Origin of the sequence: Embleya sp. NPDC020630 (genome assembly GCF_044334985.1) — a bacterium.
GTDB lineage: Bacteria > Actinomycetota > Actinomycetes > Streptomycetales > Streptomycetaceae > Embleya.
On sequence record NZ_JBIRUB010000004.1, the window covers coordinates 488264 to 545934 of the forward strand.

General features: G+C 72.1%; 52 protein-coding genes (1 of these 52 cut by a window edge). 14 read left to right on the forward strand and 38 right to left on the reverse strand.

Features of this window, described 5'->3' with window-relative positions; all coding sequences use genetic code 11:
* Nucleotides 1-36: 36 nt before the first annotated feature.
* The 3 genes from ACH4XV_RS18195 to ACH4XV_RS18205 form a co-directional block, all read right to left on the reverse strand.
* The gene (locus ACH4XV_RS18195) at nt 37-846 is read right to left on the reverse strand and encodes a PaaX family transcriptional regulator C-terminal domain-containing protein (RefSeq protein ID WP_380010080.1); all 810 of its coding nucleotides are present in this window, start codon (nt 844-846) and stop codon (nt 37-39) included.
* A gap of 37 nt (nt 847-883) precedes the next feature.
* The gene (locus tag ACH4XV_RS18200) at nt 884-2536 is read right to left on the reverse strand and encodes an AMP-binding protein (RefSeq protein WP_395790905.1); all 1653 of its coding nucleotides are present in this window, start codon (nt 2534-2536) and stop codon (nt 884-886) included.
* A 147-nt stretch (nt 2537-2683) separates the two neighbouring features.
* Nucleotides 2684-3136, reverse strand: coding sequence for a PaaI family thioesterase (locus ACH4XV_RS18205; protein WP_395790907.1), 453 nt, complete (start codon nt 3134-3136; stop codon nt 2684-2686).
* Between the two features lie 95 nt (nt 3137-3231).
* Here ACH4XV_RS18205 and ACH4XV_RS18210 point away from each other — a divergent pair, with 95 nt between their 5' ends.
* Nucleotides 3232-3705, forward strand: a complete 474-nt coding sequence (locus ACH4XV_RS18210; protein ID WP_395790909.1) for a hypothetical protein — start codon at nt 3232-3234, stop codon at nt 3703-3705.
* Between the two features lie 115 nt (nt 3706-3820).
* On the forward strand, nt 3821-4912 hold the full coding sequence (locus ACH4XV_RS18215) for a Gfo/Idh/MocA family protein (protein WP_395790911.1): 1092 nt from the start codon (nt 3821-3823) through the stop codon (nt 4910-4912).
* 13 nt (nt 4913-4925) lie between these two features.
* On the opposite strand, the gene ACH4XV_RS18220 is transcribed toward ACH4XV_RS18215, so the two are convergent.
* From ACH4XV_RS18220 to ACH4XV_RS18230, 3 genes are all read right to left on the reverse strand, one after another.
* Nucleotides 4926-5558: a hypothetical protein gene (locus tag ACH4XV_RS18220; RefSeq protein WP_395790913.1), complete on the reverse strand. Its 633-nt coding sequence runs from the start codon at nt 5556-5558 to the stop codon at nt 4926-4928.
* Nucleotides 5559-5695: 137 nt separating this feature from the next.
* The gene (locus tag ACH4XV_RS18225; protein ID WP_395790915.1) at nt 5696-6706 is read right to left on the reverse strand and encodes a phosphotransferase family protein; all 1011 of its coding nucleotides are present in this window, start codon (nt 6704-6706) and stop codon (nt 5696-5698) included.
* 245 nt (nt 6707-6951) lie between these two features.
* Nucleotides 6952-9093, reverse strand: a complete 2142-nt coding sequence (locus ACH4XV_RS18230; protein WP_395790917.1) for a heavy metal translocating P-type ATPase — start codon at nt 9091-9093, stop codon at nt 6952-6954.
* A gap of 172 nt (nt 9094-9265) precedes the next feature.
* Here ACH4XV_RS18230 and ACH4XV_RS18235 point away from each other — a divergent pair, with 172 nt between their 5' ends.
* On the forward strand, nt 9266-11995 hold the full coding sequence (locus ACH4XV_RS18235) for a hypothetical protein (protein ID WP_395790919.1): 2730 nt from the start codon (nt 9266-9268) through the stop codon (nt 11993-11995).
* Nucleotides 11996-12215: 220 nt separating this feature from the next.
* On the opposite strand, the gene ACH4XV_RS18240 is transcribed toward ACH4XV_RS18235, so the two are convergent.
* On the reverse strand, nt 12216-12644 hold the full coding sequence (locus ACH4XV_RS18240) for a DUF5709 domain-containing protein (RefSeq protein WP_395790921.1): 429 nt from the start codon (nt 12642-12644) through the stop codon (nt 12216-12218).
* A gap of 129 nt (nt 12645-12773) precedes the next feature.
* Between ACH4XV_RS18240 and ACH4XV_RS18245 the strand changes: the two genes are divergently transcribed.
* From ACH4XV_RS18245 to ACH4XV_RS18265, 5 genes are all read left to right on the forward strand, one after another.
* Nucleotides 12774-13034: a hypothetical protein gene (locus ACH4XV_RS18245; RefSeq protein WP_395790923.1), complete on the forward strand. Its 261-nt coding sequence runs from the start codon at nt 12774-12776 to the stop codon at nt 13032-13034.
* Between the two features lie 221 nt (nt 13035-13255).
* Complete coding sequence (locus ACH4XV_RS18250) at nt 13256-13534, forward strand: hypothetical protein (protein WP_395790925.1); 279 nt, start codon at nt 13256-13258, stop codon at nt 13532-13534.
* Between the two features lie 90 nt (nt 13535-13624).
* On the forward strand, nt 13625-14287 hold the full coding sequence (locus tag ACH4XV_RS18255) for a nitroreductase family protein (protein WP_380010113.1): 663 nt from the start codon (nt 13625-13627) through the stop codon (nt 14285-14287).
* A 135-nt stretch (nt 14288-14422) separates the two neighbouring features.
* Nucleotides 14423-14950 (forward strand): hypothetical protein, encoded by a 528-nt coding sequence (locus ACH4XV_RS18260; RefSeq protein ID WP_380010116.1) that lies wholly within the window; start codon nt 14423-14425, stop codon nt 14948-14950.
* Nucleotides 14951-15025: 75 nt separating this feature from the next.
* Nucleotides 15026-15256, forward strand: coding sequence for a hypothetical protein (locus ACH4XV_RS18265; protein WP_078974389.1), 231 nt, complete (start codon nt 15026-15028; stop codon nt 15254-15256).
* A gap of 152 nt (nt 15257-15408) precedes the next feature.
* Here the strand turns inward: ACH4XV_RS18265 and metK are convergent, their stop codons facing one another.
* Both metK and coaBC read right to left on the reverse strand, forming a co-directional pair.
* The gene (gene metK, locus ACH4XV_RS18270) at nt 15409-16602 is read right to left on the reverse strand and encodes a methionine adenosyltransferase (protein WP_395790927.1); all 1194 of its coding nucleotides are present in this window, start codon (nt 16600-16602) and stop codon (nt 15409-15411) included.
* 234 nt (nt 16603-16836) lie between these two features.
* Nucleotides 16837-18045 carry a bifunctional phosphopantothenoylcysteine decarboxylase/phosphopantothenate--cysteine ligase CoaBC gene (gene coaBC / locus ACH4XV_RS18275; protein ID WP_395790929.1) on the reverse strand — a complete coding sequence of 403 codons (1209 nt, stop codon included), beginning with the start codon at nt 18043-18045 and terminating at the stop codon, nt 16837-16839.
* 207 nt (nt 18046-18252) lie between these two features.
* On the opposite strand from coaBC, the gene ACH4XV_RS18280 reads away from it, so the two are divergent.
* Nucleotides 18253-21684, forward strand: a complete 3432-nt coding sequence (locus ACH4XV_RS18280; protein WP_395790931.1) for an SCO7613 C-terminal domain-containing membrane protein — start codon at nt 18253-18255, stop codon at nt 21682-21684.
* 18 nt (nt 21685-21702) lie between these two features.
* Here ACH4XV_RS18280 and ACH4XV_RS18285 read toward each other — a convergent pair whose 3' ends face one another.
* The 13 genes from ACH4XV_RS18285 to pyrR form a co-directional block, all read right to left on the reverse strand.
* Nucleotides 21703-22761: a TIGR03617 family F420-dependent LLM class oxidoreductase gene (locus tag ACH4XV_RS18285; RefSeq protein ID WP_395790933.1), complete on the reverse strand. Its 1059-nt coding sequence runs from the start codon at nt 22759-22761 to the stop codon at nt 21703-21705.
* 102 nt (nt 22762-22863) lie between these two features.
* The gene (gene rpoZ, locus ACH4XV_RS18290; RefSeq protein ID WP_020551792.1) at nt 22864-23127 is read right to left on the reverse strand and encodes a DNA-directed RNA polymerase subunit omega; all 264 of its coding nucleotides are present in this window, start codon (nt 23125-23127) and stop codon (nt 22864-22866) included.
* Nucleotides 23128-23218: 91 nt separating this feature from the next.
* Nucleotides 23219-23776, reverse strand: coding sequence for a guanylate kinase (gene gmk / locus ACH4XV_RS18295; protein WP_380010407.1), 558 nt, complete (start codon nt 23774-23776; stop codon nt 23219-23221).
* A 28-nt stretch (nt 23777-23804) separates the two neighbouring features.
* Nucleotides 23805-24128, reverse strand: a complete 324-nt coding sequence (gene mihF / locus ACH4XV_RS18300; protein WP_026218483.1) for an integration host factor, actinobacterial type — start codon at nt 24126-24128, stop codon at nt 23805-23807.
* Nucleotides 24129-25018: 890 nt separating this feature from the next.
* Nucleotides 25019-25714 (reverse strand): orotidine-5'-phosphate decarboxylase, encoded by a 696-nt coding sequence (gene pyrF, locus ACH4XV_RS18305; RefSeq protein WP_395790935.1) that lies wholly within the window; start codon nt 25712-25714, stop codon nt 25019-25021.
* A gap of 134 nt (nt 25715-25848) precedes the next feature.
* Nucleotides 25849-26886, reverse strand: coding sequence for a dihydroorotate dehydrogenase (locus ACH4XV_RS18310; protein ID WP_380010137.1), 1038 nt, complete (start codon nt 26884-26886; stop codon nt 25849-25851).
* Entirely contained in the window at nt 26886-27737 is an 852-nt protein-coding gene (locus ACH4XV_RS18315) for a dihydroorotate dehydrogenase electron transfer subunit (protein ID WP_380039426.1), read from the reverse strand. Before ACH4XV_RS18315 ends, ACH4XV_RS18310 begins: the two co-directional genes overlap by 1 nt.
* Nucleotides 27738-27745: 8 nt before the next feature.
* Nucleotides 27746-31057 carry a carbamoyl-phosphate synthase large subunit gene (carB, locus tag ACH4XV_RS18320; protein WP_395790938.1) on the reverse strand — a complete coding sequence of 1104 codons (3312 nt, stop codon included), beginning with the start codon at nt 31055-31057 and terminating at the stop codon, nt 27746-27748.
* The gene (carA, locus tag ACH4XV_RS18325) at nt 31050-32183 is read right to left on the reverse strand and encodes a glutamine-hydrolyzing carbamoyl-phosphate synthase small subunit (RefSeq protein ID WP_395791119.1); all 1134 of its coding nucleotides are present in this window, start codon (nt 32181-32183) and stop codon (nt 31050-31052) included. Before carA ends, carB begins: the two co-directional genes overlap by 8 nt.
* Nucleotides 32184-32188: 5 nt before the next feature.
* The gene (locus tag ACH4XV_RS18330; protein WP_395790940.1) at nt 32189-32812 is read right to left on the reverse strand and encodes a hypothetical protein; all 624 of its coding nucleotides are present in this window, start codon (nt 32810-32812) and stop codon (nt 32189-32191) included.
* Entirely contained in the window at nt 32809-34095 is a 1287-nt protein-coding gene (locus ACH4XV_RS18335) for a dihydroorotase (RefSeq protein ID WP_380010149.1), read from the reverse strand. The genes ACH4XV_RS18330 and ACH4XV_RS18335 overlap by 4 nt, the downstream gene beginning before the upstream one ends.
* Entirely contained in the window at nt 34092-35126 is a 1035-nt protein-coding gene (locus ACH4XV_RS18340; protein ID WP_380010152.1) for an aspartate carbamoyltransferase catalytic subunit, read from the reverse strand. The genes ACH4XV_RS18335 and ACH4XV_RS18340 overlap by 4 nt, the downstream gene beginning before the upstream one ends.
* Before the next feature lie 3 nt (nt 35127-35129).
* Complete coding sequence (gene pyrR, locus ACH4XV_RS18345; protein ID WP_380039416.1) at nt 35130-35765, reverse strand: bifunctional pyr operon transcriptional regulator/uracil phosphoribosyltransferase PyrR; 636 nt, start codon at nt 35763-35765, stop codon at nt 35130-35132.
* A gap of 386 nt (nt 35766-36151) precedes the next feature.
* Between pyrR and ACH4XV_RS18350 the strand changes: the two genes are divergently transcribed.
* Nucleotides 36152-36655: a transcriptional regulator gene (locus tag ACH4XV_RS18350; protein WP_126643439.1), complete on the forward strand. Its 504-nt coding sequence runs from the start codon at nt 36152-36154 to the stop codon at nt 36653-36655.
* Between the two features lie 111 nt (nt 36656-36766).
* Here ACH4XV_RS18350 and ACH4XV_RS18355 read toward each other — a convergent pair whose 3' ends face one another.
* Complete coding sequence (locus ACH4XV_RS18355; RefSeq protein ID WP_395790942.1) at nt 36767-37783, reverse strand: LacI family DNA-binding transcriptional regulator; 1017 nt, start codon at nt 37781-37783, stop codon at nt 36767-36769.
* A gap of 407 nt (nt 37784-38190) precedes the next feature.
* On the opposite strand from ACH4XV_RS18355, the gene ACH4XV_RS18360 reads away from it, so the two are divergent.
* Nucleotides 38191-39543, forward strand: coding sequence for an MFS transporter (locus ACH4XV_RS18360; protein ID WP_395790944.1), 1353 nt, complete (start codon nt 38191-38193; stop codon nt 39541-39543).
* A gap of 2488 nt (nt 39544-42031) precedes the next feature.
* Here the strand turns inward: ACH4XV_RS18360 and ACH4XV_RS18365 are convergent.
* Complete coding sequence (locus ACH4XV_RS18365; RefSeq protein WP_395790946.1) at nt 42032-42691, reverse strand: TetR/AcrR family transcriptional regulator; 660 nt, start codon at nt 42689-42691, stop codon at nt 42032-42034.
* A 142-nt stretch (nt 42692-42833) separates the two neighbouring features.
* Between ACH4XV_RS18365 and ACH4XV_RS18370 the strand changes: the two genes are divergently transcribed.
* Together ACH4XV_RS18370 and ACH4XV_RS18375 are read left to right on the forward strand one after the other, a co-directional pair.
* A complete protein-coding gene (locus ACH4XV_RS18370; RefSeq protein ID WP_395790948.1) occupies nt 42834-44465 on the forward strand; it encodes an MFS transporter in 1632 nt (543 codons plus the stop codon).
* Between the two features lie 229 nt (nt 44466-44694).
* Nucleotides 44695-45195 (forward strand): MarR family winged helix-turn-helix transcriptional regulator, encoded by a 501-nt coding sequence (locus ACH4XV_RS18375; RefSeq protein WP_161500608.1) that lies wholly within the window; start codon nt 44695-44697, stop codon nt 45193-45195.
* Between the two features lie 12 nt (nt 45196-45207).
* Here the strand turns inward: ACH4XV_RS18375 and ACH4XV_RS18380 are convergent, their stop codons facing one another.
* The 6 genes from ACH4XV_RS18380 to ACH4XV_RS18405 all read right to left on the reverse strand — a co-directional run bounded on the left by ACH4XV_RS18380 (nt 45208) and on the right by ACH4XV_RS18405 (nt 49026).
* Entirely contained in the window at nt 45208-45960 is a 753-nt protein-coding gene (locus ACH4XV_RS18380) for a class I SAM-dependent methyltransferase (RefSeq protein WP_395790950.1), read from the reverse strand.
* A gap of 45 nt (nt 45961-46005) precedes the next feature.
* A complete protein-coding gene (locus ACH4XV_RS18385) occupies nt 46006-46353 on the reverse strand; it encodes a DUF202 domain-containing protein (protein ID WP_395790952.1) in 348 nt (115 codons plus the stop codon).
* Nucleotides 46353-46727, reverse strand: a complete 375-nt coding sequence (locus ACH4XV_RS18390) for a YidH family protein (protein WP_380010177.1) — start codon at nt 46725-46727, stop codon at nt 46353-46355. Before ACH4XV_RS18390 ends, ACH4XV_RS18385 begins: the two co-directional genes overlap by 1 nt.
* A 104-nt stretch (nt 46728-46831) precedes the next feature.
* A complete protein-coding gene (nusB, locus tag ACH4XV_RS18395; RefSeq protein ID WP_078974409.1) occupies nt 46832-47260 on the reverse strand; it encodes a transcription antitermination factor NusB in 429 nt (142 codons plus the stop codon).
* On the reverse strand, nt 47260-47826 hold the full coding sequence (efp, locus tag ACH4XV_RS18400) for an elongation factor P (RefSeq protein WP_380039400.1): 567 nt from the start codon (nt 47824-47826) through the stop codon (nt 47260-47262). Before efp ends, nusB begins: the two co-directional genes overlap by 1 nt.
* Nucleotides 47827-47898: 72 nt before the next feature.
* Nucleotides 47899-49026, reverse strand: coding sequence for an aminopeptidase P family protein (locus ACH4XV_RS18405; protein ID WP_395790954.1), 1128 nt, complete (start codon nt 49024-49026; stop codon nt 47899-47901).
* A 220-nt stretch (nt 49027-49246) separates the two neighbouring features.
* On the opposite strand from ACH4XV_RS18405, the gene ACH4XV_RS18410 reads away from it, so the two are divergent.
* A complete protein-coding gene (locus ACH4XV_RS18410) occupies nt 49247-51187 on the forward strand; it encodes a trypsin-like peptidase domain-containing protein (RefSeq protein ID WP_395790956.1) in 1941 nt (646 codons plus the stop codon).
* A gap of 76 nt (nt 51188-51263) precedes the next feature.
* Here ACH4XV_RS18410 and aroQ read toward each other — a convergent pair whose 3' ends face one another.
* From aroQ to ruvX, 8 genes are all read right to left on the reverse strand, one after another.
* Nucleotides 51264-51707, reverse strand: coding sequence for a type II 3-dehydroquinate dehydratase (aroQ, locus tag ACH4XV_RS18415; RefSeq protein ID WP_078974412.1), 444 nt, complete (start codon nt 51705-51707; stop codon nt 51264-51266).
* Nucleotides 51704-52798: a 3-dehydroquinate synthase gene (gene aroB / locus ACH4XV_RS18420; protein WP_395790958.1), complete on the reverse strand. Its 1095-nt coding sequence runs from the start codon at nt 52796-52798 to the stop codon at nt 51704-51706. The genes aroQ and aroB overlap by 4 nt, the downstream gene beginning before the upstream one ends.
* Entirely contained in the window at nt 52795-53421 is a 627-nt protein-coding gene (locus ACH4XV_RS18425) for a shikimate kinase (protein WP_395790960.1), read from the reverse strand. Before ACH4XV_RS18425 ends, aroB begins: the two co-directional genes overlap by 4 nt.
* Nucleotides 53422-53425: 4 nt before the next feature.
* The gene (gene aroC / locus ACH4XV_RS18430; protein WP_380010196.1) at nt 53426-54610 is read right to left on the reverse strand and encodes a chorismate synthase; all 1185 of its coding nucleotides are present in this window, start codon (nt 54608-54610) and stop codon (nt 53426-53428) included.
* 185 nt (nt 54611-54795) lie between these two features.
* Nucleotides 54796-55530 (reverse strand): prepilin peptidase, encoded by a 735-nt coding sequence (locus tag ACH4XV_RS18435; protein ID WP_395790962.1) that lies wholly within the window; start codon nt 55528-55530, stop codon nt 54796-54798.
* A gap of 133 nt (nt 55531-55663) precedes the next feature.
* Nucleotides 55664-56509: a shikimate dehydrogenase gene (locus tag ACH4XV_RS18440; RefSeq protein WP_395790964.1), complete on the reverse strand. Its 846-nt coding sequence runs from the start codon at nt 56507-56509 to the stop codon at nt 55664-55666.
* On the reverse strand, nt 56506-57666 hold the full coding sequence (mltG, locus tag ACH4XV_RS18445) for an endolytic transglycosylase MltG (protein ID WP_395790966.1): 1161 nt from the start codon (nt 57664-57666) through the stop codon (nt 56506-56508). Before mltG ends, ACH4XV_RS18440 begins: the two co-directional genes overlap by 4 nt.
* A protein-coding gene (ruvX, locus tag ACH4XV_RS18450) for a Holliday junction resolvase RuvX (protein WP_395790968.1) crosses the window boundary here: on the reverse strand, nt 57663-57671 show its 3' end. The gene runs 489 nt beyond the window's last position; the window shows 9 of its 498 coding nt (coding positions 490-498); its start codon lies off the right edge, out of view; the stop codon is at nt 57663-57665. The genes mltG and ruvX overlap by 4 nt, the downstream gene beginning before the upstream one ends.

The following is a 57671-nucleotide window of genomic DNA, read 5'->3' on the forward strand; positions in this document are numbered from 1 at the left end:
TGAGGCCGAACAGCCCGGCCGCATGGCGCGGAGGCGTTACACCTCGCGTACGTGGACCCCCGCCCCCTCCGCCAGGAGCGAGTGCAGGGACAGGAACACCTTCCGCGCCTCCACCGCGTTCCAGTCCGCCGGCAACAACTCCGCCGGCAACCCCGGGTCCAGATACGGCAACCGCCGCCACTGGGTGAGCATCGGCACATAGGCCCGAAACGCCTCCCCCGGCGAAATCACCGCCCGCCCCCCAAGCTCCGCCGCAACCGGCCCATACGCGTCCGTGAACAGCGCGTACTGCTCCTCGATCGCCTCGAAGTCCCACCACTCCCCGACCGCCTCGCCGAGCCGCGTCGCACTGGCCGCATCCCCCGTGAACAGGTGTACGTAGTCCGCCAGTTCAACCCGCTCCAGCGTCCGCCGAGCGTCCTCCAACAACCGCGCCGGCGCGATCCACACCCCCGGCGACACATTGCCGAACCCCAGCCACGTCAACCGCGACCGCAACTGGTGCCGATGCGCCCGCTCCGACTCCGGCACCGAGAAGATCGCCAGCACCCACCCGTCCGACAGCCGCGCCGGCTCCAGATTGCCGAAGATCCGCCGGTCGCCCTCGTCGAAGATCGACTCCATCGCCGGACTCAGCCGATAGCCGGTCCCCTCCCGCCGCTCCTGGATGAGCGTGCCGCGCTTCTTCAGCCGCGAGATCGCCGACCGCACCGCCGGTGCGTCCACGCCGAGTTCGCCCATCAGCACGATCAGGTCGGCGATCGAGATCCACCCGCCGAGCCCACGCACGAACGCGCCGTACACGGTGTTGATCAGGGAGCTGGGCCGGGCCGAGGTCTCCGCCATGGTCGCCTTCCTCGCGGAGTCTGGTTCGGCGGTGATCCTATCCGGGCGCAGGCCCCGCCCCGGCGACCGGCGTACCCTCGGCCGCGCGCCGCCGCAGTTCCCCGCGCCGCAGCTTGCCGGTGTTCGTACGCGGCAACTCGTCCACGAACTCGACCAGACGCGGGTACTTGTACGGCGCCATCGTCTGCTTCACGAACCCCTGCAACGCCCGCGCCGTCGCCTCGTCCGGGCTCACCCCGGGGTGCAGCACCACATATGCCTTGACCACCAGCCCCCGCCGCACATCCGGCGCCCCGACCACCCCGCACTCCGCGACGTCCGGATGCGTACCGAGCACCGCCTCGACCTCGGGCCCGGCGATGTTGTACCCGGAAGAGACAATCATGTCGTCACTACGCGCCTGATACCAGAAGTAACCATCCTCATCCCGCACATACGTATCACCGGTGATATTCCACCCGTCACACACATAATCCACCTGCCGAACGTCATCGAGATAGCGACACCCCGTCGGCCCCTTCACCGCCAGCTGCCCCGGTGTCCCGTCCGGCACGGGCGAGCCGTCCGGCCCGAGCACCACGGCCCGAAAACCCGGCACCGGCAGCCCGGTCGCCCCCGGCCGGATCGCATCGTCGGCCGCGGAGACGAACACGTGCAGCAGTTCGGTGGCGCCGATCCCGTCGATGATCCGCGTCCCGATCGCGTCGTGGTACGCCTGCCACACCCCGACCGGCAACGCCTCCCCCGCCGACACGCACCGCCGCACGCCCGCGAGCAGGTCGACGAGCCCGGCGCCGAGGATGGCCCGATACGCGGTCGGCGCGGTGAACAGTACGGTGACCCGCCGCTCGGCCACCACGGCCGCCAGCTCCTCAGGTGTCGCCCGCTCCAGGAGCAGCGTGGCCGCGCCCACCCGCAGCGGGAACACCACCAACCCACCGAGCCCGAAGGTGAAGCCCAGCGGCGGCGTCCCGGTGAACAGGTCGGTCGGCTCGGGCCGCAGCACATGGGCGGAGAACGTATCGGCGATCGCCAACACGTCCCGATGGAAGTGCATCGTCGCCTTGGGCCGCCCGGTCGTCCCGGACGTGAACGCGATCAGCGCCACGTCGTCGCACGCGGTGTCGACCGCCTCGAACACGGTGCTCTTCGCGGCGCAGCGGGCGGCCAACGTACCCTCCCCCGCGCCGCCGTAGTCGACCACGCGCAGTCCGGGGGTGTCGGCGGCCTCCAGCTCGGCGGTGAAGCGGTGGTCGCACAGGGCGACGACGGGTCGGGCGATCCGGTGGATGGTGTCGAGTTCGTGCGCGCGCAGCAGCGGCATGGTGGTCACCACGACCGCGCCGGCCTTCAGCGCGCCGAACCAACTCGCGACCAGCCAGGGGTTGTTGGGACCGCGCAGGAGGATCCGATGACCGGGCAGCACGCCCAGGTCCTCGGTCAGCACGTGCGCGATCTGGTTAGCGCGGGTGAGCAGGTCGCCGTACGTCCAGGTCTCCGTCGCGGTGACCAGGCACCGCCGTTCGGCCCCGAGTCGGGCGATGGTGTCGTCGAGCAGGGCCGAGGCGCAGTTGAGCCGGTCGGGATAGCGCACCTCCGGCACATCGAAGACCAGTTCGGGCCACTGCTCGGCGGGCGGCAGCCGATCCCGGCAGAACGTGTCGACGTGCGCGGAGGGACGGAGCTGCATGAGGGCACCTCATCCTGTTGCCATCGTGACGACAGTCAACGGTACGCGACACCCGCGCGGGATGACATCCCCTCGGCACACCCGCAGCCGCCTCGGCCCACCACCCCATCAGCCCATCACCCGACGGCCCGACCACCCGCCCCACCCTCAGGCCGACCCCCCGTTCACCACCAGCACCGTGCCGCGCCCGATCGCACAGACCGTCTCGGTGCCATCCTCCGCGCACATGATCAAGGTGCAATCGCACACCGCCTGCCGCCGCCCCGCATGCACCACGTGCGCCTCGGCCCGCAACATCACCCCCTGCGCCGGTCGCAGGTACTGGACCTGGACACTGCCGGTCAGCACCGCCGCCCCCAGCGTGCTGCCCGCGGCGAACGTGATCGTGTTGTCCGCCGCATACGCCAGCACGCCGCCGTGCAAGTAGCCGTTCTGCTGCCGGAGTTCGTCCCGCACGTCGACCTCCAGGACGGCCCGCCCGGCGCCGAACCCGGTAACCCGGGCACCGACGAGCCGGCTGAACGGCTGGGCCGCGAGCACCTTCTCCGCGAAGTCGAGCCCGAGGGGGCCGCTCGACGGGCCGTCGGGGGTGTCGGTCATGGCGCTAACCACCGTTCGTTCGGGAGCCGGATGCCCGACCATCGATATCAGAGTCGGCCCGCCCGCCACCGTGCACCCTCGGGCACAATCGGGACGTGTTCGAACTGCTGCCGGGCGTGGGCGTGGTACTGCCGCGCGGCGCCGGCATGTTGCGCTTCGGGATGAGCGAGCAGCGGGCCCAGTGGACGTTGTCCACGGTCTTGGACGTACGCGCCTACTGGTCCTGCGCCGGCACCCGCTACCACGACGACGGCCACCGGAGGTTCTGGAGCTTCGGCGGCTCCCTGGGCACGCTGCGCGTGGACGTGACCGGCTCCGAACACGGGTGCCGCACCATCGCCTTCGAACGACTGCCGGGCACGACGACGGATCCGGTGGCATGGCGGGACGTGGACCTGTTCGGGTATCCGGCCGGCGAGGTCGAGGCGGCGCTGCCGGGGGCGGCGGAGCGCGAGCGGATCGGGCTGCTGCTGGACCCGCCCGCCGCCGGGTCGGCCGCGTCGACCGACGACCGGCCGACCCGGGTGCGCCTGACCACCGAGGACGTGTCGGCGTACCGCCCCGGCTGATCACCCCCACCCGCCGGATGCGCTTCGTCACACGGCACCACGATGGCGAATTTGGACAGCTTCCCTTACCGTAGGCCCCCGTTTCGGCCCGGCCCACAACAAGGAGAGCGACGTCATGGCGCAGGAAAAGCTGGGTGTGGCGATCGTCGGGACCGGATTCGGGTGCATCACCCACCTGCCGGCGTTCCGGGACGCGGGCTTCGAGGTACGCGCCCTCGTCGGCCGGGACCCCGCCCGCACCGCCGAGCGCGCCGAGCGCTTCGGCGTCCCGCACGCGTACACCGACCTCGACGCGGCGCTCGCCCTCGACGGCGTGGACGCGGTGAGCGTGGTCACTCCCCCGCACACCCACGCCGAGATCGTGCTCGCCGCGATCGCGGCCGGGAAACACGTGGTCTGCGAGAAGCCGTTCGCGAGCGACGCGACCCAGGCGGCCCGGATGCTGGCCGCCGCCGAACAGGCGGGCGTGGTGCACCTGTTGGGCACCGAGTTCCGCTGGCAGTCGTCCCAGGCGCTGCTCGCCCGGCTGATCGCCGCCGGTGCGATCGGCGAACCCCGGCTCGCCACCTGGCTGTTGCACATCCCGGTACTGACCGGCCCGGCCGCCGAGGTGCCCGCGTGGTGGGGTCGGGCCGAGGACGGCGGCGGCTGGCTCGGCGCGCACGCCTCGCACTGGATCGACCAGATCCGGCACACGCTGGGCGAGTTCGAGGGGGTCAGCGCCGGCCTGCCGCTGGTCGCGGATCGGCCGGGGCAGAGCGCGGAGGACACCTTCAATGTGCGCTTTCGCACGGTGACCGGAGTGGAGGGCACGCTGCAGAGTTCGGCCGGGGTCTACGGTCCGCCGCTGATGACCACGCGCGTGGCGGGCACGCACGGCACGGCCTGGGTCGAGTTCGACGACGTGTGGCTCGGCGACGCCGGCGGCGACCGCCGGGTGGACATCCCCGAGGACCTGGCCAACCCGGACCCGATCGCGCCGCCGTCCGACCTGATGCACACCGCGTACGACCTGCTGCACTCGATGGGCATCGACCGCGCGCCCTACGCCCGCCTGGCCGGCACCTTCGCCGCGCTGATCGCCGGCGACCCGATCCCCGACCACCCGCGTCCCGCCGACTTCGCCGACGGCGTGGCCGGCCAACGTGTCCTCGACGCGATCCGCGCCTCCGCCGCGTCGGGCGGCGCGTGGGTGGCCTGCGGCTGAGCGCGCCCGCGGCTCAATCGCCCCGGGTGTGCGAGTTCAGTGGAGTCGGGTGGGCGTGATGCAGCGCGGCCAGGCCGTACAGCACCCGTACGTCCGGCCAGTCGACCTCGACCCGGTACCGGTTCTCGAAGTCGTCGTCGAAGAAACGGAACACGTCCGCTCCACCGCGCGTCCACCGGGTCTTGATCGGCATCCGGGGAAACTCGCCGCCGAACAGGATGGCCGCCGCCATCACCGCCCACACCGGCGAGAACAACCACCACCAGCACCAACCGACCACCTCGCCCTTGACCGCGTACAGCGGTCCCCCGTCGGGCAGTTCGACGTGCCACGAGGTCCGCCGCGGGGGCAGCACACTCCCGCGGCGACGGGTGACCCGCCCCAGCGGCTCACCCGCCGGGCCGAGGATGCGGTAGACGGCCCCTGTGTCGTCGGCCGACTCGGTCTCGACCGTGATCGCGGCCGACTCGCGCCGGGGGTCGGCCCACAACGTCAAGTGCCGCCAGTCCTTGTGCCGCCCGCCCCCGTCCGGCCGGGCGTCGTCGATGTACAGCAGGTCCTCGAAGCTGTCGTGCCGCGCGGAATCCCGCCGCATCCCCAGCGCCGAACCCCGCCAGACGTCCTCCGGCAACTTACGAAGCGCCATCGAACCGTGCCGTCCCCGTATCCCGAACACGGCACCTCGCGCGACACCGACCGCAGACCTCATCCGCTCCCCCGAAAAGCCCCGACGACCCGCGCCGACCCGATGGCGACTCCATGGCGCCAGACGGATGGTACGGCCTACGGAATCGTTCGTTCCGACCGGAGCGGGTGGTCGAACCGATCGAGCAGCAGGGCGAGATACCTCTCCAGCCGAGCACCCAACAGGTCGGATGTCAGGTCCGCCCGTCCCGCCTCCCGCCACGGCACCGCCACCTTCTCCGCGTCCGGGGCGAACGCGAGCGCGTCGAGCAGCCGCCAGTACAGGTGGTCCGCCGGATCATCGGCGAGCCGACCGCCGGCCGCGAGGTAGGCGGCGGGGAAGCACATCCCGACGGCGGGCCCGTGCAGCAGGGCCAACGCGGTCGAGCAGTGCGCCACGTCCAGATCGGGCGGTCCCCACGAGGTCTCGACCCAGTCGACCACGCCGGAGATCCGCACCTCGGCGCCGTGCCCGGCGAACAGCACATTGCCCGGATGAAAGTCGCGGTGCAGGAAACACCCCTGGTACGTGGGTGGTTCCCGGCGGATCAGCTCCACCGCCCGACGCCAGACCCCGGCCCGGCCGGTCGCGACCGGCACGCCCACCCGCTCCGGCGCGGTCCAGGCCTGATAGTCCCGGGGCCGGGTGTCCTCGGTGACCGGCACCGCATGAATCGCCACCAATTGCCGGGCAAGCAGGCCGATCCGCGCCGCCGCGCCCTCCTCGCCCAGCCGAATCCCCCCCGGGAGCAGCGACATCAGCAAAGACGGATGGTCGCAGTACGCGCCACGCGCGTCCACCGCCAGGCAGCGCGCCACCGGGACGTCGATCGCGGCATCGACATCGGCGAGCAGTGCGAGGATCGCCGCCTCCCGAGCCAACAGTGCCTCGGCGTGCCGGAGAAAGAACGGTTTCACGAACGAGCGCAGTACCAGGGCCCGTTCCCCTTCGCCCCCGACAACCCGCAGCCGCCGCATGACCGACGTCCACCCACCGATGAGCCGTTCGGCCGCCACCACCCGCTCGCCCGCCGGCAACGCCCGCTCGACCCACGCCCGCGTGGCCTGCCACTGCGCCGCGTCGCCGCCGCCATCCCCGTCGCCGATCACGCCGGGAGCCTAACGCGTGTCTTCAAACCCCCGTCGGGCTCCGCGACGCCCGGCACCGCACCTCGCCGCCTCGGAGAAACAGGCGAATGGAAACCACTATGCACCTGCTTCTCCGGCACGCCCCGATGCACGGCATCCGCCCTTCGGGCTCCTCGCTGCGCCCACGCCGCGGAGCCCGACGGGGTTTGAAGACACGCGCTGGGCCCTCCGACCGAAACGGCCACCGCATCACACGGGCCGTGGGCTCACACCTCCAATGCCTCCGGGCGCAGGTCCAGCCGGCGCAACAGCTGGGCGTTGAGGGCGACCACGACCGTGGACAGGCTCATCAGGATGGCTCCCACCTCCATCGGGAGCACCACGCCCGCCCAGGCCAGGACGCCGGCGGCGAGTGGGACGGTGACGATGTTGTAGCCGGCCGCCCAGACCAGGTTCTGCCGCATCTTGCGGTAGACCGCGGTGGACAATCGGCGTACGCCCAGCACCGCGCGGGGGTCGTCGGAGGCCAGCACCACGCCCGCCGACTGCACCGCGACGTCCGTGCCCGCACCGATCGCGATGCCGACGTCGGCCCGGGCCAGCGCCGGGGCGTCGTTGACACCGTCGCCGACCATGGCCACCCGCAGGCCCCGGGACTGGAGTTCGGCCACCTTGGCGTCCTTGTCGCCGGGCAACACCTCGGCGAAGACCTCGTCCACCCCGAGCTCTCGGCCCACCCGGGCGGCCACCTGGCGCGCGTCCCCGGTGAGCATCCCCACCCGTACCCCGGCCGCATGCAACTCCCGCACCGCGTCCCGGGATTCGGGCCTGATCTCGTCCTCCAGGGCCAACGCCCCGACGACCTCGTCGTCGGCCGACACGTACAACACCGCCGCGCCGCGCCCGACCCACTCGTCGGTGGTCGCCGCCACCTCGTCGGGCACCCGGCCCCCCGTCTGGCGCAGCTGTGCGGGCCCGCCGACCCGGACTCGGACGCCACCCACGTCCGCCTCGACCCCGCGCCCGGTCATCGACCGGAACCCGGTCGCGGCGTCCGGCCGCCCGCGCTCCTCGGCGGCCCTTACGATCGCCCGGGCGAGCGGGTGTTCGCTCTCCCGCTCGGCCGCACCGGCGAGCAGCAGCACCTTCGATTCGTACCATCCGGGCGCCGCGACGGCCCCGGTCACCGCCGGCGCGCCGCGCGTGAGGGTACCGGTCTTGTCGAACAGCACCACGTCGACGTCACGCATCCGTTCCAGCGCGATGCGGTCCTTGATCAGGATGCCCTGCCGCGCCGAGAGTTCGGTGGAGATCGCGATCACCAGCGGGATGGCGAGGCCGAGCGCGTGCGGGCAGGCGATCACCAGGACGGTAACCGTACGCTCGATCGCAGATCCGCCCTCGCCGAGCAACGACCAGGCGAGCAGGGTCAGTACGGCCGCGCCCGCCGCGTAATAGAACAGCAGCGCCGCCGCCCGATCGGCCAACGCCTGGGCGCGCGACCGGGATTGTTGCGCCTCGGCGACCAGCCGCCGGATCCCGGCCAGTTGGGTGCCCTCGCCGGTCGCGGTCACGGTGACCCGTACCGCGCTGTCCATCGCCACCGTGCCGGCGACCACGGTGTCCCGCACTCCGCGCGGCACCGGCCGGGATTCGCCCGTGATCATCGACTCGTCGAACTCGGCGGCGCCTTCGGCGATCGTCCCGTCCGCCGGTACGCGCCCACCGGAACGCACGAGCACGGTGTCGCCGATCTCCAGTTCGGCCGCCGGGACGCGCTCGAACTCCCCGCCCGGTCCCACTCGTTCCGCTTCGTCGGGGAGCAGTGCGGCAAGCGCGTCCAGGGCTCCCGAGGCGGCGCCGAGGGCCCGCATCTCCAGCCAGTGGCCGAGCAACATGATGTCGACCAGCAGGACCAGTTCCCACCAGAAGTCCAGGTCGTGCGAGGCGATCTCCAGGGTGGAGGCCCAGGACGCGCCGAACGCGACGGTGATCGCCATCGCGATCAGGGTCATCATCCCCGGCTGCCGCGCGACCAGTTCGTCGCGGGCGCCGGCGAGGAACGGCCATCCGCCGTAGCCGAACACGACGGTGCCGAGCAGCGGCGGAATCCAGGAGGATCCGGTGAACGAGGGCTCGTGGTAACCGAGTACGTCCGCGAGCATCGGGCTCAACACGAGCACCGGGACGGAGAGCAGCAGACTCAGCAGAAACTTCCGCCGAAACATCTCGGTGTGACCGGCGTGCCCGCCATGCCCCTCGTGCCCCTCGTGCCCGGCGCGCTCGGCGTGCCCACCACCATGCGTGCCGGGACCCACCCGCCCCGCCCCGTCGGCGAGTTCCGCGTCGCTCGGACCCCCGTCCCGGCTCGCATGCTCGTCCCGGTCGATCCGCCCGCGCTCCATCATGATCCCTTCCCTCGACTCCTCGGCCGCCGCCAATCCGTCACATATACCACCCAGGGGTATATAAAACCCCGACCGACCCGCGCTGATTCCTTGTGATTCCGACAGAACCGTCCGCATCTCGGGCCCGCGGCGGTATAACCAGAGACCAGCCCCTCTCCCCCGGGAGGCCAAAATGGTGCGTCAACCCCGGTCCCGCAGCGTCGACTGGTTGTGGTGGGCGACCTCGTCGGGTGAACTGCAGCCCTTCCTGGACCATCCGGACCACGATCAACAGGAGATAGCCCGGGAAAAGTCGGCGGTCGCCGTACAACTGGCCCGCCTCGGCGACCCACTCGTCGACTGTCTGGCGGCAATCGCCCCCGACGTCCTCGCCGATGCCCTGTGGCGGTTGCCGAACCCCACCCGTACCGACACCCTGCGTGCCCTGCGGGTGCCGCCCGCCCGGCGCCCCACCCCCGCGATCGCGGAACACGCGCTCAAGCGGCTGCGCAAGCAGACCGCGAGCGTGCGCGGCTACACCGCCCAGGTGGTCACACTGCCCGTACTGCGGGTGTTACTGCCCGCGACTCTCGACACCGACCCGGACGCCCTGGACGGCGAGATCCTGGAGAGTCTGAAGACCTCGGGGTTCACCCCCGACCTGGTCCGGCTCACCGCGCTCGCCGACTGGGGCTTCAGCTGCCAGGCCGCCGCGCTGCTGCGTCTCGCCCTCACCGAGGCCGATCTCGCGCTGCCCGGCTGGCCCGCCGACGTGATCACCGACATCGTGGCCGCCTGCCGCCGGTTCGAGGAGTTCTGCCGCAACCGGATGTGTGGCGGCGAGGAACCCCCGTCCCCGCTGCGCTCGCTCGACGACGCGCTCGGCCGGGCCCGGGCCGCCGCCGACTCGATCACCGCCGCCGTCGCGGCCGGTCGGGCCCCGGAGGACGCCGACCTGACCATGCTCACCCACGTGGGCCCGGCGTTGACCGAGGCCCGCGAGGCGGTCGGCGCGCTGGTCGGCGCCGACCCGGACACCCTGCCCGAGGACCGACCGGGCCTGGCCGCCACGATCACCGCGCACGAAGCCGCCGTACACGCTCGCGAACTCGCCGACGTGGACCGCTTCCGACAGCTGGCCGGCCCACCCGCGCACGAGCCGGCGATCAACGAACTCCGCGAGCTGGCCGCCGACCTGAGCGAGCGTCACGAGAGCTGGGAACCGGACGACCGACGCCGCGTGTGCGCCCTGGCCGATCTCGGCGCGCTGATCGACGCGATCGCGGCCGACCGGGACGACGGCGTGGACGAGCTGGCCGAAACGGTCCGCCCCCACCTGCCCGACCCGACCATCGTCAACGCCGCGTTACGCGGCCGGTTGTCCTGGCACCGGACATCGGACCCCACCCCGAACACCGAGGCCGAGACCGAGGCCCCCTCCGAACCGGCCGGCGACGCCGAAGAGCCGCCAAAAGCCCCGCCCCCGGCAGCCGACACCGCGTCACCCGAAACGGAGGACACCCGGGAGGAGCAGGTCGACCCGGTCGAGCGAGACGAGAAGGCCGCATCGGGCGCCGGCACGAACGAGACGACGGCGCAGCCCGACGAACCCGAGCACGCCGAGGGGACGGGGCAGCCCGGCCGAACCGGCCGGGCCCCACAAAGCGACTCCGCCGACCCAGGGCCCACGACCGCCCCCGACCCCGGATCCGTCGCCCTGCTCGGCGAGCTGATCGGTCGCGGTGACTACGCCTCCGCGCACGCCCACGGCACCGACGATCCGGAACGCCTCTCCGCGCTGCGCGCCCTCGCCCTCGCCGACGGCGCGCGTTCGGACACCGGCGCGCTCGCGATGTCGCTGCGGGACGAACTCGACGAGATGGCGATGCGCTCGCCCAGCCACGACCGGGCGACCCAGCTGCTGACCGTGGCCGCCGCCGCCCGCGCCGCCGTGTTGTGTGGGCACAGCACGTACGGCCTGCTCCAGGAGGCCGCCGCCGGCCTGAGCGACCTGCCCGCCGTGGCCGGCCTGTCCCGACACATCGCCACCGGCTCCGCCCAGGGCCTGCTCGGCGGCTCGCGCAACCTCGGCGCCCTGGCCGCCCTGGCCGAGGCCGAGGCGGGCGCCGCGACCTGTGCCGCCGACGCCGCCGAGGCCCTGCGGCATCCGCGCCACCTGCGCTTCCCGCGCGCGACCTCGATCGCCCAGCTGTGGTGGCGTCCCGAGGACGGCCTGCTCGGTCGCATGTTGCGGCTCGCGGGCGGCAACGACCGGCGCGATCTGGAGGAGGTCGCCGAGACGTTGCGCCGGCTCACCAAGCATCACGAGCTGGAGAACCGGCTGTCCGCGATCGACGAGGAGTTCCGCAACGGCAAGGGCCACCGCCTGGAGGGCCCGGCCCGCCGGCGACTGCTCGAATACGCGCGCGAGTCGCTGGGCACGATCGGCCGCTGGGTGGACGCGATGCGACGGGTGGTCGAGACCGAGGCGGAGGCCGAGTCGTGGATCGCCGGCCCGCTCACCGATCTGCGCCACACCCTGATCGCCGACCGCCCCGACGCCGAACGCGAACTCGCCGACCTCGCCGCGCACACCGGCGACCCGGTCGTCGCCGGCGCCGCCCGAGCCGCCGCCGCCAGCCTGGCCGCAACCCTGGACCTCCTCGACGGGCGTCCGCTCACCGGCCCCGAGCCCGCCCCCGCATCGATCCTCGGCACTCCTCCGGAGCCCGCCACGTCCGCGGACCACCCCACAGAGCCACCACCCACATCCGCACCCCTCCCCCGAACAACCGTCGACCCCGGGCTCGACGAAACCCCGCCCACGGGACTGGCCGCGGCCCGAATACCACCCCGCCCCACCGACCCCCCACCGTCCGACCCGACCGCCGCGACCCACCTACTCCCCCCGGACGCCCACTGACCCGCGAGGACGCCCGGGCCGACCAGCACACAACCCCGAGCCCGCACCACACCGAGCACGCACGTCCGGGCCCGCGCCCCCATCAGGCGCAACCCACCCCGGGCCCACACCACATCCGCACCACCGCACGCGGCCACACCATCGGCCCCAGGGGTCCGCCCACCCTTGGCTCACCGATCACCGACCCCGGCCGCCCGCGCGCAGCCGTCCACCGGCGGCCCTACGGGACCTCTTCCTCCGGGATGATGTGCATCGCCGCCTCCTCGGCCCCGGCCGCGCCGCCGTCGATGCCGACATCGCGGGCGATCGCCTCCGACTCGGTGTCCTCGTGCGCGCCCTCGTCCGCCGCGACCAGCCGGCCCGCCCTGGGATCGGGGCCGCCCTCCCACTCGTCCGACACCGCGTCGTCGTCGGCGATGTCCGGCTCCTCCTCGGCCAGCAGCTGGTCGAGCGATTCGCCGCGTCGGGACTCCTCGGGCGTATTGCCGTACCGCTCCGCCGCCGACCAGCGGTCGGGCGGCACGATCCCGGTGTCGAGCGGGTCGTACGACAGGTCGTCGGTGGACAGTGTGTCCTCGGGGCCGAGGACACCGTCGTCGCCGGGAGTGTCCGGGGAATCCTCGACCGGGTCCCACGTGTCGTCGCTCATGGCCTGCCACCTTCCCTGATGTGCTCGTGCCCGCGTGCCCGGGACACAACCCTGTCCCCGGCGATCCGAGTACGGTGCCCAGCGTCCGCCGGTTCATTCGAACCTGTCCGGCGACGCCCCCGCCTGGTGGTGCGCGGCGGCACCGCGGTCGACCTGGAGGTGGTAGCGACCCCCGGCCGCGGCGCGGCGATCGGCTGGGGCAATCGCGACACCATGGCCGGCGCGATCCGCATCGCGAACTGCGCCGACGGCACGAACGTCGCCGGCGAACCGGCCTGGGTCGCCTTCGCCGGCGGTTTCCACGTCGACCGCCCCGGCCGCGTGACGCTGATCGTGCGCTCGCGCGGCCTCCGGACCGGGGCCCACGTCCCGGTCGGCGCAGACTGCTGAGCGGACCACACCCGTCCGGCCGGTTGGAGACGGCTCGCGCATCCATGGCTTACGGCCCACCCGAGCGCTCGTTCCAACGAAGTAGGCGGCTTCACCCGTCTCATGCCTGAGGCTGATTTTTCCTGACGGATTTGGACGATCTTTGACCGCCGGCGCAGGGTGGTCCCGGGGGTCAGGGACGGAAGGCCCGGTCCTGCACGGCCGGGGAGGGAGCGGACACGATGCACGAGGCAGCGAACGGGATGCACGAGGCGCAGACGCGCGAGACGAACCGCGACGATTGGCGGACCCTGCACACCGGGACCCGGGAGTCGGCGGCCCGAGCGCTGCGCGCCGACCTGCTGCACGCGGGCATCAGCGAGGCCGACCTGTCCCGACGGGTGACCGAGGCCTGGGCGGGCTCCGTGGTGACCGTCGCGAGCACCGGCCGGCAGTTCCGCGTCACCCGCACCGTCGCCGCCGCGCCGACCGTCTCACTGGGCGACCGCGGATCGAACTGACCGGACGGGGCCGCCCGAAGCCGAGACGGTCCGAGACGATCCGAGGCGGGACCTTCCACCGCACCCCCCTGCCGTGCTGTGCTGTGCGCCATGGTCGATGAACCCACATACCCCACGGTTCCGCACCGGCACCGAGGCGTCCCCGCTCACGAGGCGGAAGCCCGCAGCCGTGCCTTCCACGACGTGATGGCCGAGCGTCGAACCGTCCGCGACTTCTCGTCCCAACCGATCCCGGACAACGTGGTCGAATGGGCGATCCGTACCGCCGGCACCGCGCCCAGCGGCGCGAACGTCCAGCCCTGGCGCTTCGTCGTGCTCACCGATCCCGAGCGCAAGCGGCGGCTGCGCGAGGCCGCCGAGCAGGAGGAGCGCGAGTTCTACGCACATCGCGCGTCCGAGGAGTGGTTGGCCGCGCTCGCCCCGATCGGCACCGACTGGCACAAGCCGTTCCTGGAGGACGCGCCGGCGGTGATCGTGGTGTTCGAGGTGCACAAGGGACCCGACTCGCCGCGCCCGTACTACACGAAGGAGTCGGTCGGCATCGCCGTCGGCCTGCTGCTCGCCTCGCTGCACCAGGCCGGACTGGCCACGCTGACCCATACGCCGAGCCCGATGCGCTTCCTCAACGAGGTGTGCGACCGCCCGCCGGAGGAGCGCGCCGCGGTGGTCATCCCGGTCGGCTACCCGGCCGAGGACGCGCGCGTCCCCGACATCCACCGCAAGCCGCTGGACCAGGTCCTGGTCCGCCTCTGACCGCGGGCGCGGTCCGGTCCGAACCATCCCCGGGAGCCCTCGGCGCGACCCGAACACCTGCGCCGAGGGCCGCCCCTCTGCGATCCTGAACCGGCACGTTCGGGTCCGGATCAGCCGTACGAACGGGGGGCGTTGATGAGTGTCGTCGCGGGAAAGATCATCGACGAATCGATCGTCGTGGCCGCCGACTCCCAGGTGACCTGGGGCCAGGCCAAAACCGAGGGCACCAAGCTGTACAAGATCGGCGAGAACCTGATCTTCGGCGGTGCCGGACTGTTGCGCGACATCAATCTGATGCGCCTGTTCCTGGACACGCACACCCCGTCGTCCGCCGAGGAGCGCGACGTCCTGGAGTTCTACGCCGAGTTCGTCGAGTGGGGCAAGCGCAAGCTGTCCAGCTTCGAGCCCAAGTCGGAGTTCATGTTCGCCTTCGACGGCAAGCTGTTCGAGACGGGCGGCGACTTCGACGTCTTCTACTACGACTACGGCGCGATCGGCTCGGGGTGGGAGTACGCCCGGGCCGCACTGCACCTGGGCCACACCCCCACGCAGGCGGTCGGCGTCGCGTGCGACCTGACCATCTTCTGCATGCCGCCGGTGACCGAGTTCCGCATACCGCGCCATCCGCAACAATCCGCCGGTCGGGAGCACGAGGCCATCTGAGGACGATCTTCCGTGGGGCCCGCCGCAATCCGGAGCTAACCCTGTGTTTACGTGGACTCTCGTAAGCTCTTGCACATGTCCGAACAGCCCATCCCGGCGGACCTGATCGAACTGCAACGCGCGCGTGACGCCGCTTACGAGGCGATCGCCCGATCCGCGGGGCAGGTGTCCGAACACGAGCTCGCCCGCCTGTGGGCCGCGGCCCACGACGCGGTCGCGGCCCTGCACGCCCATCCGGCGATGATCACCAACGCCGACCGCACCCACCTGATGACCCGCCTGCGCCGCGCCGCCCAGGCCGCCTGACCCACCGGCGCGTCCCCGGCCATCGCCGCCCGAGGACGCAGCCGGCGCACCGCGGCCACGCTCGGCGCCGAGCCCACAAACGCCGCCGGCCGCGACGCCGACCCCCGAATGGGTCGGTGTCGCGGCCGGCGGCGCGCGAGAAATCCCCGGGCTCAGAGGCCCGCGGCGGCCTTGAGCGCGTCCACGCGGTCGGTGCGCTCCCAGGTGAAGTCCGGGAGGTCGCGACCGAAGTGGCCGTAGGCCGCGGTCTGGGCGTAGATCGGGCGGAGCAGGTCCAGGTCGCGGATGATCGCGGCCGGGCGCAGGTCGAACACCGTGCCGACGGCGGCCTGGATGGTCTCCACCGGCACCGCCTCGGTGCCGAAGGTCTCCACGAACAGGCCGACCGGAGCGGCCTTGCCGATCGCGTACGCGACCTGCACCTCGCAGCGGCGCGCCAGTCCGGCGGCCACCACGTTCTTGGCCACCCAGCGCATCGCGTACGCGGCGGAGCGGTCCACCTTCGACGGGTCCTTGCCGGAGAACGCGCCGCCACCGTGGCGGGCCATGCCGCCGTAGGTGTCGATGATGATCTTGCGGCCGGTCAGCCCCGCGTCACCCATCGGGCCGCCGATCTCGAACCGGCCCGTCGGGTTGACCAGGAGCCGGTAGCCCTCGGTCTCGATGCCCAGGCCGCTCAGCTCCGGCTCGACCACGTATTCGCGGATGTCCGGCGCCAGCAGCGAGTCCAGGTCGATGTCGGCCGCGTGCTGCGAGGAGACCACGACCGTGTCCAGGCGGATCGGCCGGTCGCCGTCGTACTCGATGGTGACCTGGGTCTTGCCGTCGGGACGCAGGTAGGGGATGGTCCCGTTCTTGCGCACCTCGGCCAGGCGCTTGGACAGCCGGTGGGCGAGCGTGATCGGCAGCGGCATCAGCTCGGGCGTGTCGTCGCACGCGTAGCCGAACATCAGGCCCTGGTCGCCCGCGCCCTGGCGGTCCAGCTCGTCCTCGTCGCCGTCGACCCGGTTCTCGTACGCCGTGTCGACGCCCTGGGCGATGTCGGCCGACTGCGCGCCGATGGACACCGAGACACCACAGGAGGCGCCGTCGAAGCCCTTCTTCGAGCTGTCGTAGCCGATCTCCAGAACGCGCTCGCGCACGATCGTGGGGATGTCGGCGTAGCCCTGGGTGGTGACCTCTCCGGCCACATGCACCTGACCGGTGGTGATCAGCGTCTCGACGGCGACCCGACTCTTGGGGTCTTCCTTGAGGAGAGCGTCCAGGATGGAATCGCTGATCTGGTCGGCGATCTTGTCCGGGTGACCTTCGGTCACGGACTCAGAGGTGAACAGGCGGCGGGACACATCGCTCCCTGGGGTTGCAGCGGCTGCTGGCTCTGACAAGTGGGCCCGACCATCCCGACGAGTCCGCACCGGAAGGCACGGACGGGAAGGAACGGACGGGTCCACCGAAATGCTGGAGCCGAGTTTATCCCCCCGACCCCCGCAAGCGGGCGGGGTGCCCCCCGAGAACATGGGCGTGGCGTTGCTCACTTTGTGTCAAATTGCAGCCATCAAGCGTAGGGATCGACCGGCGAACTAGCCGAAACGGGACACGACGAGGTCCCAGACGACCTCCGCCAAGTCCTCCTTCGGGCCGTGCGGAACGGGTGTCTCGGCGCCGTCGGCGGCCAGGATCACCGCCTCGTTGACATCCGTGCCGAACGTCAACTCCTCGCCCACCCGGTTGACCACGAGCAGGTCGCACCCCTTGCGCGCAAGCTTGGCGCGCCCGTTGGCGAGTACGTCGTCGGTCTCTGCGGCGAAGCCGACCACCACCTGGCCGACGCGGGCCCGGTCCCGGGAGATCTCGGCGAGGATGTCGGGATTCTTCACCAGCGCGATCGGCTCCGGCTCCGCGTCGGTCTTCTTGATCTTGCCGCCCACCCGGTTCGCCGGGCGGAAGTCGGCGACGGCCGCGGCCATCACCACGCAGTCGGCGTTCTCGGCCGCCTTGGTCACGGCCTCACGCAGCTCCACGGCGGTGCCCACGTGCACCACGTCGGCGCCCGCAGGGTCCGGCAGGCCGGTGTTGGCCTCGATCAGGGTGACCCGCGCGCCGCGGGCGATCGCGGTGCGGGCCAGCGCGTATCCCTGCTTGCCGGACGAGCGGTTGCCGAGGAAGCGGACCGGGTCCAGCGGCTCGCGGGTGCCGCCGGCGCTGACCACCACGTGCCGTCCGACCAGGTCGGGCGCGGTGACGCCGCGGGCCAGGGCGCGCCGGACCACCTGGAAGATCTGCTCCGGGTCGGGCAGTCGGCCCTTGCCGGTGTCCTTGCCGGTCAACCGGCCCACCGCGGGCTCGATCACGATCGCCCCGCGTCGGCGCAGCGTCGCGACGTTGTCGACGGTGGCCGGGTGCTCCCACATCTCGGTGTGCATCGCGGGCGCGAACACCACCGGACATCGCGCGGTGAGCAGCGTGTTGGTGAGCAGGTCGTCGGCCAGCCCGTGGGCGGCCTTGGCGAGCAGGTCGGCGGTGGCGGGCGCGACCACGACGACGTCGGCGCTCTGGCCGATCCGTACGTGCGGGACTTCGTGCACCGCGTCCCAGACCCCGGTGGCCACCGGCTGCCCGGACAGCGCCGACCACGTGGCCGCGCCGACGAAGTGCAGCGCGGACTCGGTCGGCACGACCCGGACCTCGTGGCCCGACTCGGTCAACCGGCGCAGGAGTTCGCACGCCTTGTACGCGGCGATGCCGCCGGCGACGCCGAGGACGACGCGGGGTCGGGGTCCGCTACTCATCGCTGCTCCTGCTCCTCCGACGCGGCCGGCCCGGGTGCGACCGGCACGGCGAGCCTACGTCACGGCCCGCGACGGCCCGATCTCGCCTCGCGCGGGCCGGTGTTGCGGCCGCGATGCCGGGCGGGATCTGAGTACGAAAGCGGATGTCCCGCCGGGAGTGCGCTGCCAGCATCGGTGGCCACGAACCCACCGGGGGAGACGACGTCGATGCTGAACGAACAGGTCCTGGACGACCCGACACGGTGTCCCGGCTGTGTGGTGCATCTGGACGAGCCGCGCACCGAGCGCTGCCGGCAGTGCGCGATCCTGCTCACCGGACCGGCCGCCGATCAGCTGTGGCAGATCAGCGTGTCGGCCGCACGACTCCTGCGCCAACGCGAGGCCCTGCTGACCCGGATGCGGGCGGAGGCGCGGCGGACGCGGCACACGCCGGCGCCGGCGCGGCCGACACCGGCGGGCGCGCCGACGGCCGTCGCCCCGGACCCGGCGCTCCCGGCCCAGCGCACCCCGGCGCCCGCACCGGCGCCCGCAGCCGCGCCGACGCCGGCTCCGGCGCCCGTCGGTCGGGTCCGGCAGAGTGCCGAGGTCGGGCGTCGTCGGGTCGCCCGGATCGTGCTGGGCTCGGGTGTGCTGCTCGTGGTGCTGGCCGCGCTGGTGTTCGTGGCGGTCACCTGGAACCACACCGGGACGGCGGGTCGCGCGCTGGTGATGGGGCTGGCGCTGGTCCTGGCCGCGGCCGGCACCGGGCTCGCCGAGCAGCGCGAACTGCCCGCCACCGCCGAGGCGATGGCCGCGCTGACCGTGGCGATGGGACTGCTCGACGGGTACGCGGCGTGGACCGCCGACCTCGCGGGTCTGCGCAGCGGGGACGCGCTGCTCGTGTCGGCCGGCACCCTGCTCGCGGTCGGCGGCGCGGCGGCGCTCGGCTCGCTGGTCGCGCCGCTGCGCGCGTTGCGGATCTCCGCCGCGCTGCTGTTGCAGGGGCCGCTGCCGCTGGTGATCGCCTGGTTCGGGGTGGAGCGCGGGTCGCTGCTGCCGCTCGCGATCGGGCTCGGGGCGCAGGCCGCGGTCGATGTCGCGCTGCTGCGCCGGACCTACTCCGACGCCGCGCGCGGGTTGCGGATCGTGGCCGAGGTCGGGGTGCTGTGCTACTGGCTGGCCGCGGTCGGGCTGACGCTGGACGAGGGCGCCGGCGGGGCACCGGCGGGCACGATGCTGGCGCTGGCCGCGCTCGCCGGCGGTATCGCGTACACGCTGCGCGAGGCGCCGGTGGTGCGGCATCTGGCGTCGGGGAGCGCGATGGTGGGCGCGCTGGCGGCGGCCGTGCTGCTGCTCGCGTCGCTGCCGGGGCGCGACTCGGGCGAGTCGGACACCCCGGTCGCGTGGGTGGGCGTGGTGCTGCTCGCGGTGGTCCTGGTCGCGATGGCGCCGCTGTTCGCGGTGCCGCGCGAGTTCCGGGCCGGGCCGCTCGCGGTGCTGGTGCCGCTCACCGTGGTTCCGGCGTTCTGGGTGGCCGCGGCGCCGCTGGTGGCCCTCTTCGGTCCGATGACCTGGCTCGGCCGGCCCTGGAGCCTGTACCCGGTCGACGCGCATGCCCGGGACGCGCTCCTGTCCGGCACCGCCGGCTGGAGCTTCGGCGCGGCGCCGCTCGCGCTGCTGCCTCTGGCGGCGCTGACCGGGTTCACCGCGCTGACCCTCCTGCGCGGCCGGCCCGGTGCGACCACGACCCGCGTGATCGGCGCGATCGCCGTCGGGGCGCTGCCGGTGGTCGTGCCGCCGGCGCTGGACCTGCCGCTGTGGGCGGCGCTCGGCTGGCACGTGGCGGTCGCGATCGGGTGGGCCTGCGCGGGGCGGGTGCGGCCGTGGTTGCCGCTGCTCGCCCTGGGCCACGGTGTGCTCGCCCTCGTGTGGGCGACGGCGTACTGGCAGACGTCGATCGTGGTCTGGGCCGTGGGCGCCGCCGGCCTCGCGCTGGTCGCCGTCCTGTCACCGGGACGCCGCGCGAGCGAGCCGAACGCGGCGCCGCCGCCGGCGGATTCCACGCCGACGAGCGAAACGAACAACTCGGATGAACCAGCACAAAAAGGCGTCGACTTCTACAAAAAACCACAAACGGCTCCATCAGCCGCACCCGCCGGCATCCGCCCTGCCCCAGGCTCCGACTCCGACTCCGGTCCCAATCCCGCCCTCGTCCTGCGCGTGCCCATGCGCCGGCTCGTCCGTCCGCTCGCGGCCGGGGCCGCGCTCGCCCTCGCCCTGTCCGACGTGGCGATGGCGACCGGGCACGCGGGCATCCGGACCACGCTGGTCGCTCTCGCCCCCGCCGTGCTCGGCGCGCTGGTCGCGCTGATCGCGGTCGCGCTGCGGCCCACCGCGCGGACCACCCGGGCACTGACCCTGGTCGGCGGCGTCGGCTGGACCATCGGCGGCCTGGTCGCGGCCCGCGCCCCGGGCCCGTTGGCCGTCGTGCTCGCCGCGGGCCTGGCGGTGTGCCTGGTCGGCGCGCTCCGCGACCGGCCGGTGCCGCGCACCGCCTGGGCCGCGGTCGCCGCGCTGTGCTGGGTCGGCGCGAGCGCGGCCGGCACGGCCGCCTTCGGCGCGGATCGACCCGCCGTGGCAGTCGCCGCCGTGCTCGCCGCCGCCCTGCTGTTCCCGCTCGCCGCCACGCTCGCCGGCCCCCTTGCCTGCCCGTCCCCGATCGTGCTCGCCGTCGAGGCCGCGGCGGGTACGACCCTGTTGGTCGCGCTGTCGGCCGGCGCGCCGACCTCGCCCGTCGCGTTGGCCGTCGCGACGGCGGCGGCCCTGTGCGGCGCGCGGTTCGGCCACCCGGCGCTGCGGCCCGTCTGGCCGCCCGCCGCCGTCGTGCTGTTCACCGCGACGGTGCCGGCCGGGCTGTACCGGCTCGACGCGTCGAACGGCGCGACCGTCCTGGCCTCGGCCGGCACGGCGATGCTCCTGTACCTCGCCGGCGCCCGGCTCCCCCGCCTCGGCATGGCCGTCCCGATCGCCGCCGCCGCGGCCGTGTGCGCCGCCGGCACCGCGACCCTGTCCGTGGCCCCCGAGCTGATCTGGCTCGTCCTGGCCGGGGCCGGCCTCACCGCGCTGACCACCCCGGCCGGGCCGCTGCGTGGGCCGGCCCGGATCGCCGCGGTGCCGCTGCTGTTCGTCGCCTACTGGGTCCGGCTCGCCCTGTTCGACGTGCCCCATCCGGAGGCGTACACCGTGCCGCTCGGCCTCGCCCTGCTGGTCGAGGGGCTGCGCCGGCGGCGGGCCGATCCGGACACCACCTCGTGGGCGGCCTACGGCGCTCCGCTGGCGATGTTGCTGCTGCCCTCGTTGCCGCTCGCGGTGGGGCAGGGCGAGCCGATCCGGCCGAGCCTGCTCGGGATCGCCGCGATCGGCACGCTCCTGGTCGGTGCCCGATTCCGGCTCCGGGCGCCGCTGTTCCTGGGCGCGGGAGTGCTCGCGATCATCGGTCCGGTGCACTTGGTGCCGCATCTGGCGCCGGTGTACGACGCAGTGCCGCGCTGGGCGATCCTCGGCACGGCGGGGCTGCTGCTGATCGTGGTCGGCGCGGGCTACGAGCGCCGGGTCCGCGACCTCAAGCGGCTGCGCCGCGCGGTGGGCCGGCTCAGGTAGGCCGGGGTCCGGTCCGGCTCAGGTCCGGGCGCGCAACTCGTCCAGGACCTCCGCCACACACGCCGGGTCCGCCCGGTACGGCAGATAAAAGCCCAGTCGATCGGCGACCCCGTAGGCGCGCGAGGCCAGTTCGGCCGCGACGTCCTTGGGCTCGCCGATCGCCACCACCCGGCTCAGCAGCGTGTCGTCGACCGCGTGCGGGATGTCCGACCAGCGGCCGGCCCGGATCAGCGCGTGCAGTTCGACCTGGAGCGCCCCGTATCCCTCGACGTCGAGCACCGGCCGATAGGCGGGCGTGGAGGCGTAGAACGCGACCATCGCCCGCGCGCCCTTGATCGCGGCGCGCATCTCCTCCTCGGTGCGCCCGGCGGCGACGATCACGTCGAGCATCACCGAGAACCGCTCGCGGGTGCGCTGCGACAAGACCAGGCCGTCGTTCACCGCGTCGGTGAGCGGGCCGCGCACGAACAGGTCGGTGTTGAGCGGGTGCACGAGCAACCCGTCGGCGTGCTCGGCGACCGTGGTGATCATGCGCCGACCCACCCCGCCCGCGAGCAGCGGCGGCAGCCCGTACGGGTTCGGCCCGGGGCGCAGCGTCGGCGGCATCAGGGTCAGGTCGAAGAACTCGCCGTGGAAGTCCAGCGGCGTCTCCCGCTGCCAGCAGGTGAGCACCGCCCGCACCGCGCGCAGCGTCTCGGCCATCCGGGCCGCCGGGCGCGACCACTTGGCACCGTAGCGGCGTTCGATGTGCGCCTTGATCTGGGTGCCCAGGCCGAGCCGGAAGCGGCCGTGCGAGGCCAGGTGCAGGTCGTACGCGGTGTGCGCGAGGTGGGTCGGGCTGCGCGGGAAGGCCACCGCGATGTTGGTCATGATGTCCACGCCCGCCGCGGCGGCGGGTACCAGCGGCAGGAAGACGTCGTTGGGGCCCTCGAAGGTGAAGACTCCGTCGAAGCCGGCCTCGCGCAACTCCCGGGCCCGATCGCCGGCACGGGCCAACGGCGCGTCCAGCAGGGTGTCCACCGCCAGGCGGCGCGGGTTCGGTTGCGGCGTCGGCGTGTCGCCCTCGATCCGGTCCACCCTGCTCCCCCACCCTCCGGCTCACCCACGTGTGCGGGCCGAAATACACCGAGGGCCCGACAGTTTCCCGTCGAACCCTCGGCGATGCGTCGCGTGACGCGCTCAGCCCTCGATGGGCTCGGCGGTCAGCATGCCCGAGTTGATCTCGCGAAGCGCGATCGACAGCGGCTTCTCGTGCACGTGCGTGTCGACGAGCGGACCCACGTATTCGAGCAGGCCCTCGCCGAGCTGCGAGTAGTAGGCGTTGATCTGCCGAGCACGCTTCGCCGCGTAGATGACGAGGCTGTACTTGGAGTCGGTCGCCTCCAGAAGCTCGTCGATGGGCGGGTTGATGATGCCCTCGGGTGCGGTGGAAGAAGCTGACAAGGCAGGGGCCCTTCGAAAAGCTGTGAAAGCTGTGGGTGAAAGTCGGGCTGCCTGGTGCCGTCTGGCGACTACTGCCGGGCAGCCCGAACGATCAAGATACGTTCATCAAGGCTAGCAGTTCGCGTACGACGTCTTCGACGGACGTGTTGACCAGCGTCATGTCGAATTCGGATTCCGCGGCCAGCTCGACCTTCGCGGCGGCCAGGCGCCGCTCGATGACCTCGGGGGATTCGGTCCCCCGGCCCACCAGACGGCGGACCAGTTCGTCCCACGAGGGCGGGGCGAGGAACACCAGGCGTGCCTCGGGCATCGCCTGCCGCACCTGCCGGGCGCCCTGCAGGTCGATTTCCAGCAGGGTCGGAACATCGGCGTCAAGCCGTTCGAGCACGGGCTGTCGCGGGGTTCCATAACGGTTCCCGGCGAATTCGGCCCATTCGAGCAATTCATCCGAGGCGATCAGTTTGTCGAACTGATCGCCGTCGGTGAAGTGGTACTCCACACCGTCGGTTTCCCCTGGACGGGGTCTACGTGTGGTCGCGGACACAGACAGCCAAACCTCGGGGTGACGGCGGCGCAGGTCGGCGACCACCGTGCTCTTGCCGACCCCGGAGGGGCCGGAGAGCACGATGAGTCGACGGGTGCCGTGCACGGTACGGGGATCGATGCCGGCGCCCGCGTCAGGACGCGGAGCCACCGAATTCCCGTTCGAGTGCTGCGATCTGGTTCGTGCCGAGACCGCGGACGCGCCGGGTCTCGGAAATGTTCAGCTTCTCCATGAGCTGCTTGGCGCGCACCTTGCCGACGCCGGGGAGGGATTCCAGGAGGGCGGAGACCTTCATCTTGCCCACTACCGGATTGTCCTTGCCCTCCTTGATGACGTCGCTGAGCGAAGCACCGGAGTTCTTGAGCCGGTTCTTCACCTCGGCGCGCTCCCGCCGAGCCGCAGCGGCTTTGGCGAGCGCATCCGCGCGTTCTTCGGGGGTCAGGGGTGGGAGAGCCACGCCGTGTCACCTCGGACTTCGTTGCGATCCTCAAGGCCGCCCGGCTCGGACGGCCACCAACAAACAGTGGAACCTAGCTGGTCAGAGCGTCCGCGGCAACGCGCGACACTCCACCGGGCCGGCTCACGAGGGAGCCTAGTCGGCGAATCGGTCTGCGTCGCCCGAATCGATGGGAAAAGCCCGGCTACCTGCACCAAAACCCAAACCTGACGGAGCGTCGAACGAATCCGGGCCCCCGGGAGGCACATCCACACCCCCGCACCCCCTCCCACCACCCTTGCGCGACGGCACCACGATCGACCCCCTGCAACCGACGAGCCATCCGGCCGGTCGGCGGAGCAAGCGGGTCGACGCGCACGAAGCCGGTCGGCGCAAAGGAAGCGGACCGACGCGACCCGAGCCGGCCGACGCGGCGGGCGCGGCGGGAGCCGGACCGCACGGACGGGGGTCGGGAGTGGGAGCGGGGCGGCGCGAAGGGAGAAGGAGCCGGTCGGCACGGCCGCCGCAGGCGGCGGGCGTCGACGCGGGCTCGCGCGGACGGATCGGCGCGAACAGGAGCGGCGCGGATGGAGCGGGTCGGCGCGGAGAGAGCCGGTCGGCACGGACTGCGGGCGTCGACGCGGACGGCAGGCAGCGGTGCGCGGCAGCGCGGGCGTGCTCGGCCGCGCAGGCGTCCGGGGCGGCCCTCGGGGGCCCGGTGGCCGGGTTCGGTGCCCTGGGGCCCGGAGGGGTGGGCGGGCTCTGCACGGCCGTCCCAGTGGCATCCGTGGGCCATCCCACGTTCGCGCTCCGTCCACCGGGTGCCGGTAGGGGGCGACGAGTGCGGACAAGCGGGATGAACGGGGCGGGGCGCCGTGGCCCCCGCCGCCCCGCCCCGCCCCGCCCCGCCGCTACCGCGCCGCCAGGCCCGCCGCGATCGTGCGCGCCGCCTCGGCGACGTCCGCCGCACCGGTGATCGGCCGGCCGATCACCAGCAGGTCCGCACCGTCCGCCAACGCCTGCTCCGGCGTGGCTACCCGACTCTGGTCGCCGCGCGCCGCCCCGGCCGGTCGTACGCCCGGCGTGATCAGCACGATGCCCGCCCCCACCTCGGCCCGCACCGCCGCCACCTCGCGCGGCGAGCACACGATCGCCCGGGCGCCCGCCGCGACCGCGAGCCCGGCCAGCCGCCGGGCCGCCTCGATCGAGGGACCGGCCAGCCCGACCGCGGCCAGGTCGGCCTCGGCCATCGAGGTCAGCACGGTCACCGCGACGATGTTCACCTCGGGCGCCGCATCCGCCGCGGCCCGGATCATCGCCGTCCCGCCGCTCGCGTGCACCGTCAGGTACGTCGGCGCCAGCCGGGCCACCGAACGCACCGCGCCGGCCACCGTGTTCGGGATGTCGTGCAGCTTCAGGTCCAGGAACACGTCCCGGCCGCCGCTCGCCTCCCGGGCGCCCGCCACCGCGTCCGCGCCGTCGCGCAGGAAGACCTCCAGGCCGACCTTGACCGTGCTCACGTACGGGCCCGCGGCCTTGGCCCACGCGAGCGCGCGGTCCAGGTCCGGGGCGTCCAGGGCCACCGCCACGGGTGCGAGGTTGCTCATCGGAATCCCACTCTCCTCGACATCGAAAATTCGTCCGCCCACAGATCCGGACACGGACCACGCCCGGGGCCGGACACGGCGATGCCGGCACGAACCCCGTCCGTACCGGCATCGCCCCCACCCACGTCTCGCGCTCAGCGGTGCGCGTACCCGATCGCCGCCTCCAGCGATCCGAAACCGCGGGCGATCAACGCCGCCCGCAACTCGTCCAGGATCCGCACCGGCGAGGACGGATCGTTGAAGATCACCGTGCCCACCGACACGGCCGCCGCACCGGCCAGGATGAACTCCAGCGCGTCCAGACCGGTCCGGATGCCGCCCATGCCCACGATCGGCACCTGCGCCATCTGCCCGTCCAGCATCGCCGCGTGCACCTGGTAGACGCAGCGCACCGCGACCGGCCGCACCGCCGGGCCGGAGAGCCCGCCGGTGATGCCCGCGAGCACCGGCTTCATCGTGTCCGGGTCGATCGCCATGCCGAGCAGCGTGTTGATCATCGACAGGCCGTCGGCGCCCGCCTCGACGCACGCCCGGGCGATGTCCACGATCGACGTCACGTCCGGCGAGAGCTTGGCCAGCACCGGCACCTGCGGGTCCGCCACGTCGCGGACCGCCCGGATCACGTCGTAGGACGTGGCCGGGTTGCAGGCGAACACCTGGCCGCGGTTGGCCACGTTCGGACACGAGATGTTGGCCTCGATGCCGACCACGCCGGGCGCGCCCTTGAGCCGCTCGGCCAGCGCCACGAAGTCGTCCACGTGCCCACCCGCGATGGACACGATCGTGCGCCCGCCGCGCGCCGCCAACCAGGGCAGGTCGCGCTCGACGAAGGCGTCGATCCCGGGGCCCTGGAGGCCGATCGAGTTGAGCATCCCGGACGGCGTCTCGGCCATCCGCGGGGTGGCCCGACCCGAACGCGGGTACGGCATGATCGTCTTGGTGACCACCGCGCCGATCGCGGCCGGCTCGAAGAACTTGGCCAACTCCTTGCCGTACCCGGCGCAGCCCGAGGCCGTGGTCACCGGGTTCGGCAGCAGGGTGGAGCCGATCCGGGTGGCCAGGTCGATCCCGCCGCCGGGCAGCATGATCGTGGACGGCGGCGCGTCGTCGAAGTCGCCCGCGTCCTCGTTGTCGGCGAAATTGTCGGCGAAACCGCCGTAGCCGTCGGTCATCAGTGCGCTCCCATCGCCGCTGCGCCCTCGATGTCCGCCGGAATCGTGCCGGCGTCGTCCCAGCGCACCTTGGTGCCGTCGAAGCACGGGCCGTCCACACACGAGCGGACGAACCGGCTGACGCCGTCGTCGCCGACCACCGGGAGCACGCACGTCATGCATACCCCGACGCCGCACGCCATCGACTCCTCGACCGCGGTGAACACACGCGCGTCGTGCGCGCTCGCCACCTCGGTGACCGCGCGCAGCATGCCCATCGGCCCGCACGCGTAGACCACGTCGGCCTCCACCGCGGTCAGCACCTCGGGCAGTGGCCCGGTGACGAAGCCGCGCACACCCTCCGAGCCGTCGTCGGTGGTGACCACCACGTCCTCGGTGATCGCCTGCGCCTGGTCCACGCCGTACAGCCGCTCCGCCGTCGCCGCGCCGAGCACGAAGGCGACCGAGCCGCCGTCGGCGACGATCCGCTCTGCGAGCGCGAACATCGGCGCGCTGCCGTAGCCGCCGGCCACCATCACCGCGCTGACCGGCTCGGCCGGCAGCGGGAACGGCGTGCCCAGCGGCGCGACCACGTTCACGCTGTCGCCCACCCGAAGCCGGGCCAACTCGCGGGTGCCGCGCCCGGCCTCGGCGAAGACCACGTCGATGGTCTCGGCGGCCGGGTCGGCGCGGTGGATGGAGAACGCGCGGCGCAACAGCATCGCCGAGTCCACGCCGCCGATCGCCACGGCGACGAAGTGACCGGGTTCGACGCGGGCGGCGATCCCGGGGGCGCGCAGCACCAGGCGGTGGTACGCGCCCGCGGGTTCGCGGCCGACGATCTCCGCCTGCACCTGCAGGGGAAGTGCCATCGGTGTCGTCAGCCCTTTCGGTGGGACGTGATGTGGTCGGCGTGCTCCTGGAGCGAGCGGACCCCGATGTCGCCCGCGATCAGCGACTGGATGCCCTGGACCGCCGCGGCGAAGCCCTGCACCGTGGTGATGCTGGGGATGCCCCGGGTGACCGCGGCGGTGCGGATCTCGTAGCCGTCGAGGCGACCGCCCGTGCCGAACGGGGTGTTGACGATCAGCTCGACGTCGCCGTCGTGGATCAGCTGCACGATGGTGCGCTCGCCGTCCGGGCCCGGGCCCTCGCTGTGCTTGCGCACCGCGGTGGCGGGCACGCCGTTGCGGCGCAGCACCTCGGCGGTGCCCTCGGTGGCCAGGATCTCGAAGCCCATGTCGTGCATGGCCTTGACGGGGAAGACCATGGAGCGCTTGTCCCGGTTGGCGAAGGACACGAACGCGCGCCCCTTGAGCGGCAGCGAACCGTACGCGCCGGCCTGGGACTTGGCGTAGGCGGTGCCGAACACCGCGTCGATGCCCATCACCTCGCCGGTGGAGCGCATCTCGGGGCTGAGCACGGTGTCCACGCCGCGGCCCTTGGTGTCGCGGAAGCGGTTCCAGGGCAGGACCGCCTCCTTGACCGCGATCGGCGCGTCCATCGGCAGCGTGCCGCCGTCGCCCTCGGCCGGGAGCAGGCCCTCGGCCCGCAGTTCGGCGATCGTGGCGCCGAGCGAGACGCGCGCGGCGGCCTTGGCCAGCGGCACGGCGGTGGCCTTGGACACGAACGGCACGGTCCGCGAGGCGCGCGGGTTGGCCTCCAGGACGTAGAGGATGTCGCCGGAGAGCGCGAACTGGATGTTGATCAGGCCGCGGACCCCGACGCCGTGCGCGATGCCCAGGGTGGCCGCGCGCAGTCGCTTGATGTCGTGCGCGCCCAGCGTGATCGGCGGCAGCGCGCACGCCGAGTCGCCGGAGTGGATGCCGGCCTCCTCGATGTGCTCCATCACGCCGCCGAGGTACAGGTCCTCGCCGTCGTAGAGCGCGTCCACGTCGATCTCGATGGCGTCGTCGAGGAAGCGGTCGACCAGGACCGGGTGCTCGCTGACCAGGCCGGCGTTCTGCTCCAGGTAGGTCGCCAGGGAGGGTTCGTCGTAGACGATCTCCATGCCGCGCCCGCCGAGCACGTAGGAGGGGCGCACCAGCACCGGGTAGCCGATCTCGGCGGCGATGGCGCTGGCCTCGCCGAAGGAGAACGCGGTGCCGTGCTTGGGCGCGAGCAGTCCGGCCTCGGCCAGCACCCGGCCGAACGCGCCGCGCTCCTCGGCGAGGTGGATCGCCTCGGGCGAGGTGCCCACGATCGGCACGCCCGCGTCCTTGAGCTTTTGCGCCAGGCCCAGCGGGGTCTGCCCGCCGAGCTGGACGAGCACACCCGCGACCGGTCCGGCCTGGGTCTCGGCGTACACGATCTCCAGCACGTCCTCCAGGGTGAGCGGCTCGAAGTAGAGCCGGTCGGAGGTGTCGTAGTCGGTGGAGACGGTCTCCGGGTTGCAGTTGACCATCACGGTCTCGTAGCCCGCGTCGTGCAGCGCGAAGGCGGCGTGCACGCACGAGTAGTCGAACTCGATGCCCTGCCCGATGCGGTTGGGCCCGGAGCCGAGGATGATCACGGCCGGCTTGGTGCGCGGCGCGACCTCCGTCTCCTCGTCGTAGGACGAGTAGTGGTACGGGGTGCGCGCGGCGAACTCGGCGGCGCAGGTGTCCACGGTCTTGTACACCGGCCGCACACCGAGCGCCTGGCGCACCTCGCGCACGACCTCCTCGCGCATCCCGCGGATCGCCGCGATCTGCCCGTCGGACAGGCCGTGCCGCTTGGCCAGGCGCAACACCTCGGGGGTGAGTTCGGCCGCGTCGCGGACCTCGCCGGCGATCTCGTGGATCAGGTACATCTGGTCCAGGAACCACGGGTCGATCCCGGTCGCCTCGAACAGCTCCTCGGGCGTGGCACCGGCCCGGATGGCGTCCATGACCACGTTGATCCGGCCGTCGGTGGGCTTCTCGGCGGCGACGAGCAACTCGTCCTTGGCGCCGACCTCGGAGACGAAGTCGAACTGCGAGCCCTTCTTCTCCAGCGAGCGCAGCGCCTTGTTCAGCGCCTCGGTGAAGTTGCGGCCGATCGCCATCGCCTCGCCGACCGACTTCATGGTCGTGGTCAGGCGGTCGTCGGCGGCCGGGAACTTCTCGAAGGCGAAGCGCGGGACCTTGACCACGACGTAGTCGAGCGTGGGCTCGAAGCTGGCCGGGGTCTCCTTGGTGATGTCGTTGGGGATCTCGTCGAGCGTGTAGCCGATGGCGAGGCGTGCGGCGATCTTGGCGATCGGAAAGCCGGTCGCCTTGGAGGCCAGCGCCGAGGAGCGGGAGACGCGCGGATTCATCTCGATCACGATCACCCGGCCGTCGTCCGGGTTGACCGCGAACTGGATGTTGCAGCCGCCGGTGTCCACGCCGACCTCGCGGATGACCGCGATGCCGATGTCGCGCAGGTTCTGGTACTCGCGGTCGGTCAGCGTCATCGCCGGCGCCACGGTGATCGAGTCGCCGGTGTGCACGCCCATCGGGTCGAAGTTCTCGATGGAGCAGACGACCACGACGTTGTCGTGCTTGTCGCGCATCAGCTCCAGCTCGTACTCCTTCCAGCCGAGGATGGACTCCTCCAGGAGCACCTCGGTGGTCGGCGACAGGGTCAGGCCCTGGCCGGCGATCCGGCGCAGGTCGTCCTCGTCGTGCGCGAAGCCGGAGCCGGCGCCGCCCATGGTGAAGGAGGGGCGCACCACGACGGGGTAGCCGCCGAGGGTGTCCACGCCCGCGAGTACGTCCTCCATCGAGTGGCAGATCACCGAACGGGCCGACTCGCCGTGTCCGATCTTCTCCCGCACGCGCTCGACCACGCCCTTGAACAGGTCGCGGTCCTCGCCCTTTTGGATCGAGTCGAGGTTGGCGCCGATCAGTTCGACGTTGTACTTCTCCAGCACGCCGTTCTCGCTGAGCGAGACCGCGATGTTGAGCGCGGTCTGCCCGCCGAGGGTGGGCAGCAGCGCGTCGGGGCGCTCCTTGGCGATGATCTTCTCGACGAACTCGGGGGTGATCGGCTCGACGTAGGTCGCGTCGGCGATCTCCGGGTCGGTCATGATCGTGGCCGGGTTGGAGTTGACGAGGATCACCCGCAGGCCCTCGGCCTTGAGGATGCGGCACGCCTGGGTGCCGGAGTAGTCGAACTCGGCGGCCTGGCCGATGACGATCGGGCCCGAGCCGACGACCAGGACGGACTTCAGGTCGTTGCGCTTAGGCACTCTTGGTCTCCATCAGCGTGACGAAACGGTCGAAGAGGTAGGCGGAGTCGTGCGGTCCGGCCGCGGCCTCCGGGTGGTACTGCACGCTGAACGCGGGCCGGTCGAGCAGCCGCAGGCCCTCGACCACGTCGTCGTTGAGGCACACGTGGCTGACCTCGGCGCGCCCGTACGGGGTGTCCGAGACGGTGTCCAGCGGCGCGTCCACGGCGAAGCCGTGGTTGTGCGCGGTCACCTCGACCTTGCCGGTCGTGCGGTCCTGCACGGGCTGGTTGATGCCGCGGTGGCCGTACTTGAGCTTGTAGGTGCCGAAGCCGAGCGCGCGCCCGAGCAGCTGGTTGCCGAAGCAGATCCCGAAGAACGGGGTGCCCTGGTCCAGGACCGCGCGCAGCAGCTCGATCTGGTGGGTCGCGGTGGCCGGGTCGCCGGGGCCGTTGGAGAAGAACACCCCGTCGGGGGCGACGGCGTTGACGTCCTCCAGGGTCGCGGTCGCGGGCAGCACGTGCACCTCGATGCCGCGCTCGGCCATCCGGTGCGGGGTCATGCCCTTGATGCCCAGGTCGAGCGCGGCGACGGTGAAGCGCTTGGCGCCGATCGCGGGGACCACGTAGGCGGCGTCGGTGCTGACCTGTTCGGCGAGGTCGGCGCCGGCCATCTCGGGGCTGGTGCGCACCCGCTCGAGCAGCGCGGCCTCGTCGGCGTGCGCGGCGTCGCCGGAGAAGATGCCGACCCGCATCGCGCCGCGCTCGCGCAGGTGCCGGGTCAGCGCGCGGGTGTCGACGCCGCTGATGCCGACCACGCCGTAGCGCGTCAGTTCGTCGTCGAGCGAGCGGCGCGAGCGGTGGTTGGAGGGCACCCGGGCGGGGTCGCGGACGACGTAGCCGGAGACCCAGATGCGCGACGACTCGGGGTCCTCGTCGTTGACGCCGGTGTTGCCCACGTGCGGGGCGGTCATCACCACGACCTGGCGGTGGTACGAGGGGTCGGTCAGGGTCTCCTGGTAGCCCGACATGCCGGTGGAGAACACCGCCTCGCCGAACGTCTCCCCCACCGCGCCGTAGGCGCTGCCGCGAAATGTGCGTCCGTCCTCGAGGACGAGCACCGCAGGCGTCGTGGCCCGTCCGGTCATTGCGGTCACGTGACCGATCCTTCCTGGTGGTTCATTACAGCCGCGCCGGCGGTCGCCGGCGGATCCCCGGCGATCAGCCGGGTGATGGTCTCGATCCACGCGTCGTGGTCGTCGGGGTGGTCGCCGCGAAAGCCCGAGTCGAGCGTGGTGTCGCCGAGCGTCCAGGTGATCACCAGCAGGCCGCCCTCGGGCAGCACCTTCCCGGCGATGCCCTTCTCGTGCCGCACACCGGTGAGCGCGGCGGCGGGAACGAAGAAGTCGGTCGCGGCGGGTCGCTCGACCACCAGGCCGTCGGCGCGCAGGGTCAGCTCGACCGGGCTGCGGGTGCCCAGGCCGTGCGCGACCACCCGGTCCAGCCAGTCGCCGGCCGTGGTGCTGCCGAAGTAGCGGCCGACCAGGGGCGGCAGCAGCGGCGCGGCGCCGGACTCGGGCACGGTGTGCAGTTCGGGCAGTGCGGCCTGGCGTTGACCGCGCTTCTTCCAGGCGCGCCACATCAGCAGGTAGATGCCGAGGACGAAGACGAGGCAGATGCCGATCCAGAGGATGCGACCGCCCCAGTCCGTCACCTCCGCCGACTTGCGGTCGGCGGCGAGCAGCAGCAGGTCGTGGTGGGCGTTGCCTGAGGTCACGCGAGCTTCCCGTCGATCACCGTGGGTACGCCGCGCAGGAATGTGGCGACCACCTTGCCGGGCAGGACCAGACCGGCGTAGGGGGTGTTACGGCTGCGCGAGGCGAGTTCGGACGGTTCGACCGTACGCCGTGCGCCCGGGTCGACCAGCACCAGGTTGGCGGGCTCGCCGACGGCGATCGGGCGGCCGTGCCCGTCGAGCCGGCCGATGTCGGCGGGGCGGGTGGACATGCGGTCGGCCACGCCCGCCCAGTCGAGCAGGCCGGTGTCGACCATGGTCTCCTGCACGATCGACAGCGCCGTCTCCAGGCCGAGCATGCCCATCGCGGCGACCGCCCACTCGCAGTCCTTGTCCTCGCTGGGATGCGGGGCGTGGTCGGTGGCGACCGCGTCGATCGTGCCGTCGGCGAGGGCCTCGCGCAGCGCGGTGACGTCGGCGGCGGTGCGCAGCGGCGGGTTGACCTTGTAGACCGGGTCGTAGCTGCGCACGAGTTCGTCGGTGAGCAGCAGGTGGTGGGGGGTGACCTCGGCGGTGACGTTCCAGCCCTTGGACTTGGCCCAGCGCAGGATCTCCACGGAGCCGGCGGTGGAGACGTGGCACACGTGCAGGCGCGAGCCGACGTGCGCGGTGAGCAGCACGTCGCGGGCGATGATCGATTCCTCGGCGACGGCGGGCCAGCCGCGCAGGCCCAGTTCGCCGGAGACGGTGCCCTCGTTCATCTGGGCGCCCTCGGTCAGCCGGGGCTCCTGCGCGTGCTGGGCGACCACGCCGTCGAACGCCTTCACGTACTCCAGGGCGCGGCGCATGATGACCGCGTCGTCGACGCACTTGCCGTCGTCGGAGAACACCCGCACGCGGGCGGCGGAGTCGGCCATCGCGCCGAGTTCGGCCAGGCGCTTGCCTTCGAGGCCGACGGTGACCGCGCCGACCGGGTGCACGTCGCACCGGCCGCTCTCCTGGCCGAGCCGCCACACCTGCTCGACGGTGCCGGCGGTGTCCGCGACGGGGTCGGTGTTGGCCATCGCGTGCACCGCGGTGAAGCCGCCCAAGGCCGCGGCGTTCGCGCCGGTGGCCACCGTCTCGGCGTCCTCGCGGCCGGGCTCGCGCAGGTGGGTGTGCAGGTCGACCAGGCCCGGCAGGAGGATCTGCCCGGCGGCTTCGACGACGGTGGCGCCCTCGGCGGTGAGGCCGGCGCCGATCCCGGCGATCAGGCCGTCGCGGATGAGCACGTCCTGCGCGTCGCCGCCGAGGACCTTGGCGTCCTTGATCAGGTAGGTGCTCACTGGGCGATCTCCTCGGTGCCGGTGCCGCCGTTCGACGCGCTCGCGGCGCCGGGGGTGCTGGGGGTGCTTGCGGTGACGCTGCTGGGGGTGCTCTGGGCGGGTTCGTTGCCGCCCAGGAGCAGGTACAGGACCGCCATGCGCACGCTGACGCCGTTGGTGACCTGCTCGACGATGGTCGAGCGGGTCGAGTCGGCGACCTCGGCGGCGATCTCCATGCCGCGGTTCATCGGGCCGGGGTGCATCACGATGGCGTGCTCGGGGAGCATCGCCATGCGACGCAGGTCCAGGCCGTAGCGGCGGGAGTACTCGCGCTCGGTGGGGAAGAACGCGGCGTTCATGCGCTCGCGCTGCACGCGCAGCATCATCACCGCGTCGGACTTGGGCAGCGGCGCGTCCAGGTCGTAGGACACCGTGCAGGGCCAGGTCTCCACGCCGATCGGGAGCAGCGTGGGCGGCGCGACGAGGGTGACCTCGGCGCCGAGGGTGGCCAGCAGGAGCACGTTGGAGCGGGCCACGCGGCTGTGCAGGACGTCGCCCACGAGGGTGATCCGGCGGCCTTCGAGGTCGCCCCGGCCGCCGGCCAGCCTGCGGCGCATGGTGAACGCGTCGAGCAGGGCCTGGGTGGGGTGCTCGTGGGTGCCGTCGCCGGCGTTGACCACCGAGCCGCGCAGCCAGCCGGAGCCGGCCAGGCGGTGCGGCGCGCCCGAGGCGTGGTGGCGGATGACGACGGCGTCGGCGCCCATCGCCTGAAGGGTCAGCGCGGTGTCCTTGAGCGATTCGCCCTTGGAGACCGAGGAGCCCTTGGCGGAGAAGTTGATCACGTCGGCGGACAGGCGCTTGGCGGCGGCCTCGAAGGAGATCCGGGTGCGGGTGGAGTCCTCGAAGAACAGGTTGACCACGGTGCGGCCGCGCAGCGTCGGCAGTTTCTTGATCGGCCGCTCGGCGATGTGCGCGAGTTCTTCGGCGGTGTCGAGGATCAGGATGGCGTCGTCGCGGGTGAGGTCCGCGGCCGAGATCAGGTGGCGCTTCACTGGCTACTTCTCCGCGTCGGTGTGGGCGGCGGGGTCGGCCGCGCGGGTGCCGAGCAGGACCGCGTCGCGGCCGTCGTACTCGGCGAGGTGGACCTTGACGGTCTCGCGCTGTGAGGTGGGCAGGTTCTTGCCCACGTAGTCGGCGCGGATCGGGAGTTCGCGGTGGCCGCGGTCGACCAGGACGGCCAGTTGCACCGCGCGCGGGCGGCCGATGTCATTGAGCGCGTCGAGCGCGGCGCGGATGGTGCGGCCGGAGTAGAGCACGTCGTCGACCAGGACCACGAGCTTGCCGTCGATGCCCTCGGCGGGGATCTCGGTGCGCTCCAGCGCGCGGGCCGGGCCCAGGCGCAGGTCGTCGCGGTACATGGTGATGTCGAGTGCGCCGACGGGGACCTTGGTGCCGTCCTCGATGGAGGCGAGTCGTTCGCCGAGCCGGCGGGCCAGGGCCACGCCGCGGGTCGGGATGCCCAGGAGCACCACGTCGTCGGCGCCCTTGGCGCGTTCGACGATCTCGTGGGCGATGCGGGTCAGTGCCCGGTTGATGTCGGAGGGATCCAGGACCGTACGGGCGGTGGCCGGGTCGAGGTCCTTCGGACGGGCGGCCGACGTGCCGCCAGGGGTGTTTCGGGGTGCTGTCATGAAAAACAGACCTCCTTCCCCGTCTCACAGGACGGGCTTTAAAGGACGCCGGGGTACGTCCCTCACAGTATCAGCCAACATCATCAGTCTTTCGGCGGCCCGGACCGGCGGATCGAGCCGGGGCATATGCCGTGGAAGCTCGCGTAAAGGTGCCTCTCACCTGCATGAATCCGGCTTTGTAGGCCGTTCGGCTTGACGGACGCAAATTACTCTGCGTAACCTCACAATGAGTCACCACCGGGCCAAACGCGACAGTCGCGACGTGCCGAACCTCGCAGCTTCGGGGAGAGTTCGAGGTACAGAAAGCCGGCCCGGAGGTAGCCACCCCATCGGTTCGGCCAACCACCGGTGGACCTTCACGGTCAGTCACCTGTTTTGGGAGCGAGATGTCCAGCGACTACGCCAAGCAGCTCGGGGCGAAGCTCCGCGCGATCCGGACCCAGCAGGGCCTGTCCCTGCACGGCGTCGAGGAGAAGTCCCAGGGCCGCTGGAAGGCCGTCGTCGTCGGTTCGTACGAACGCGGCGACCGTGCGGTAACCGTGCAGCGCCTGGCCGAGCTCGCCGACTTCTACGGCGTCCCCGTGCAGGAGCTGCTGCCCGGCGGCACTCCGAACGGCGCCGCCGAGCCGCCGCCGCGCCTGGTGCTCGACCTGGAGCGGCTGCAGACGGTCCCGTCGGACCAGGCCGGCCCGCTCCAGCGCTACGCGGCCACCATCCAGAGCCAGCGCGGCGACTACAACGGCAAGGTGCTGTCGATCCGCCAGGACGACCTGCGCACCCTGGCCGTGATCTACGACCAGTCGCCGAGCGTGCTGACCGAGCAACTGATCGGATGGGGCGTGCTCAACCCGGAGGCGCGTCGGGCCGTGGAGCACCAGAGCAACGCGTGACGATGTAACGGCGGAGCGCGACTTCGCCGGGCGGGAAACCTTGCGGGAACCTCGAAGGGTCCCGGAGCCGATCGGCTCCGGGACCCTTCACCTTTTGTACGCTCGGCGGCCTCAGCCGGATTCGCGGACCACCACGCGCGGGTGCACGACCATGCGCCCGCCGGGCCGGTAGTCGCGGCCCCGGATCAGCGTGGTGATCGCGTCCGAGGCGCCGGAGCCCATCGTCCGGGTGTGCATCGAGACGCTGGTCAGCCGGGGCCAGACCAGGTCGCAGAACGGCAGGTCGTCGGCGCCGACCACGGCCATGTCCTCGGGCACCGACCAGCCGCACTCGCGCAGCGCCGAGATGATCATCAGGGCGAAGTCGTCGTTGCCGGCGAAGACCGCGGTGGGCGGCTCGCTCTCGCGCTGCCACTGGCGCACGATCGCCAATACGTCATCGCGCACGTAGCCCACGTCCACCCGGCGCAGCGACACGCCCGCGTCCTCGGCGGCGGCCTGGGCGCCCGCCCAGCGCTCCTCGCCGAGGAAGGCCAACGGTCCGGACGGGACCAGGCAGGCCAGTCGGCGGTGGCCGCGGTCGATGAGGTGGCGGACCGCGACGCGGCCGGTGTCGCGGTTGTCGAAGATCGCGGTGGGCACGTCCGGGTGTTCCTCGCGCCCCCACGCGAAGATCGCCCGCACCCCCGCCCGCTTGAGCACGTCGACCGCGCCGCCGGTGAGCCGATTCGATTCCGCCATCACCGCGAGCGGGCGCAGCGCGGCCCACTGGCGGGCCGCGTCCGCGCCGCGCGAGGTGCGGTCGGCGTGGATGAGCAGGCTCAATTCGTGCCGGTTCAGCGCCTCGGTGAGTTCGTCGATGAACGCCTCGAGGAGTTGCCCCATGGGTTGCAGCGGCAGCGGGAAGAGCACCACGTCGCTGTTGCCCGAGCGCAGCGACCGGGCAGGCGCGCTGGGCGCGTAGCCCAGTTCGCGCACGGCGAGCATCACCCGCTCGCGGGTCTGCGCGCTGACCCGGACCCCGGGCGGCGAGTTGAGCACGTAGCTCACGGTGGACCTGGACACGCCGGCGAGTCGGGCGACGTCCGAACTGGTGGGGGGTTTGGCCCCCGCCTCCGGCACGCTCATCCGCGACCCCCCGGGCGGCAAGTGACCGACTTCGTGCTCGTCATCTCGACGACACCCCCTACCGCACCCGCGCGCGGGGCCGGCCCGCGCGCAACCGATGACCACCGGATCACGGGGACGCGCGATCCGTTACCGCTTGGTTAGCCGGCACAACCTTGGCCGTAATCGCTCGAATGCGCTACTGACACGTGTCGGTCGTTACAAGATCACTCGCAGTGACGATTCGCTGCACAGCGCACTTCGTTCACCTTTTGAACGATCAAATCGTTATCTAGTCGGGCTGATTTCACGTTGTGGACCCATTCCCCTGCTTATTCGTGTCACCTAGGCTCCGATCCCAACACCACGTCAAACGATTCGGGACCTCCGTGCAGGGAGGTTCGAGTCCCCTCCATCGGACGGTCCACATGAGTTCGACCACCACAGAGGAGCCCGGCTCCTCGTCGCCGGCACCGGTGTCCGCCGCGGATCCGGAGAACACCGGATACAAGGTCGCACCGCTCTACGCCACGTTGCCCCTGGCCAACGTCGCGCTCTACATGTTGTGGCTGGGTGTGGGGATCTACCTGCTCCCGGCGCAGGTGATCCACATCAAGGGCGTTCCCGACCAGGAAGCGCTCAAGTGGCCGATCTTCTGGGGCGCGCTGTTCGCCACGGTCGGCAACCCGCTGTTCGGCAAGCTGTCCGACATCACCCGGTCGCGCTTCGGCCGCCGGTCGCCGTTCATCCTGTTCTGCGCGATCGTCGGCGCGATCGCCCTGTGCTTCCAGGCCAACGCCGACTCGATCGCGGTCGTGGGCCTGACCTGGGGCATCATCCAGTTCATCATGAACGGGTACCAGGCGGCGCTGACCGCGGTCATGCCCGACCGGGTGCCCGCGAGCAAGTACGGCATGTTCTCCGCGATGATCGGCCTGGGCATCCCGGTCGGCACAATCGTGGTCTCGCTGCTCCTCGCCGGCGTCGACCTGAACATGATCGGGATCGATGCCCAGATCGGCGGGTTCGACGGGAAGTTCGCCGATCCGGCCGACGGCGGCGCCAAGGGCTTCTACCTGATTGCCGCGATCCTGGTGGCCGCCGCGGTGATCTTCGTGATCGTCAGCCCGGACCGGTCCACCAAGGGCCTGCCGCGCGAGAAGTTCGAGTTCATCGGCTTCGTCAAGGGCTTCTGGGTGTCGCCGCGCGACCACGCGGACTTCTTCATCGCCCTGGTCTCGCGCCTCGGCGTGATGCTCGGCTACATGGTGGTGCTGCAGTTCAACTACTTCATCCTGCTGATGTACGTCAAGATCCCGCCGGGCGAGGTGTTGGCCAAGCTGGGCACCCTGACGGTGATCAACTCCGTGGTGACCATCGCCGCCGCGATCGTGATCGGCCCGATCGTGGACCGGGTCGGCCGCGTCAAGCCGTTCGTGGTCGCCTCGGGCGCCGGCGCGGCCCTGTCCCTGGCCATCCCGATGATCTGGGCCACCGAGGACGGCATGATCGCCTTCCAGGTCGCCAACGGCCTCTTCTTCGGCATGTACATGGCCGTCGACATGGCCCTGATCACCCAGGTCCTCCCCCGCCCCCAGGACGTCGGCAAGGACATGGGCCTGATCAACATAGCCAACGCCGGCCCCCAAATCGCCGCCCCGTTCCTGGCCCCCTTCCTGGTCGACGACCTGGACTTCGGCTACAAGGGCCTCTTCGCCTTCGCCGCCGCGATCTCACTGCTCGGCGCTTTGCTGGCGCTACTGGTGAAGCGCGTGCGGTGAGGGAGCGGGGCGGGGGCTGCCGACGGCAGGCGGCGGGGCGGCTGCGGGCGGAGGGGTGAGCCGAGCAAGGGGGTGGGCTGCCCGGCCAAGGGGGCGGGCCGGGCAAGAAGCGGCCCAGCCGAGGGGGCGGACCGGCCAAGGAGCGGCCCAGCCGAGGGGGCGGACCGGCCAAGGAGCGGGTCACCCAAAGGGGAGGCCGGCCGAGGGCCTGCCCGGCCCAAAGGCAGCCCGGCCATGGAGCGGGTAGGCCAAAAGGCAGCCCGGCCGAGGGCCAGCCCGACCCAAAGGCAGCCCGACCAAGGAGCGGATCGGCCAAAAGGCAGCCCAGCCGAAGGCAGCCCGGCCGAGGGCAACCCCCGGTCAAGGAGCAGCCCGGCCGAAAGGCGGGTCGGCCGAGTGGCAGCGCGGCACCGCCGAACCCCCGGCCCGCCCCGACCTGGCCGAGCCACATCCCCCGTCTGCCCCAACCCGGCCCCGACCCGGCGGCTGCGGCCGACTATCGGTTGGGCGTCGGGCTGGGCCAGGCGGGCCGATCAAGGGACAGCCCAGCCGAGGGTGCAGGCTGGCCGAGAGGAAGCCCGGCCAAGGGGCGGAAGGGCCGGCCGAGGTGCAGCCGGCCGAAGCCGGCCCAGCCGAGAGGCGGCCCAGTCAAAGGGCACCCGACCGAAGGCAGCGCGGCACAGCCGAGCCCCGGGCCACCCCGACCCAGTCGAGCCGCATCCCCCACCTGCCCCAACCCGGCTGCTGCGGCCGACCATCCGTTGGGCGTCGGGCCGGGTCAGACGGGCCGGCCAAGGGGCAGCCCGGCCGAGGGGGCCAGCCGAGGGGGCCGGGCCGGCCTAGAGAAAGCCCAGCCAAGGGGGCGGAAAGGCCGGCCGAAGTGCAGCCCGGCCGAAGCCGGCCCAGCCGAGAGGCGGCCCAGTCAAAGGGCACCCGACCGAGGGCAGCGCGGCACAGCCAAGCCCCGGGCCGCCCAGACCTGGCCGGGCCACATCCCCGTTGCCCGATCCGGCCCCCCAACCCGGCTGCGGCCGACCATCGGTTGGCAATCAGCCCGGGTCTGGCGGGCCGGGACAGCGGAATGCCGTGGCGATCTCGCTCCGGACGGCGTGGGACGCGGGCCCATCGACGAGCCTGGCCCTGCGAAATGCGGCAGGACCGCTGAGGGCGACGCGGGCCCACGGACGGGCCTTGCACCACGAAGTGCGGCAGGAACGTCGAAGGCGATGCGGACCCATCGCCGGGCCTGGCCCTGCGAAATGCGGCAGGACCGTTGAGGATGACGCGGGCCCACGGACGGGCCTTGCACCACGAAGTGCGGCAGGAACGTCGAAGGTGACGCGGACCCATCGACGCGCCTGGCCCTGCGAAATGCGGCAGAGCCCCCGGGCGTGATGAAGGTGAGTCGTGGTGGGCGTGATGGAGTGGTTTCTCCTCCGCTGCGCTCCGTCGGGGCGGAAGGGGCGGAGGAGGTTGCCGCTGCGCGGCGCCCGGGGTGGTTCCGGCTCCGCTGCGCTCCACCGGTGGCGGAGGGGGTGCGGCTCCGCTGCGCTCCACCGTTGCCTGGGTCGGCGCGGCCATGGGTTGTGAGTCGACCCCGCCGGGGAGCGGGTCGCGGGAGCAGCGCCCTCCAGACGCCCCACTTCCGCGTCCAGGACCTACGTGCAGGCTCCAGGCCTATAACCGGGTCTGGACCACTTCCCGGTTCTGGACCCACTGCTGCGTCCTGGACTCGCTCCTGTGCCTTGGCCTCGCTTCTGTTCTGTGCCTTGGACCCGCCTCCGGGCTCAAGGCCCACCGCTGTGCCGTGGATCCACTTCTGCGCCCTGGACCCGCTCCGGGCTCTGAGCCCACCCCTGTGCCGTAGACGCACCTCCGGGCTCAAGGTCCACTGCTGTGCCCTGGACCCGCCTCCGTGAGCAAGTCATCCAAGCCCACCGCTGCACTCTGGACTGCTTCCGCACGGGCTCACCCTGCTGCGTCCCCGGCCTGGCCCACTCCTCGACTCGGGTCCGGAGGGCCTGGGCAGGCGGTGGAGCGCAGCGGAGCCGCACCCCCTCCGCCACCGGTGGAGCGCAGCGGAGCCGGAACCACCCCGGGCGCCGCGCAGCGGCAACCTCCTCCGCCCCTTCCGCCCCCGACGGAGCGCAGCGGAGGAGAAACCACTCCATCACGCCCACCCCACGACTCGGCCCCAACCACCCGGCCGCGCCCCGGCCCCGCCCACTCCTCGACTCGGGCCCGGAGGGTCCAGGCAAGCGGTGGAGCGCAGCGGAGCCGCACCCCCTCCGCCACCGGTGGAGCGCAGCGGAGCCGGAACCACCCCGGGCGCCGCGCAGCGGCAACCTCCTCCGCCCCTTCCGCCCCCGACGGAGCGCAGCGGAGGAGAAACCACTCCATCACGCCCACCCCACGACTCGGCCCCGACCACCCGGCCGCGCCCCTGGCCCGACGCCCCGCCCCCTCTGCCCCCGCCCCCGGCTCCGCCTCAGCCCCCGTGCAGTTCGCCCGCCGTCCAGCGGTCGGCGAGCAGGGTGGCCATGTCGTCCCAGGCGGCCTCGACGATTCGGGACAGGCCGGCGGTGTCCATGACCTCGCGCTCGGTCCATTCGTCCATCGCCACCCGCATGACCGAGTGGTACAGGGTCACCAACAGCGCCGGGCGACGGTCGAGTTCCGGGTTCAGGCCCTCGCGGCGGGCGATCTCCGCCGCCATGCGCCGCTCCAGCTCGATCGCGTTGCGCAGCGAGGCGGCCAGCAGTACCGGGGTGCCCTCGATCAGTCGGCGCATCCGCAGGAACTCGTGGCCCCCGCCGTCGTCCGGCTCGTCGCCGAACTCCGACAAGACCTCGGTACCCGCGCGGCGCAACGCGGTCAGCGGTGCCTCGTCCGCCGGTCGGGTGGCCAGCGCGGACAGGAACAACTGCTCGAACTCCATCGCCCGGGCCAGCGCCACCTCCTCCTTGCCCGCGAAGTAGCGGAAGAACGTGCGCCGGGAGACCTCCACGGCGGCGACGATCTCGTCGATGGTCGTGGCGTCGTACCCCTTGCGCAGGAACAGCTCCTGCGCGGCGTCCACCAGGGCCTCGCGCGTGCGTTCCTTCTTGCGCTCGCGCAAACCCGTCGCGGCGCCGGCCGTGTCCCGCACGTTGCGTCTTCCTCTCCTTGGTCCCTGCACAGTATGGCACTTGTCACTTCGTGCAACTTGAGTGATTTGGCTACTTGGCACACAGTGCCATATCGTTCGATGGTTCGATACGACGCTGAACACGGATGGATGTAGGGGACGTATGAGCCAGACTTCGACGGCGGCGACACCGGACGCACCCCCTCCGGATCCCTCCGCACCCCCCGCCCGCAAGGGCATGCAGGGCCACCCCTGGCTCACCCTCCTCGCGGTCGCCTTCGGCGTGATGATGGTGGCCCTCGACGGCACCGTCGTCGGCATCGCCAACCCGGCCATCTCCAAGGACCTCGACGCCTCGCTCGCCGACCTGCAATGGGTCACCAACGGCTACCTGCTCGCGCTCGCGGTGTGCCTGATCCCGGCGGGCAAGCTCGGCGACCGCTACGGGCACAAGACGATCTTCCTGATCGGCGCCGCCGGGTTCGCCGCCACGTCGCTGCTCATCGCGTTCTCCCAGTCGGTCTCGATGCTGATCGCCTTCCGGGTGCTCCAGGGCGTGTTCGGCGCGCTGCTCCAGCCCACCGCGCTCGGTCTGCTGCGCAACAGCTTCCCCGGCAACAAGCTGAACATGGCCATCGGCATCTGGGGCGCGGCGATCTCCACCGCCACCGCCGCCGGTCCGATCGTCGGCGGCCTGCTCGTCGAACACGTCAGCTGGCAGTCGGTGTTCTACATCAACGTGCCGATCGGCGTACTGACGCTGGTGGTCGGCATCTGGGCGCTGGCCAACAGCCGGGTGGCCGGTGCGAGCAACCGGATCGACTACCTCGGCGTGGTGTTGTTGTCGGTGGCGATGTTCTGCCTGGTGTGGGGCGTGATCAAGAGCGGCGAGAAGGGTTGGGGCAGCGCCTACACGCTCGGCTTCATGGCCGGCGCGGTGATCCTGCTCGTGGTCTTCGCGCTGTGGCAGACCCGGGCGGCCGAACCGCTGATGCCGATGGGGATGTTCCGCAACCGGTCGTTCTCGATCGGCATCGTGCTGATGATCTTCATGGCGTTCGCAATGTTCGGCGCGATGTTCTTCATCACCTTCTACCTCCAGGGCGTCAACGGGCTCAGCCCGACCGAGACCGGCGTACGGATGTTGCCGATGTCGGTGGTGATGATGATCGGCTCGCCGATCGGCGGCCTCGCGATCACCAAGCTGGGCCCGCGAATCCCGATCATCGCCGGCCTGGCGCTGTCCGCGACCGCGATGGCGCTGCTGGCCCGGCTGGGCGAGGACGCGAGCTTCGGCGCGACCATGGTGCCGTTCGTGCTGCTCGGGTTCGGGCTCAGTCCGATCATGGTGGGCGCCACCGACATCATCGTCGGCAACGCCTCGCTCGAACTCTCCGGCGTGGCCTCCGGGATCCAGCAGGCCGCCATGCAGGTCGGCGGTGCGCTCGGCACGGCCGTGCTCGGCGCGGTGGTGGCGGCCAAGGTCTCCTCGGTTCTGCCGGACCGGTGGCCCGCGGCGGCCGGCGACTACGCCACGATGCCGCACGGGCAGCGTGAAGGCATCGAGGGTTCGGTCGCCCAGGGATTCCCGCCGCTGCGCCCGGACCTGCTGGGCGACAAGCAGCTCGACGGCCCGGCGACGGCGGCGATCCGACACGCCTCGGACACCACGTTCCTGGACGGCATGCAACTGGCCTTCACCATCGCCGCGATCACGATGGCGGTCGGCATCGTCCTGGCCCTGTTCGTGCGCCAGGGGGAAAAGCGCGAGGGCGCGGTCGCCGTACACGTGTAGCGGCCGGCCACCGCCTTCCGCGCCGATGGCCCCCAGCGGGAGCCGCCGAGCGGCGGTCGCGCTCGGCGTACCGGGCGCGGCGTGCCGATCGGCATGGCCTGCCCTGCCCCACCGGCTCGTTGCGGCATGATCCATGGGTAACGGTCATTCGACCCGCGCGCCGTTCCCGACCTCGGTCGGGGGCGGCGTCGTGGGTTTCCCCGGCAAATTAGACAGGTATTCTTACTTCGTGCAGCAAGACACCTCCTCCGGGCCCGAACTGGTGACGTTGCTGGTCACCGCCGTGCGCGGGATCAGCCAACTGTTCTCCGACCGCATGACGGCCGCGGGCTTCGACGAGATCCGGCCCACGCACGGCTTCGCGCTGACCCTGATCGGCGAGGACGGCACCACCGCCACCGAACTGGGTCGCCGACTCGGCATGACCAAGCAGTCGGCCGGCGAGGTGGTCTCGCACCTGGCCCGACACGGCTACGTCGACCGCAAACCCGACCCCGCCGACCGCCGCGCCCGCCGGATCACCCTCACCGAACGCGGCCGCGAGTGCCTGCGGGTGATCTGGGCCGAGTTGTCGTGGATCCAGGGCGCCTGGACCAAGGCGGTCGGCGACGACGGGGTCGAGGTCCTCAAGGACGGCCTGCGCGCGGGCATGCGCCAACTCGGCGCCTCCGGCGAACTGCCCGACAACCTCAGCCAGGCGTGGTGGTGGCGCGACGCCCGCAGCCTGTAGCCCGCGCCGTCCTCACCCCGACGCCGGCACCTTTCGGCGCCGGGCCAGGTAGGTGTCGGTGACATGGGCCAGTTCCACCGGCTCCGCATACTCCCCGACGAACTCCCTTACCCGTGCCAGCATTTCGCCGCGCTGCCGGTCCCCCATCGCGCTCACGTAGCTGAAGGTGGCGATCCGCTCCACGATCGCGTCGTGGGTCAACGACTCTCGGCGCCGGAACAGGGTCCGCTTCGCGGGCTCGAACCAGGGGCTGCGGGCGATCGCCGGGCGGTAGTCGCACAGGCCGCCGAACGGCCATTCGGCCACCTCGTACAGCCGGTCCACCAGCGCGTTCTCCTGATCCCGCTCGTTCCACAGCAGCGCCAGCACCCCGTCCGGCCGCAACACCCGCGCGATCTCGCGCAGCGCGGGCTCCGGCTCGAACCAGTGGAACGCCTGGGCGACGGTGACCACGTCGACCGCGCCGTCCGGCAGCGGTATCGACTCCGCCGTACCGGCCAGCACCGGCACCCCCTCGACCACCCGGGCGAACGTCTCGCGCATCGCGGCCGACGGCTCCACCGCGGTGACCCGCGCCCCGCGCTCGGCCAGCAACCGGGTCAACTTGCCGGTACCGGCGGCCAGATCGAGCACCGGGGTGCCCGGCCCGATCCCCGCGCCGGCGCACAGATGATCCATCGCCTCGTTCGAGTAGGACGGTCGCGCCCGCTCGTACCGATCGGTGCCACGGGCGAATCCACGGATGCCGAGATCGTCGGTCGTCATGGCGCGCATTCTCGCCGCGGCCCCGCGCCGCCGACAAGGGCTCCGTCAGGGCCTGCCGACCAGTACCACCGCCGCCAGCACACACGCCGCCACCGCCGTCAGCAGCGTCGCGCGAATCGCCCGATCGCCGACCGCGGCGGAGCCGCCCCGAACCGCGTGGTCGACCTGTCGATGCCGCAGCAGCCCCACCACGTACACCCCGAAGCCCGCCGCCATCACCACGAACCCCGGCACCATGAACCACCAGCTCCCCGGCACGTGGCCGGCCCGTACCAGCAGCGCGCCGTTGGCGACGAACGCCAGCGCCGTGCGCGACCACGCCATCCGGGTGCGCTCGGGCTGCAGCCCCGGATCCAGGGGCGCACCCGGCAGCGCGGCGCGGTGGCGGGCCATCAGGACACGAGCATGAGCACGACACTCAGCACGATCACGATCGCCAGACCCGCCGAGACCACCAACGGCAACGCGGAGAACGGCAGCGCGCGGCCCAACCGCATCGCCCGCTCGACCTGGTACCAGCGCCGATACGCGGTGGCCGACAGGGTCAGCGCCAACCCGACCAGGGCCAGCCCGAGCACCAGGCGCTGCGCCCGCGGGGCCAGGTCCGGCACCAGCTGCACCACCGCCACCCCGCCCGCGAGCAGGGAGAGCGCGGTGCGGATCCAGGCCAGGAACGTGCGTTCGTTGGCGAGGGTGAACCGATAGTCGGGCTCGTCACCGATATCCCGCAGCCGGGAGCCCTTCCGATCGGATTTCATGATCTTCATTATCGGCACAGGATCCGGGCCGCCTCATCCGGGCCGGCGCGAACGCAACGAGCCGCCCACCCGGGCGGGGTGGGCGGCTCGACGGGTCCGGCGGCGGACGCCTGCTAGCGCAGCAGCGTCGGCTTGAGATCCTTTATCCGGGCCAGCAGGCCGTTGACGAAGGCCGGCGACTCGTCCGTGGAGTATTCCTTGGCGAGTTCGACCGCCTCGTCGATGGCCACGACGTCGGGGACGTCGCTCTCCCAGAGCAGTTCGTAGATGCCCAGGCGCAGGACGTTGCGGTCCACGCCGGGCATCCGGTCCAGCGTCCAGCCCACGGCGTAGGTGCCGATCAGGTCGTCGATGCGCTTGCGGTGCTCCTGGACGCCCTCGACCAGCCGCATCGTGTACTCGGCGACCTGCGGCTCCGCCTTGTCGGCCCGGAAGCGGCCGACCCAGTCCGCGAGGATGGTCACCGGATCGACGCCGCGCTGGTCGGCCTCGAACAGGATCTGCAGCGCGCGCTTCCGGGTCTTGCTGCGGGCACCGGCCACTAGCTGTTCACGCGGCCCAGGTAGTCACCGGAACGGGTGTCGACCTTGACCTTCTCGCCCGTGGTGATGAAGAGCGGAACCGCGATCTCGAAGCCGGTCTCCAGCTTCGCGGGCTTGGTGCCACCGGTGGAGCGGTCGCCCTGGACACCCGGCTCGGTGTACTCGATGAGCAGTTCGACCGAGGCCGGCAGCTCGACGTAGAGCGCGGCGCCCTCGTAGATCGCCACCGTCGCGTCGAAGCCCTCGAGGAGGTAGTTGGCGGCGTCGCCGACGGTCTCGGGCGAGATCGGCAGCTGCTCGTAGGTGTCCGTGTCCATGAACACGAAGTCGGCGCCGTCCTTGTACGAGAACTGCATGCCGCGCTTGTCCACGGTGGCCGTCTCGACCTTCGTGCCGGCGTTGAAGGTCTTGTCCACGACCTTGCCGGAGAGGACATGCTTGAGCTTCGTACGAACGAACGCGCCGCCCTTGCCGGGCTTGACGTGCTGGAACTCGACGACGGACCAGAGCTGGCCGTTGTCGAGCTTGAGCACCATGCCGTTCTTCAGGTCGTTGGTCGTGGCCACGAGTGTGGTGTCTCCTGCGTGCTTCTGGGACCGGATTCTCGCTCGTCGGACGAGGCGGCGGGCGCCGGCCCGCTACAGGACGAGCAATTCCTTGGTCGTGATGGTGAGTAGCTCGGGCCCGCCGTCTTCGAGCGGACGAACCACAAGGGTGTCCTCGATGCGGACACCGCCGCGACCCGGGAGATAGATCCCCGGTTCGACGGTGACCGGCATGCAAGCGTCCAGCTTACCGGTCGCGGTCGGACCCAGATGCGGGTCCTCGTGGATCTCCAGGCCGACGCCGTGTCCGAGGCCGTGTCCGAAGAAATCCAGGAAGCCGGCCTGCGCGATCACATCGCGCGCGGCCTTGTCCACCGCGACCGCCTCGACCCCCGGCACCAACGCCTCGCGGCCCGCCTTCTGGGCGGCGAAGACCACACTGTAGATCTCCTGCTGCCATGCCGCGGGCTCGGTGCCGATCACGAACGTGCGGGTCATGTCGCCGTGGTAGCCGCGGTAGCGCGCGCCGAAGTCGATCTTGAGGAAGTCGCCGTCCTCGACCCGGCGGTCCCCGGGGTCGTGGTGCGGAATCGCCGAGTTCGGACCGGTGGCCACCACCGTGGGGAAGGCCACCGCGTCGGCGCCGTGGTCGGCCATGCGCCGTTCCAGCTCCATCGCGATGTGCCGCTCGGTCCGGCCGACCAGGATCGACTCGATCATCTCGCCCAGCGCCCGGTCGCCGATCTCACAGGCGATCCGCAGCGCGGCGATCTCCTCGGGATCCTTGATCCGACGCAGGTCCTCGACCACCCGGCCCAGGTTGACCAGCTCCCCGGCGGCGCTCTCCTCGGCGAGCACCCGACCCAGCTCGCGGTACAGCTCGACCGTGACGTGCTGCTCCTCGATGGCCAAGCGGACCGCGCCGGAGCGGGCGGCGCGGGTGGTCAGCGCCTGCGCGCAGGCCCGCTCGACCAGCAGTTCGACGCCCGGTGACTCCTCGGCCGCCTGGGTCGCGTAGCGGCTGTCGGTGCACAACACCGCGCCCGGGCCGCTCCCCTCGCCCGGTGCGCCCGGTGTGTACACGAGCAGCGCGGCGTTGGAGCCGGTGAACCCCGTCAGGTATCGCACGTTGACGAGGTTGGTGATCAGGGCGACGTCGGCGCCGGCACCGGCCAGGCGGGAACGCAGTCGATCACGGCGTCGATCATGGGCCTCGGGCATGGGAACAGCGTAGTCCCGTGAGGTGGGGGTAGCCCGGTGTGACTCGGCGGGACTGCATCCTTCGGGCTCGGGTCGACGTCCCGCGGGCGCGGACCAGCGCAATCGCCCGATATCCGGACAGCGGCCCGGGCCCGGTTCTACCCTTCCTGCGAGGGGGTGGGCTTCTGTGGAAATCAGCGGAAATGACGGAACTGCCACATCTGCGGCGGATGAGCGGTTGGTGAGTCGACTGCGCGCCGCCTCGGCGCGCTACGCGGCGGCCGAGGCGGACCGGACCACGATCGAGCGGCGGCGCGCCGACGGTCGGCGATTCCCCGACGACGACCACCGGCTGCAACTACGCGCGGCCCGGCTGGTGGAGCAGCACGAGGTGCCCGGGCAGGTGCTGCTGGCCACGTCGCCGCAGGAGAGCGGGCCCGGGCTCGCCGAGCGCATCATCGGCGCCACCAACGATCTGCAGAGCCTGAACTTCCTCGCCCGCGGCATGCGCGCCGCCGCGTGCGTCGCGCGGATCTGGTACGCCACGGGCGGGCCGGTGCAACCGCAGGCGACCGGCTTCCTGGTCTCGCCGCGCCTGCTACTGACCAACCATCACGTCTTTCCCGACGCGGCGACCGCGCGCGGCGCGTTCGCCGAGTTCGGCGCGGAGATGGGCATCGACAACGACCTGCCCTTGCACACCACCCGCTTCACGCCGGACCCGGACACGCTGTTCCTGACCGACGAGGATCTGGACTTCGCCCTGGTGGCGCTGCGTCCGGGCGGCGACGGGCGGCCGGCCGGGCAGGTCTTCGGGCATCTGTGGCTGCTCGCGGCCGAGGGCAAGCTGGTGATCGGCGATCCGGTGAACGTGATCGGGCACCCGGACGGGCGGCTCAAGGAGATCGCCATCCGGCAGAACCGCTTCACCCAGCGCTTCGACGACTTCATTCAGTACGAGACCGACACCGAGCCGGGCAACTCCGGCTCGCCGGTGTTCAACGACCAGTGGGAGGCGGTCGCGCTGCATCACAGCGGGGTGCCCGCGCACGACGCGTCCGGGGCCGTGCTGAACCTGCACGATCAGCCGTGGCGGCCCGAGCAGGGGCAGGCCGAGATCAAGTGGATCGCCAACGAGGGGGTGCGGATCAGTGTGATCCTGGCCCGCCTCGCGGCGCTGACCACGAGTGACGCGCAGCGGGCGCTGCTCGCCGAGCTGGGTCCCGGCTCGGGCCTGGGCTCGGCACCGGCGCTGCTGTCCACGGTGCCCGCTCCCCGGCCGCCGATCGAGGTCACCGAGGCGGTTCCGGTCGCCGGGGCGACGGGGCGGCCGGAGGCGTTCGGGGGCCGGCTGCGTCTGGTGTTCGTCCACGGGCGCAGTCAGCAGGGGCGCGATCCGGACGAGTTGCGGCGCGGCTGGGCGGCGGGGCTCAACAGCGGTCTGACCCTGGCGGGGCTGGCGACCATCGATCCGGCCGACGTGTGGTTCCCCTATTACGGCGACCGGCTCGTGCAGGTGATGGAGTCGGCGCTGCCGGGCGAGGCGCCGCTGTCCGCGTCGGCGCAGGAGTTGTACGACCGGCTGCTCGACGAGGCCGCGCGGCGGGCGGGCATGCCTCCTCCGGAGGCGGCGGAGCCTGCGACCGAGAGCATCTGGGACCACGTGGTGCGCACCACGCGTGAGCCGCTGGGCTGGATCGCCGCGCACACCGGGGTGGACCGGCTGGTGATCAAGGCCGCGTTCAAGGACGTCGCCGCCTATCTGGATCAGGACGACACGCGCACGGCCGTGCTCGACCAGGTGCTGGCCGGGATGCCCGCGGACGGTCCGGTGGTGCTGGTCGCGCACAGCCTGGGCACGGTGGTGGCGATGGATCTGCTGACCCGGCTGGGGCCGGCGGTGCCGGTGGCCGGGTTGATCACCGTGGGCAGCCCGTTGGGGATGGACACCGTCTATTCGCGGCTGCGGATCGGCGGGCCGCATCTGCCGCCGATCGCGGGGCCGTGGTTCAACGCGTGGTGCCCGACCGATCCGGTCGCGATCGGGTGTCCGCTGGCGGACGACTGGAGTGGGCTGGTCGCGGAGTGCGCGGTGGCCAATCCGCTCGATCGTGCGCACGACATCGGCGCGTATCTGGGGCACCCGGAGGTGGCGACGGCGATCGGGCGGTTGCTCGGGTGAGGTCCGCGCGGGCGCGGCGCGGCGGCCCTGCCCGGGGTGTCACCCATGTGGGTGGCACCCCGGCCGGGAGCGGTGCTCAGCCGTCGAGTTCCTCGGCGAGCGCGCGCAGCGCCAGGCGGTAGGAGCCGAGGCCGAAGCCGGCGATCGTGCCGCTGGCGACCGCGGCGACCACGCTGGTGTGCCGGAAGCTCTCGCGCGCGTACGGGTTGGAGATGTGCACCTCGATGAACGGCGCGGTGCGCTGGGCGACCGCGTCGCGCAGCCCGTAGGAGTAGTGGGTGAACGCGCCGGGGTTCATCACCACCGGGATGCGGCCGTCGGCGGCCTCGTGCATCCAGCGGATGATCTCGCCCTCGTCGTTGGTCTCGCGGACCTCGACGGCGAAGTCGAGCTCCGCGCCGAGGCGTTCGCACTCGGCGACCAGGCCCTGGTACGAGGTCGCGCCGTAGACGTCCGGCTCGCGGCTGCCCAGCCGGCCGAGGTTGGGGCCGTTCAGGACCAGCACCCGGCGCGCGCTCACGCCGATACCTCGGCGTAGGCGGCGACCAGGAGCGTCGGGTCGGGGGCCTCCAGGACGACCGGCTTGGCCAGGCCGTCCAGGACGATGAAGCGCAGCATGTCGCCGCGCGACTTCTTGTCCACGCGCATGGTCTCCAGGAGCCGGGGCCACGCGTCGCCGCGGTAGGTCAGCGGCAGTCCGACCGCGGCCAGCACGGTGCGGTGCCGGTCGGCGGTGGCGTCGTCGAGGCGACCGGCGAGCCGGCCCAGCTCCGCGGCGTAGACCATGCCGACGCTGACGGCCGCGCCGTGCCGCCACTTGTATCGCTCGGCCTTCTCGATCGCGTGCGCGAGGGTGTGGCCGTAGTTCAGGATCTCCCGGCGGCCGGACTCCTTGAGGTCGCCGGAGACCACGTCGGCCTTGACCCGGATGGCCCGGGTGATCAGCTCGGCGGTGTCCTTGCCGAGCGGGTCGCGGGCCGCCTCGGGGTCGGCCTCGATCAGGTCCAGGATCACCGGGTCGGCGATGAATCCGGCCTTGATCACCTCGGCCAGGCCGCTGACGTAGTCGTTGCGCGGCAGCGACTCCAGCGTGGCCAGGTCGGCGAGCACGCCGGCGGGCGGGTGGAACGCGCCGACCAGGTTCTTGCCCTCGGCGGTGTTGATCCCGGTCTTGCCGCCGACGGCCGCGTCGACCATGCCGAGCAGCGTGGTGGGCATCGCGATCCAGCGCACGCCGCGCAGCCAGCTCGCCGCGACGAAGCCCGCCAGGTCGGTGGTGGCGCCGCCGCCGATGCCGACGATCACGTCGGAGCGGGTGAAGCCGGTCTGGCCGAGCACCGACCAGCAGTAGGCCGCGACCGCGACGTCCTTGGCGTCCTCGGCGTTGGGCACCTGGATGGCGATCGCCTCGTAGCCCTGCGCGGCCAAGTCCTCGCGGACCGCCTCGCCGGTGGCGGCCAGCGCCTCCGGGTGCAGGATCGCCACCCGGCGGGCGGAGGTGCCGATCAGCGCGGCGAGTTCGCCGAGCAGGCCGGTGCCCACGAGCACGTCGTAGGGCTCCGAGGTGCCGCCGACACGGATCCGGACGGGTTCGGCGGGGATGCCGCTCATCGCTTCACGTCTTTCTCGGGCGTGGTGGGCTCGGGTCGGGCCCGGTGGGATGCGGTCTCGAGGGTGCGCCCGATCTCGGCGGCCACGTCCTCGGGAGTGCGGCCGGCGGTGTTCACCGTGACCGCGGCGACCTCGGTGTACAGGGGGCGGCGCGCGGCCATCAGCTCGCGCCAGCGGGCCCTGGGGTTGCCCATCAGCAGCGGGCGCGGCGCGTCGAGGCCGACCCGCTTGACCGCGTCGGCCAGGTCGACGTCGAGAAAGACAACGTGGTGGCCCGCCAGGAGGTCGCGGGTGGCCGGGTCCAGGATCGCGCCGCCGCCGAGGGCGAGTACGCCGGGGTGGCCGGCCAGCGCGTCGGCGACCGCCCGGTGTTCGAGCGCGCGAAAGTGCGGCTCGCCCTCGTCGACGAAGATGTCCGGGATCGGCTTGCCCGCCCGCGCCTCGACGTCGGCGTCGGTGTCGCGAAAGCCCACCCCGTGCGCCTCGGCGAGCAGCAGACCCACCGTCGTCTTGCCCGCGCCGGGCGGACCGACCAGGACCACCAGTGGGCGCTCGCCCCGGTCCCGGCCGTGCGTGGTGTTCACGCCGTCGGCGATGTCCCCGGCGTCCCCGATGTCTGCCATGGCGCTACCGAATCTCCAGCGCGTCCAGGTAGCCGCGCACGTTGCGGGCGGTCTCGTCGACCGAGTCGCCGCCGAACTTCTCGGTGACCAGGTCGGCCAGCACGAGGGCCACCATGGCCTCGGCCACGATGCCCGACGCGGGCACGGCCGCGACGTCGGAGCGCTGGTGGTGGGCCTGGGCCGGCTCGCCGGTGCGCACGTCGAAGGTGGCCAGGGCGCGGGGCACGGTGGCGATCGGCTTCATCGCCGCACGCACGCGCAGCACCTCGCCGGTGGACATGCCGCCCTCCACGCCGCCGGAGCGGTGCGAGGTGCGGCGCGCGCCGTCGGCAGTGTTGACGATCTCGTCGTGCGCCTTCGAGCCGCGCACCCGGGCCAGTTCGAAGCCGTCGCCGAGTTCGACGCCCTTGATCGCCTGGATGCCCATCAGCGCGCCCGCGAGGCGCGAGTCGAGCCGGCGGTCCCAGTGCACGTGGCTGCCCAGGCCCGGGGGCAGTCCGTAGGCGAGCACCTCGACCACGCCGCCGAGCGTGTCGCCGGCCTTTTGCGCGTCGTCCACCTCGGTGACCATCGCGGCCGACGCCTCGGGGTCGAAGCAGCGCACCGGATCGGCGTCCAGGCGGGCGGTGTCGTCGGGGCCGGGGAACACGCCGGCGGGCGCCTTGGCCGCGCCGAACTCGACCACGTGGCTGACGATCCGGATGCCGGCGACGCGCTCCAGGAACGCCTTGGCGACCGCGCCGAGCGCGACCCGGGCGGCGGTCTCGCGGGCACTGGCCCGCTCCAGGATCGGCCGGGCCTCGTCGAAGCCGTACTTCTGCATGCCCGCCAGGTCGGCGTGGCCGGGGCGGGGGCGGGTCAGCGCGGCGTTGCGGGCCTGCGCGGCCAGCACCTCCGGGTCCACGGGGTCGGCCGACATGACCGTCTCCCACTTGGGCCACTCGGTGTTGCCGACCATGATCGCGACCGGGCCGCCCTGGGTGAGGCCGTGCCGGACGCCGCCGAGGAAGGTGACCTCGTCGCGCTCGAACTTCATCCGCGCGCCGCGCCCGTAGCCCAGTCGGCGGCGCGCGAGCGCGTCGGCGACCAGGTCGGTCGTGACGGGCACGCCGGCGGGCAGCCCCTCCAGGGTGGCCACGAGTGCGGGGCCGTGCGACTCCCCGGCGGTCAGCCAGCGTAGGTTGCCCACGAATGCTCCTTCTTGCGCGTCACGCGTGCCTGCTCCGGACGGCGGCACGAAGGCCCGGCACGATGCATCGAGCACCACCGGACAGGATCCGCCCGGCGAATCTCCACCCGAATCCTTTCATGCCGGAGGCGGGCCCCCATCCCCGCGTCCATCTTCCGGACAGCGCCGCATCGTCCGGCGCCGTCTCACCAGGCGAGATGCAATCGGGACAACTCGGCGCCGCACAACACGCCGCCGAGCGCGCCGAGCAGCAGCCAGGGGCCGAACGGCAGCCGGCTGTCCCGGCGGGCGCGGCCCACGAGTATCAGCGCCCCGGCGGTCAGCCCCGCGAGCAGCACGGCCAGGAACGCGCCGGTGACCAGCACGCCCCAGCCGAGCCAGGTCAGATGTATGCCGAGCACGCCGGCGAGCTTGACGTCGCCCATGCCCAGGGCACCGCGGAAGAGCGCGGCCAGGCACAGGTGGTAGCCGGCCAGCGTGACGCCGCCGAGCAGGGCTCTTCGGTAGGCGGTGAAGTCGCCCAGGGCCAGCGACTCCATGCCGAGCAGGGTCAGGCCGGTGGCCAGGGTGACCAGCAGCACCGGGTCGGGCAGCCGCAGGGCACGCACGTCGACCACGGCGAGGGTGACCCCCGCGACGGCGAGCACCAAGAACGCGAGCAGGTCGAGTCCGGGCCCCAGACGCCAGGCGAGCAGGGCGCAGACGAGCCCGGTCAGCGCCGCGAGCGGCAACGCGCCGAACCGCCCGCTCGCGGCCGACACGGGCTCGACGGGCAGGGCCGGCGGGCGACCGGGCGGGGCGATGCCGCCGACCGAACCGGAGCCGGGGCTTCGGGCGAGCAGGAGATGGATGGGACGGGGCAGCCCGAGCCCGGCAACAAAGCCGAGCAACGCGCACAGGAGAGTGAGTCCGAGGAACACGCCTGCGACGATACGCAGGATCGTACGCCGGTCACGTTCCGTCGTCCCCAACCCCGGTCGGACGATCACACCACATCCGAAACCTGGGGACAACGCGTCGCCACGCCCACCCGAGCGCGGCTCGCTGCGTCCGTCAGCCCCGGCCCACCAGGGCCGCCTCGCCGGCTGTGCGCATCGCGGTGAGGGGGCCCGGGTGGCCCGTCATCAGTTCGACCTGGAGGACCGCCTGGTGTACGAGCAGGTCCAGGCCGCCCACCACGGTGCCGCCCGCGTGTCCCCACGCGCCCGCGAGCGCGGTGGGCCACGGGTCGTAGAGCACGTCGAAGAGCACGCCGGGATCGGCCGGCACCTCGATCGCGAGATGGTCGACCGCGCCCTTGGGCGTCGTCGCCACCACCAGCGGCGCGGCCAGCGCCTCGGCGGCCTCCGTCCACGGGCGCACGGTCACCGCGACGCCGAGCCGTTCGCCGGCCGCGTACATCTCGCGCTCCCGCTCCGCACCCCGCACGTACACCCGCACCGGCCCGTCCGTGACCTCCCGCAACGCGGCAAGCGCCGAGGTCGCGGTGGCACCCGCGCCCAGCACCGCCGCCGACCCGACCCGCTCCACGCCGCGCTCGCGCAACGCAGCGACCAGGCCCGGCACATCGGTGTTCTCGCCCACCCGACGGCCGTCGGCGGTGCACACCACGGTGTTCACCGCGTCCACGTCCCGCGCGACCGCGCCGATCTCGTCGAGCAGCGGCCGGATCGCCCGCTTGAGCGGCATGGTCAGCGAGAGCCCGGCCCAGGACGCGTCCAACTCGGCGACGAAGCCCGGCAGAGCCGCCTCGTCGATCTCGAACGCGCCGTAGGACCAGTGGGTCAGACCCAGTTCGGCGTACGCGGCCCGATGCAGGACCGGGGACAACGAGTGCCGGATCGGCGAACCGAGCACGGCGGCGCGGCGCGGGGGCAGGGGTGGGGTCGAGGGCGTCACGAGGTCGGGTGTTCCTTGATCCACTTCGCCAGCTCGGCCTTGAAGTCCTGGAACTCGGAGTCCTTGTCGGTGAACTTGGTCGTGCCCACGATCGGGTCGACGGTGACGAAGTAGAGGTACTTGCCCGCCGGCGGCGCCAGCGCCGCGTCGATCGCGGCTTTGCTCGGGCTGCCGATCGGCCCGGGCGGCAGACCCTTCTTCACCCGCGTGTTGTAGGGGTTGCTCGCGTCGTTGAGTTCCTTGTTGGTGAGCTGGATGTTGCTCTTGCCGAGGTAGTAGTTGACCGTCGAGTCCAGACCCAGCGACATGTTCTTGCCGAGCCGGTTGTAGATCACCTGGGCGACCTTGCCCTTGTCGTCGGTGGTCTTGCCCTCGGCCTCGACCAGGCTGGCGATGATGATCACGTCGTACGGCTTCTTGCCCATCGCCTGCGCCTTCGCGGCCAGACCTTCCTTGTCGTACTCCTTCACCGCCCGAGCCACCATGTCCTTGAGCACCACCAGCGGGTCCATTCCGGGCGCGGCGATGTACGAGGCGGGGAACAGGAAGCCCTCGATATTGCCGCCGGCGTAGTCCGGCAGTCCGAGCGAGGGATCCTTCGCGGCGGCCTCGACCTTCTCCTTCGGCACCTTGAGCGTCTTCGCCAGGGACTCGAAGACCTGTGCGGAGCGCATGCCGGGCCGCAGGATGAAGTCCTGCTTGTTCTTCGGGTTCACCAGGATCTCGAAGGCCGACTTCGCGGACATGTGCTTGGCCATCGTGTACGCGCCGGGCTGGATCTTGGACGCGCGCTGGTCCTTGTCCTCCCGGGCGACCTTGGTGAACGCCTCGACGCTCTTGGTGACCCCGACCCGCTTGAGTTCGTTGGCCATCTGCGGGGTGGCCCACCCCGGCTTGATCTCGACCACGAGCGAACCGGAACCGTTGCCGCTGTAGTCCGGCGGAGGGCCGAAACGGTCCTTCAGGAAACCGTAGGCCCAGTAACCGCCGCCGCCGAGGATGGCGAGCACGACCACAAGGGCCAGGGAGACCGCACAACCGCTGCGGTTCTTCTTCTTGCGGCCTCGACCGCCGCGCCGCCCGCCGCGCGAACCGTCGTCCTTGCCCCGTCGCCGACTGCGCGGCTCCGACTCCATGCGCAGTCCGAGATCGCTCATGCCGT

Excerpts from the sequence above, each read along its gene's own strand:
- ACH4XV_RS18370 (WP_395790948.1), top strand. The coding sequence starts at position 42,834 with ATGAGCCAGACTTCGACGGCGGCGACACCGGACGCACCCCCTCCGGAT.
- ACH4XV_RS18265 (WP_078974389.1), top strand. The coding sequence starts at position 15,026 with ATGTCCGAACAGCCCATCCCGGCGGACCTGATCGAACTGCAACGCGCG.
- ACH4XV_RS18355 (WP_395790942.1), bottom strand. The coding sequence starts at position 37,783 with ATGAGCGTGCCGGAGGCGGGGGCCAAACCCCCCACCAGTTCGGACGTC.
- ACH4XV_RS18260 (WP_380010116.1), top strand. The coding sequence starts at position 14,423 with ATGAGTGTCGTCGCGGGAAAGATCATCGACGAATCGATCGTCGTGGCC.
- ACH4XV_RS18240 (WP_395790921.1), bottom strand. The coding sequence starts at position 12,644 with ATGAGCGACGACACGTGGGACCCGGTCGAGGATTCCCCGGACACTCCC.
- ACH4XV_RS18405 (WP_395790954.1), bottom strand. The coding sequence starts at position 49,026 with ATGCCCGAGGCCCATGATCGACGCCGTGATCGACTGCGTTCCCGCCTG.
- ACH4XV_RS18230 (WP_395790917.1), bottom strand. The coding sequence starts at position 9,093 with ATGATGGAGCGCGGGCGGATCGACCGGGACGAGCATGCGAGCCGGGAC.
- pyrF (WP_395790935.1), bottom strand. The coding sequence starts at position 25,714 with ATGAGCAACCTCGCACCCGTGGCGGTGGCCCTGGACGCCCCGGACCTG.
- coaBC (WP_395790929.1), bottom strand. The coding sequence starts at position 18,045 with ATGAGTAGCGGACCCCGACCCCGCGTCGTCCTCGGCGTCGCCGGCGGC.
- ACH4XV_RS18360 (WP_395790944.1), top strand. The coding sequence starts at position 38,191 with ATGAGTTCGACCACCACAGAGGAGCCCGGCTCCTCGTCGCCGGCACCG.
- ACH4XV_RS18205 (WP_395790907.1), bottom strand. The coding sequence starts at position 3,136 with ATGACCGACACCCCCGACGGCCCGTCGAGCGGCCCCCTCGGGCTCGAC.
- ACH4XV_RS18350 (WP_126643439.1), top strand. The coding sequence starts at position 36,152 with ATGTCCAGCGACTACGCCAAGCAGCTCGGGGCGAAGCTCCGCGCGATC.
- ACH4XV_RS18255 (WP_380010113.1), top strand. The coding sequence starts at position 13,625 with ATGGTCGATGAACCCACATACCCCACGGTTCCGCACCGGCACCGAGGC.
- ACH4XV_RS18200 (WP_395790905.1), bottom strand. The coding sequence starts at position 2,536 with ATGCAGCTCCGTCCCTCCGCGCACGTCGACACGTTCTGCCGGGATCGG.
- ACH4XV_RS18385 (WP_395790952.1), bottom strand. The coding sequence starts at position 46,353 with ATGGCCCGCCACCGCGCCGCGCTGCCGGGTGCGCCCCTGGATCCGGGG.
- ACH4XV_RS18195 (WP_380010080.1), bottom strand. The coding sequence starts at position 846 with ATGGCGGAGACCTCGGCCCGGCCCAGCTCCCTGATCAACACCGTGTAC.
- ACH4XV_RS18310 (WP_380010137.1), bottom strand. The coding sequence starts at position 26,886 with ATGACCGACGGCTACGGCGGTTTCGCCGACAATTTCGCCGACAACGAG.
- ACH4XV_RS18380 (WP_395790950.1), bottom strand. The coding sequence starts at position 45,960 with ATGACGACCGACGATCTCGGCATCCGTGGATTCGCCCGTGGCACCGAT.
- ACH4XV_RS18315 (WP_380039426.1), bottom strand. The coding sequence starts at position 27,737 with ATGGCACTTCCCCTGCAGGTGCAGGCGGAGATCGTCGGCCGCGAACCC.
- ACH4XV_RS18425 (WP_395790960.1), bottom strand. The coding sequence starts at position 53,421 with ATGGCAGACATCGGGGACGCCGGGGACATCGCCGACGGCGTGAACACC.
- ACH4XV_RS18280 (WP_395790931.1), top strand. The coding sequence starts at position 18,253 with ATGCTGAACGAACAGGTCCTGGACGACCCGACACGGTGTCCCGGCTGT.
- ACH4XV_RS18215 (WP_395790911.1), top strand. The coding sequence starts at position 3,821 with ATGGCGCAGGAAAAGCTGGGTGTGGCGATCGTCGGGACCGGATTCGGG.
- ACH4XV_RS18220 (WP_395790913.1), bottom strand. The coding sequence starts at position 5,558 with ATGGCGCTTCGTAAGTTGCCGGAGGACGTCTGGCGGGGTTCGGCGCTG.
- ACH4XV_RS18235 (WP_395790919.1), top strand. The coding sequence starts at position 9,266 with ATGGTGCGTCAACCCCGGTCCCGCAGCGTCGACTGGTTGTGGTGGGCG.
- mltG (WP_395790966.1), bottom strand. The coding sequence starts at position 57,666 with ATGAGCGATCTCGGACTGCGCATGGAGTCGGAGCCGCGCAGTCGGCGA.
- ACH4XV_RS18390 (WP_380010177.1), bottom strand. The coding sequence starts at position 46,727 with ATGAAGATCATGAAATCCGATCGGAAGGGCTCCCGGCTGCGGGATATC.
- ACH4XV_RS18250 (WP_395790925.1), top strand. The coding sequence starts at position 13,256 with ATGCACGAGGCAGCGAACGGGATGCACGAGGCGCAGACGCGCGAGACG.
- carA (WP_395791119.1), bottom strand. The coding sequence starts at position 32,183 with ATGACCGGACGGGCCACGACGCCTGCGGTGCTCGTCCTCGAGGACGGA.
- aroB (WP_395790958.1), bottom strand. The coding sequence starts at position 52,798 with ATGAGCGGCATCCCCGCCGAACCCGTCCGGATCCGTGTCGGCGGCACC.
- pyrR (WP_380039416.1), bottom strand. The coding sequence starts at position 35,765 with ATGACAGCACCCCGAAACACCCCTGGCGGCACGTCGGCCGCCCGTCCG.